At 33.3% G+C, this 55,564-nt stretch carries 69 protein-coding genes and 1 other RNA gene (1 of these 70 cut by a window edge); 50 read left to right on the forward strand and 20 right to left on the reverse strand.

Annotated features, from left to right (window positions below):
• Window positions 1–166: 166 nt before the first annotated feature.
• The gene (locus tag RT037_RS08820; protein ID WP_313030119.1) at window positions 167–1,819 is read right to left on the reverse strand and encodes a LamG-like jellyroll fold domain-containing protein; all 1,653 of its coding nucleotides are present in this window, start codon (window positions 1,817–1,819) and stop codon (window positions 167–169) included.
• A 133-nt stretch (window positions 1,820–1,952) separates the two neighbouring features.
• Between RT037_RS08820 and RT037_RS08825 the strand changes: the two genes are divergently transcribed.
• The 8 genes from RT037_RS08825 (at window position 1,953) to RT037_RS08860 (ending at window position 13,819) form a co-directional block, all read left to right on the forward strand.
• Window positions 1,953–4,766, forward strand: a complete 2,814-nt coding sequence (locus RT037_RS08825) for a histidine kinase (RefSeq protein ID WP_313030123.1) — start codon at window positions 1,953–1,955, stop codon at window positions 4,764–4,766.
• Between the two features lie 5 nt (window positions 4,767–4,771).
• Window positions 4,772–5,518 carry a LytR/AlgR family response regulator transcription factor gene (locus RT037_RS08830; RefSeq protein WP_243548682.1) on the forward strand — a complete coding sequence of 249 codons (747 nt, stop codon included), beginning with the start codon at window positions 4,772–4,774 and terminating at the stop codon, window positions 5,516–5,518.
• Between the two features lie 145 nt (window positions 5,519–5,663).
• Window positions 5,664–6,077, forward strand: a complete 414-nt coding sequence (gene rpsL / locus RT037_RS08835) for a 30S ribosomal protein S12 (protein ID WP_002983146.1) — start codon at window positions 5,664–5,666, stop codon at window positions 6,075–6,077.
• Between the two features lie 22 nt (window positions 6,078–6,099).
• The gene (gene rpsG, locus RT037_RS08840; protein WP_079667158.1) at window positions 6,100–6,576 is read left to right on the forward strand and encodes a 30S ribosomal protein S7; all 477 of its coding nucleotides are present in this window, start codon (window positions 6,100–6,102) and stop codon (window positions 6,574–6,576) included.
• Window positions 6,577–6,584: 8 nt separating this feature from the next.
• The gene (gene fusA, locus RT037_RS08845) at window positions 6,585–8,702 is read left to right on the forward strand and encodes an elongation factor G (protein ID WP_313030127.1); all 2,118 of its coding nucleotides are present in this window, start codon (window positions 6,585–6,587) and stop codon (window positions 8,700–8,702) included.
• A gap of 17 nt (window positions 8,703–8,719) precedes the next feature.
• Window positions 8,720–9,025 (forward strand): 30S ribosomal protein S10, encoded by a 306-nt coding sequence (gene rpsJ / locus RT037_RS08850; RefSeq protein ID WP_002661363.1) that lies wholly within the window; start codon window positions 8,720–8,722, stop codon window positions 9,023–9,025.
• 141 nt (window positions 9,026–9,166) lie between these two features.
• Entirely contained in the window at window positions 9,167–11,359 is a 2,193-nt protein-coding gene (locus RT037_RS08855) for a TonB-dependent siderophore receptor (protein WP_313030130.1), read from the forward strand.
• A gap of 237 nt (window positions 11,360–11,596) precedes the next feature.
• Window positions 11,597–13,819: a zinc-dependent metalloprotease gene (locus RT037_RS08860; RefSeq protein WP_313030134.1), complete on the forward strand. Its 2,223-nt coding sequence runs from the start codon at window positions 11,597–11,599 to the stop codon at window positions 13,817–13,819.
• A 57-nt stretch (window positions 13,820–13,876) separates the two neighbouring features.
• On the opposite strand, the gene RT037_RS08865 is transcribed toward RT037_RS08860, so the two are convergent.
• The 3 genes from RT037_RS08865 to RT037_RS08875 are packed head-to-tail and all read right to left on the reverse strand — an operon-like array spanning window position 13,877 to window position 17,952.
• Entirely contained in the window at window positions 13,877–14,269 is a 393-nt protein-coding gene (locus tag RT037_RS08865; RefSeq protein WP_312322627.1) for a hypothetical protein, read from the reverse strand.
• A gap of 2 nt (window positions 14,270–14,271) precedes the next feature.
• Window positions 14,272–16,968: a hypothetical protein gene (locus RT037_RS08870; RefSeq protein ID WP_313030137.1), complete on the reverse strand. Its 2,697-nt coding sequence runs from the start codon at window positions 16,966–16,968 to the stop codon at window positions 14,272–14,274.
• 3 nt (window positions 16,969–16,971) lie between these two features.
• The gene (locus tag RT037_RS08875; RefSeq protein WP_313030140.1) at window positions 16,972–17,952 is read right to left on the reverse strand and encodes a hypothetical protein; all 981 of its coding nucleotides are present in this window, start codon (window positions 17,950–17,952) and stop codon (window positions 16,972–16,974) included.
• A gap of 149 nt (window positions 17,953–18,101) precedes the next feature.
• On the opposite strand from RT037_RS08875, the gene RT037_RS08880 reads away from it, so the two are divergent.
• Complete coding sequence (locus RT037_RS08880) at window positions 18,102–18,341, forward strand: hypothetical protein (RefSeq protein WP_312322607.1); 240 nt, start codon at window positions 18,102–18,104, stop codon at window positions 18,339–18,341.
• Window positions 18,342–18,391: 50 nt separating this feature from the next.
• Window positions 18,392–19,174, forward strand: coding sequence for a GLPGLI family protein (locus RT037_RS08885; RefSeq protein ID WP_312322608.1), 783 nt, complete (start codon window positions 18,392–18,394; stop codon window positions 19,172–19,174).
• Window positions 19,175–19,186: 12 nt separating this feature from the next.
• Here RT037_RS08885 and RT037_RS08890 read toward each other — a convergent pair whose 3' ends face one another.
• Window positions 19,187–20,029, reverse strand: coding sequence for an aldo/keto reductase (locus RT037_RS08890; protein WP_313030145.1), 843 nt, complete (start codon window positions 20,027–20,029; stop codon window positions 19,187–19,189).
• A gap of 89 nt (window positions 20,030–20,118) precedes the next feature.
• Between RT037_RS08890 and RT037_RS08895 the strand changes: the two genes are divergently transcribed.
• The 31 genes from RT037_RS08895 to RT037_RS09045 all read left to right on the forward strand — a co-directional run bounded on the left by RT037_RS08895 (window position 20,119) and on the right by RT037_RS09045 (window position 36,987).
• Entirely contained in the window at window positions 20,119–20,559 is a 441-nt protein-coding gene (locus RT037_RS08895; protein WP_312322610.1) for a low affinity iron permease family protein, read from the forward strand.
• A gap of 451 nt (window positions 20,560–21,010) precedes the next feature.
• Window positions 21,011–21,637 carry a 50S ribosomal protein L3 gene (gene rplC, locus RT037_RS08900; protein ID WP_313030149.1) on the forward strand — a complete coding sequence of 209 codons (627 nt, stop codon included), beginning with the start codon at window positions 21,011–21,013 and terminating at the stop codon, window positions 21,635–21,637.
• Window positions 21,628–22,257 (forward strand): 50S ribosomal protein L4, encoded by a 630-nt coding sequence (gene rplD, locus RT037_RS08905; RefSeq protein WP_312322613.1) that lies wholly within the window; start codon window positions 21,628–21,630, stop codon window positions 22,255–22,257. The genes rplC and rplD overlap by 10 nt, the downstream gene beginning before the upstream one ends.
• 6 nt (window positions 22,258–22,263) lie before the next feature.
• Window positions 22,264–22,554, forward strand: a complete 291-nt coding sequence (gene rplW / locus RT037_RS08910) for a 50S ribosomal protein L23 (protein WP_079667178.1) — start codon at window positions 22,264–22,266, stop codon at window positions 22,552–22,554.
• A 21-nt stretch (window positions 22,555–22,575) separates the two neighbouring features.
• A complete protein-coding gene (rplB, locus tag RT037_RS08915; RefSeq protein WP_079667179.1) occupies window positions 22,576–23,397 on the forward strand; it encodes a 50S ribosomal protein L2 in 822 nt (273 codons plus the stop codon).
• A 2-nt stretch (window positions 23,398–23,399) separates the two neighbouring features.
• A complete protein-coding gene (gene rpsS / locus RT037_RS08920) occupies window positions 23,400–23,678 on the forward strand; it encodes a 30S ribosomal protein S19 (RefSeq protein ID WP_079667180.1) in 279 nt (92 codons plus the stop codon).
• A 2-nt stretch (window positions 23,679–23,680) separates the two neighbouring features.
• Entirely contained in the window at window positions 23,681–24,079 is a 399-nt protein-coding gene (gene rplV, locus RT037_RS08925) for a 50S ribosomal protein L22 (protein WP_079667181.1), read from the forward strand.
• Window positions 24,080–24,087: 8 nt separating this feature from the next.
• Window positions 24,088–24,810, forward strand: a complete 723-nt coding sequence (rpsC, locus tag RT037_RS08930) for a 30S ribosomal protein S3 (RefSeq protein ID WP_079667182.1) — start codon at window positions 24,088–24,090, stop codon at window positions 24,808–24,810.
• 85 nt (window positions 24,811–24,895) lie between these two features.
• Window positions 24,896–25,321 carry a 50S ribosomal protein L16 gene (gene rplP / locus RT037_RS08935; RefSeq protein ID WP_312322624.1) on the forward strand — a complete coding sequence of 142 codons (426 nt, stop codon included), beginning with the start codon at window positions 24,896–24,898 and terminating at the stop codon, window positions 25,319–25,321.
• Between the two features lie 13 nt (window positions 25,322–25,334).
• Entirely contained in the window at window positions 25,335–25,523 is a 189-nt protein-coding gene (gene rpmC, locus RT037_RS08940) for a 50S ribosomal protein L29 (protein ID WP_079667184.1), read from the forward strand.
• A 12-nt stretch (window positions 25,524–25,535) separates the two neighbouring features.
• Window positions 25,536–25,790 (forward strand): 30S ribosomal protein S17, encoded by a 255-nt coding sequence (gene rpsQ, locus RT037_RS08945; protein WP_079667185.1) that lies wholly within the window; start codon window positions 25,536–25,538, stop codon window positions 25,788–25,790.
• Window positions 25,790–26,158 carry a 50S ribosomal protein L14 gene (gene rplN / locus RT037_RS08950; RefSeq protein WP_002661337.1) on the forward strand — a complete coding sequence of 123 codons (369 nt, stop codon included), beginning with the start codon at window positions 25,790–25,792 and terminating at the stop codon, window positions 26,156–26,158. The genes rpsQ and rplN overlap by 1 nt, the downstream gene beginning before the upstream one ends.
• Window positions 26,159–26,178: 20 nt before the next feature.
• Entirely contained in the window at window positions 26,179–26,508 is a 330-nt protein-coding gene (rplX, locus tag RT037_RS08955; protein WP_079667187.1) for a 50S ribosomal protein L24, read from the forward strand.
• Window positions 26,509–26,518: 10 nt separating this feature from the next.
• Window positions 26,519–27,070 carry a 50S ribosomal protein L5 gene (gene rplE, locus RT037_RS08960; RefSeq protein WP_313030165.1) on the forward strand — a complete coding sequence of 184 codons (552 nt, stop codon included), beginning with the start codon at window positions 26,519–26,521 and terminating at the stop codon, window positions 27,068–27,070.
• 3 nt (window positions 27,071–27,073) lie between these two features.
• Window positions 27,074–27,343, forward strand: a complete 270-nt coding sequence (rpsN, locus tag RT037_RS08965; protein WP_027383308.1) for a 30S ribosomal protein S14 — start codon at window positions 27,074–27,076, stop codon at window positions 27,341–27,343.
• Window positions 27,344–27,502: 159 nt separating this feature from the next.
• The gene (rpsH, locus tag RT037_RS08970) at window positions 27,503–27,901 is read left to right on the forward strand and encodes a 30S ribosomal protein S8 (protein ID WP_079667189.1); all 399 of its coding nucleotides are present in this window, start codon (window positions 27,503–27,505) and stop codon (window positions 27,899–27,901) included.
• Window positions 27,902–27,919: 18 nt separating this feature from the next.
• Window positions 27,920–28,465 carry a 50S ribosomal protein L6 gene (gene rplF / locus RT037_RS08975; RefSeq protein ID WP_313030168.1) on the forward strand — a complete coding sequence of 182 codons (546 nt, stop codon included), beginning with the start codon at window positions 27,920–27,922 and terminating at the stop codon, window positions 28,463–28,465.
• 11 nt (window positions 28,466–28,476) lie between these two features.
• Window positions 28,477–28,830 (forward strand): 50S ribosomal protein L18, encoded by a 354-nt coding sequence (gene rplR, locus RT037_RS08980; protein ID WP_079667191.1) that lies wholly within the window; start codon window positions 28,477–28,479, stop codon window positions 28,828–28,830.
• Window positions 28,831–28,850: 20 nt separating this feature from the next.
• Window positions 28,851–29,366, forward strand: coding sequence for a 30S ribosomal protein S5 (gene rpsE, locus RT037_RS08985; RefSeq protein ID WP_079667192.1), 516 nt, complete (start codon window positions 28,851–28,853; stop codon window positions 29,364–29,366).
• 10 nt (window positions 29,367–29,376) lie between these two features.
• A complete protein-coding gene (gene rpmD, locus RT037_RS08990; protein ID WP_313030173.1) occupies window positions 29,377–29,559 on the forward strand; it encodes a 50S ribosomal protein L30 in 183 nt (60 codons plus the stop codon).
• A gap of 70 nt (window positions 29,560–29,629) precedes the next feature.
• On the forward strand, window positions 29,630–30,079 hold the full coding sequence (gene rplO, locus RT037_RS08995) for a 50S ribosomal protein L15 (RefSeq protein ID WP_079667194.1): 450 nt from the start codon (window positions 29,630–29,632) through the stop codon (window positions 30,077–30,079).
• Between the two features lie 11 nt (window positions 30,080–30,090).
• Window positions 30,091–31,473: a preprotein translocase subunit SecY gene (secY, locus tag RT037_RS09000; protein ID WP_313030177.1), complete on the forward strand. Its 1,383-nt coding sequence runs from the start codon at window positions 30,091–30,093 to the stop codon at window positions 31,471–31,473.
• 6 nt (window positions 31,474–31,479) lie between these two features.
• Window positions 31,480–31,695, forward strand: a complete 216-nt coding sequence (infA, locus tag RT037_RS09005) for a translation initiation factor IF-1 (RefSeq protein ID WP_079667196.1) — start codon at window positions 31,480–31,482, stop codon at window positions 31,693–31,695.
• Window positions 31,696–31,739: 44 nt separating this feature from the next.
• The gene (gene rpmJ, locus RT037_RS09010) at window positions 31,740–31,856 is read left to right on the forward strand and encodes a 50S ribosomal protein L36 (RefSeq protein ID WP_007839480.1); all 117 of its coding nucleotides are present in this window, start codon (window positions 31,740–31,742) and stop codon (window positions 31,854–31,856) included.
• Window positions 31,857–31,872: 16 nt separating this feature from the next.
• On the forward strand, window positions 31,873–32,250 hold the full coding sequence (gene rpsM, locus RT037_RS09015; RefSeq protein WP_079667197.1) for a 30S ribosomal protein S13: 378 nt from the start codon (window positions 31,873–31,875) through the stop codon (window positions 32,248–32,250).
• A 15-nt stretch (window positions 32,251–32,265) separates the two neighbouring features.
• Complete coding sequence (rpsK, locus tag RT037_RS09020) at window positions 32,266–32,655, forward strand: 30S ribosomal protein S11 (RefSeq protein ID WP_009087288.1); 390 nt, start codon at window positions 32,266–32,268, stop codon at window positions 32,653–32,655.
• Window positions 32,656–32,674: 19 nt separating this feature from the next.
• On the forward strand, window positions 32,675–33,283 hold the full coding sequence (gene rpsD, locus RT037_RS09025; RefSeq protein ID WP_079667198.1) for a 30S ribosomal protein S4: 609 nt from the start codon (window positions 32,675–32,677) through the stop codon (window positions 33,281–33,283).
• 31 nt (window positions 33,284–33,314) lie between these two features.
• Window positions 33,315–34,310 (forward strand): DNA-directed RNA polymerase subunit alpha, encoded by a 996-nt coding sequence (locus RT037_RS09030; protein ID WP_079667199.1) that lies wholly within the window; start codon window positions 33,315–33,317, stop codon window positions 34,308–34,310.
• An 8-nt stretch (window positions 34,311–34,318) separates the two neighbouring features.
• The gene (gene rplQ, locus RT037_RS09035) at window positions 34,319–34,825 is read left to right on the forward strand and encodes a 50S ribosomal protein L17 (RefSeq protein WP_313030187.1); all 507 of its coding nucleotides are present in this window, start codon (window positions 34,319–34,321) and stop codon (window positions 34,823–34,825) included.
• 95 nt (window positions 34,826–34,920) lie between these two features.
• A complete protein-coding gene (locus RT037_RS09040) occupies window positions 34,921–36,291 on the forward strand; it encodes a DUF4403 family protein (protein WP_313030189.1) in 1,371 nt (456 codons plus the stop codon).
• 21 nt (window positions 36,292–36,312) lie between these two features.
• Window positions 36,313–36,987: a hypothetical protein gene (locus tag RT037_RS09045; protein WP_313030191.1), complete on the forward strand. Its 675-nt coding sequence runs from the start codon at window positions 36,313–36,315 to the stop codon at window positions 36,985–36,987.
• A gap of 642 nt (window positions 36,988–37,629) precedes the next feature.
• On the opposite strand, the gene RT037_RS09050 is transcribed toward RT037_RS09045, so the two are convergent.
• The 11 genes from RT037_RS09050 to ssrA form a co-directional block, all read right to left on the reverse strand.
• Window positions 37,630–38,043, reverse strand: a complete 414-nt coding sequence (locus RT037_RS09050) for a hypothetical protein (RefSeq protein ID WP_313030193.1) — start codon at window positions 38,041–38,043, stop codon at window positions 37,630–37,632.
• A 31-nt stretch (window positions 38,044–38,074) separates the two neighbouring features.
• Window positions 38,075–38,290, reverse strand: a complete 216-nt coding sequence (locus tag RT037_RS09055) for a hypothetical protein (protein WP_312322978.1) — start codon at window positions 38,288–38,290, stop codon at window positions 38,075–38,077.
• A gap of 21 nt (window positions 38,291–38,311) precedes the next feature.
• Window positions 38,312–38,557 (reverse strand): hypothetical protein, encoded by a 246-nt coding sequence (locus tag RT037_RS09060; protein WP_312322977.1) that lies wholly within the window; start codon window positions 38,555–38,557, stop codon window positions 38,312–38,314.
• A 3-nt stretch (window positions 38,558–38,560) separates the two neighbouring features.
• Window positions 38,561–39,763, reverse strand: coding sequence for a hypothetical protein (locus tag RT037_RS09065; RefSeq protein WP_312322976.1), 1,203 nt, complete (start codon window positions 39,761–39,763; stop codon window positions 38,561–38,563).
• 67 nt (window positions 39,764–39,830) lie between these two features.
• On the reverse strand, window positions 39,831–40,040 hold the full coding sequence (locus tag RT037_RS09070; RefSeq protein ID WP_313030199.1) for a hypothetical protein: 210 nt from the start codon (window positions 40,038–40,040) through the stop codon (window positions 39,831–39,833).
• On the reverse strand, window positions 40,040–40,324 hold the full coding sequence (locus tag RT037_RS09075) for a helix-turn-helix domain-containing protein (protein WP_313030202.1): 285 nt from the start codon (window positions 40,322–40,324) through the stop codon (window positions 40,040–40,042). Before RT037_RS09075 ends, RT037_RS09070 begins: the two co-directional genes overlap by 1 nt.
• A 71-nt stretch (window positions 40,325–40,395) precedes the next feature.
• The gene (locus RT037_RS09080) at window positions 40,396–40,845 is read right to left on the reverse strand and encodes a hypothetical protein (RefSeq protein WP_313030204.1); all 450 of its coding nucleotides are present in this window, start codon (window positions 40,843–40,845) and stop codon (window positions 40,396–40,398) included.
• 37 nt (window positions 40,846–40,882) lie between these two features.
• Window positions 40,883–41,206, reverse strand: a complete 324-nt coding sequence (locus RT037_RS09085; protein ID WP_312322972.1) for a hypothetical protein — start codon at window positions 41,204–41,206, stop codon at window positions 40,883–40,885.
• Window positions 41,207–41,366: 160 nt separating this feature from the next.
• On the reverse strand, window positions 41,367–42,431 hold the full coding sequence (locus RT037_RS09090; RefSeq protein ID WP_312322971.1) for a Fic family protein: 1,065 nt from the start codon (window positions 42,429–42,431) through the stop codon (window positions 41,367–41,369).
• Window positions 42,432–42,434: 3 nt separating this feature from the next.
• Entirely contained in the window at window positions 42,435–43,754 is a 1,320-nt protein-coding gene (locus RT037_RS09095; RefSeq protein ID WP_313030207.1) for a phage integrase SAM-like domain-containing protein, read from the reverse strand.
• Window positions 43,755–43,949: 195 nt separating this feature from the next.
• Window positions 43,950–44,349, reverse strand: a transfer-messenger RNA (tmRNA) gene (gene ssrA, locus RT037_RS09100).
• Between the two features lie 420 nt (window positions 44,350–44,769).
• Here ssrA and RT037_RS09105 point away from each other — a divergent pair.
• The 4 genes from RT037_RS09105 to RT037_RS09120 all read left to right on the forward strand — a co-directional run bounded on the left by RT037_RS09105 (window position 44,770) and on the right by RT037_RS09120 (window position 48,713).
• A complete protein-coding gene (locus RT037_RS09105) occupies window positions 44,770–45,744 on the forward strand; it encodes a ribonucleotide-diphosphate reductase subunit beta (RefSeq protein WP_079667232.1) in 975 nt (324 codons plus the stop codon).
• Window positions 45,745–45,756: 12 nt separating this feature from the next.
• On the forward strand, window positions 45,757–45,966 hold the full coding sequence (locus RT037_RS09110) for a hypothetical protein (protein ID WP_313030211.1): 210 nt from the start codon (window positions 45,757–45,759) through the stop codon (window positions 45,964–45,966).
• 66 nt (window positions 45,967–46,032) lie between these two features.
• A complete protein-coding gene (locus RT037_RS09115) occupies window positions 46,033–47,688 on the forward strand; it encodes a ribonucleoside-diphosphate reductase subunit alpha (protein ID WP_312323763.1) in 1,656 nt (551 codons plus the stop codon).
• Window positions 47,689–47,819: 131 nt separating this feature from the next.
• Entirely contained in the window at window positions 47,820–48,713 is an 894-nt protein-coding gene (locus tag RT037_RS09120) for a DUF72 domain-containing protein (RefSeq protein WP_312323762.1), read from the forward strand.
• A 55-nt stretch (window positions 48,714–48,768) separates the two neighbouring features.
• Here the strand turns inward: RT037_RS09120 and RT037_RS09125 are convergent, their stop codons facing one another.
• Window positions 48,769–50,292 (reverse strand): trypsin-like peptidase domain-containing protein, encoded by a 1,524-nt coding sequence (locus RT037_RS09125; RefSeq protein ID WP_313030215.1) that lies wholly within the window; start codon window positions 50,290–50,292, stop codon window positions 48,769–48,771.
• A gap of 347 nt (window positions 50,293–50,639) precedes the next feature.
• On the opposite strand from RT037_RS09125, the gene RT037_RS09130 reads away from it, so the two are divergent.
• From RT037_RS09130 to RT037_RS09145, 4 genes are all read left to right on the forward strand, one after another.
• Window positions 50,640–51,935, forward strand: coding sequence for a peptidase U32 family protein (locus RT037_RS09130; protein WP_312324810.1), 1,296 nt, complete (start codon window positions 50,640–50,642; stop codon window positions 51,933–51,935).
• Window positions 51,936–51,946: 11 nt separating this feature from the next.
• Entirely contained in the window at window positions 51,947–52,177 is a 231-nt protein-coding gene (locus RT037_RS09135) for a ferredoxin (protein ID WP_313030221.1), read from the forward strand.
• Window positions 52,177–52,749 carry a 5-formyltetrahydrofolate cyclo-ligase gene (locus RT037_RS09140; protein WP_313030223.1) on the forward strand — a complete coding sequence of 191 codons (573 nt, stop codon included), beginning with the start codon at window positions 52,177–52,179 and terminating at the stop codon, window positions 52,747–52,749. Before RT037_RS09135 ends, RT037_RS09140 begins: the two co-directional genes overlap by 1 nt.
• 178 nt (window positions 52,750–52,927) lie before the next feature.
• Complete coding sequence (locus tag RT037_RS09145; protein ID WP_313030227.1) at window positions 52,928–53,149, forward strand: hypothetical protein; 222 nt, start codon at window positions 52,928–52,930, stop codon at window positions 53,147–53,149.
• A gap of 44 nt (window positions 53,150–53,193) precedes the next feature.
• Here the strand turns inward: RT037_RS09145 and RT037_RS09150 are convergent, their stop codons facing one another.
• Together RT037_RS09150 and RT037_RS09155 are read right to left on the reverse strand one after the other, a co-directional pair.
• Window positions 53,194–53,847: a hypothetical protein gene (locus RT037_RS09150; protein WP_313030229.1), complete on the reverse strand. Its 654-nt coding sequence runs from the start codon at window positions 53,845–53,847 to the stop codon at window positions 53,194–53,196.
• Window positions 53,837–55,003, reverse strand: coding sequence for a hypothetical protein (locus RT037_RS09155; RefSeq protein ID WP_313030231.1), 1,167 nt, complete (start codon window positions 55,001–55,003; stop codon window positions 53,837–53,839). The genes RT037_RS09150 and RT037_RS09155 overlap by 11 nt, the downstream gene beginning before the upstream one ends.
• Window positions 55,004–55,185: 182 nt before the next feature.
• Between RT037_RS09155 and RT037_RS09160 the strand changes: the two genes are divergently transcribed.
• On the forward strand, window positions 55,186–55,437 hold the full coding sequence (locus tag RT037_RS09160) for a hypothetical protein (RefSeq protein WP_079667241.1): 252 nt from the start codon (window positions 55,186–55,188) through the stop codon (window positions 55,435–55,437).
• Window positions 55,438–55,489: 52 nt separating this feature from the next.
• On the opposite strand, the gene RT037_RS09165 is transcribed toward RT037_RS09160, so the two are convergent.
• A protein-coding gene (locus RT037_RS09165) for a TrmH family RNA methyltransferase (RefSeq protein ID WP_313030235.1) crosses the window boundary here: on the reverse strand, window positions 55,490–55,564 show its 3' end. Its footprint extends 696 nt past the window's final position; only the last 75 of its 771 coding nucleotides appear in the window; its start codon lies beyond the right edge, outside the window — the gene reads right to left on this strand; its stop codon occupies window positions 55,490–55,492.

Genomic DNA, 55,564 nt, shown 5'->3' on the forward strand with positions numbered 1-55,564 from the left:
GCTCAAAATTTTTCAGAATAACTTTTCAACTTACACAGTTAGTGAGATACTACCTATTAAAAAATAGCCACAAGAAAATTTATCATCTTGTGGCTAATTATTTAATTAATATTGGGGTCAATAAAAAGTTTTTTAATAATCAGGTTAATAAGCTTACTCATCATTTTTATTTTTTGATAAATTTATGTGATTCTGTATTACCCTCTTTTGTTGCAATTACAATTGTGTATACTCCTTTTGGTAGATGATTTACCGCTACTTTTTTTTCTTCAGATAATGTTGTTTTATATAGAGCAATTTTGCCTGTATTGTCATATATTTTTATCCAAGTATTATTTGAAATTTCACCTTTAATTTGAATATAATCTGAAGTTGGATTCGGAAAGATCGTAAATTTATTATTTCCTTTTTCTATATCTTTTACAGAAAGTGAATTTGAAGTTCTATAATTTTTTAGTTGTGATATTTCTTGAGATGATAATGCGCGATTATAGAAAAATAACACATCAATTTTGCCATTAAATCTTTTTACAGGAGATAACGTGCCACCACTAGTACCGCCACCTAAATAAACGGATTTTAGGTTGTTAAGTAATCCTACAGCATTGTAACCACTAGTATTCATTCCATAATCTATTCCATCAAAGTACATGCGCATTCCTATGTTGGCAGAAGTTTTATGTACAATTGCAATATGATGCCAACCACCTGTGCCAAAACCTATATTCTTTTCACTCCAAATATTATTCACGCCAAGCCAGCCCCATGCATCATAAATTGCTGTAGGGTTTACTTGATGTCTGAAATACAGTGTTTCATTCATCTCAAAGACTGTAGGATAAGGTATTGTAGCAGTTATGCCATCAGTATAGTACCAAAATGCAATGGTAAATTCTTCGTTTCCTAGATCGTTAGAAATGTTACCGCTTCCTGGTATTCCGTTTTTATTCATTAATGAATATGATTGTTGAAAAGAAATACCTTTTCCGTTAATCGTATTTACAAAAGGGATATTGTTATTATTGGTTTCTTGAAATTTGTAGTTTCCGTTATGACTGGTTAAATTATTTTCAAAATTAAAATAAGCAAGTAAATTGGTGGTAGGGTAAGAGTTGGTAACCTCTCCTTGGTATTCATTAAAAATCTGTTGTTCTGTTAAGGTTGTATCATATATTTTCAAATCATCAATCTGGAAACCTTTGTCAGAAGATAAACCAGAAGCTCCTGTTGTACCTATATATAATTTTTTCTCTGAACTATTCGTGTTAATTGTTATATTAGAGGTTCCAACTAACTGCCCATTGATAAAAAGATTTCCTTTTGAAAGAGAACTAGAAGGGTTATAAGTAGCAGCAATGTGATACCATGTTCCAAATTTAAAATATTGGACTTTGTTGGTTTCATTTCCCCAATAATAATTTCTTATGGTATTGTTTGGACCATGGCTAAATCCAAAAGATTCTCCATTAGAATTAGCACCATATCCTACAAAATGCTGAATGTCATACTGAGTTATGTCTGTAATTCTTACCCAAAAAGATATGGTTCTTGCTGCATTACCAACAGGTAAATTAGGGAGTACAGATGAAACAAAAAAATTGGTTGTGTTAGGAATACGAATTAATGATCCAGATGCAGCTCCGAAACGATCGGGAGAATAATAAGGAGACGCTGTAACTCCATTACTATACATCGTAAAGGTATGAGCAGGGTTATTGGTTTCTGCTAATGAATTATCAAACTTAAAATGATAAATAGGATTTTGCGCTTTTGTTAAAAAGCCAATCATAATCAATAAAATGTAGAAGTATTTTTTCATAATTTTAATATTAGTTGTACAAATATGACTTTTATAAATTTCAACTTAACACCCGTTTTAAATGAAACCTTGTTTTCGGTGAGTGAAATAGTTTTTTGCATGGAGTAATATTTATTAATTTGTAATTAGAAAAATGAAATTCTTTTTATCATACCTTTTTTTGGTTTTCTGGGCGACTTTTATAAATGCTCAGAATATTTTCTATGATCAATTAAATACAGAGTCTGGATTGCCAAGCTCAACTGTTTTTGATATATTTCAAGATTCAAAACGCTTTATATGGCTGGCTACAGAAGAAGGGCTAATAAAGTATAATGGTGTAGATTTTAAAACTTATTCTCATCCAGACTTGCATTCTAAATCTGGATCTAACATAAAAGAAGATGTTTTAGGTAGAGTTTGGTATCAAACTTTTGATGGGTATCTTTATTATGTAAACAGTAAAGATGAGCTAGAAACTTTTTCGCAGACCAATAATATTGGCTTTGTTAATTTTGTAATTACTAATCAATATTTAATAAAAGCTCATTGGCAAGGTATTGAAATAAGAGATTTGTACTCTCTTAAAAAAATTAAAAATATAAAAATTAAAAAATTCCAAACCAGTTTTTTAGATGTTTTAGATGATGAAATTATCTTAGGAAATGAAACTACACAAACCATATCCCTAAAGAAATGGAAAACTAAGATTATTGAAAACAAAGAAATAAAGCGGAGTATAAAAGTTCTTTCTTACAAACTCGGCAACCAAATTTATTTTTTCACTCAAGACAAATATTTTAAGTGTAAACTTCTTAGTTTTGATAAAGAAAAATTTACGCACTTAGCTAATTTTTCTATTGATAAACAGGTTCAAAATTTTGAAATTATCAATCAGGAGGTTTGGTTATGTACCAAGGAAGGAGTAAGAGTCTTCTCAATGAATGGTAAAGAATTATCGTTCACTAAAAATCTTCCCAAAGATGATATTTCTAAAGTTTTTAAAGATAAGAACAATGTTTTTTGGTTCTCATCGCTTAAAAATGGAGTATATATTATTAAAAATTTTCAGACTTTAGAATTGCAAATCCCTAGTGAAAAGTTCACTAGTATTACAGATGATGGTGAGAGAATCTATGTGGGAGGGAGCTCTGGTAAAATTTATACCTTAAATGAAAAACTACAGTATCAAAACTATTGGCAAAGTAAAGATGCTTATCCTGTTTATTACCTTAATTTTAATGCTGATGTAGATTATAATTTTTTCTCAGCAAATGGCTTTTATATTCAACACAAAAAAAGCAAGCGAATTGCACATTATAATAGTGCGGTAAAACATCTTTTTCCTTTTTCTGAAAATCGTTTTTTAGTATCAGGAACTGGTTTTGTTAATACCATTTCTACTCGTCCAAAATTAACTTGGGAAAATAATCTACTTACAAATATAAGAGGAAAATCTATTGTTTATGATGCTCTATATGATAGGGTTTTAGTTGCAAGTAATAATGGGTTACTAGAACTTAAAAAAAATAAAGTGTCTTCTTTGTTTTTTAATGGTAAAATACTGCATATTAAAAATTTAATTATAGAAAATGATAGGGTAATTGCGCTGAGCAACCATGGAGAGCTATTTGAAATTAAAGGATTGGCTATCAAAAAAATTAAAACTAATCGTCTTTTTAATCTAATGTTAAAGGACGAAAATCAGGTTTTATTGATAGATAAAAACACTGTTTTTAAACTTCAATCTTATCAGTTTAATAAACTTTTTTCTCTAGGAAAATTTTTAAGAATAAAAGGGATTAACTATTTTAAAGGCAGTTACTACGCTATAACAGAAGATAAAATTATAAAAATTGACAATAGAAAGACCTCATTTACATCATTTCAAACTCCTCAAATAATTATTGAAAACATTGCAGTTAATGGTATGTTAGTTTCTTTAGAAAAAAAACTTAAATATTCAGAAAATGATGTCCAAATAAATTTTAATGTATTAAATTTTGATTTTGATGATGATTATCAAATTGTTTATAAAGTTAATGGCGTATTAAAAAATTTAAACAATAATTCTAAAAATATAAAACTCGTAGCGTTAGCGCCTGGAGAATATTCTATTCAGCTGGGGTTAATGAACAAAAACACGTCAGAAATTAAATTCACTATAAAACCCATTACATTTGAAATTTTACCGCCTTTATGGAAGCGTGCTTGGTTTATCACTATAATCATATGTAGTTTTTTACTCATGAGCTCCTTGCTGTATCGCTGGAAAATTATACAATTAAAAAGGAAAAATGCAGAGAAAATAGCGCAAATAACTTTAGAAAAAAATTTAAAAGAATCAAAATTACAACTCATCAAATCCCAGATGAATCCTCATTTCTTTTTCAATGCCATCAATAATATCCAATCCTATATATTTACTAATGACACCCAAGTTGCATCAGCCTATTTGTCTAAATTTTCTAAATTAACAAGAAAAATTTTAGAACTATCAGACACAGATACGGTTGCCTTACAAGATGAAATAGATACTCTGAAACTTTATTTAGAATTACAAAAAATGAGGTTTGAAGATTTTAACTTTAAAATTTACTATGAGCAAGACATTTTTTTGAATGATGTAAGAATCCCAACGATGCTTTTTCAGCCTTATGTAGAAAATGCCATTTTACACGGACTTGCTCATAGTAACGGAGAAAAAAATCTCTCAATAGAATTTCGTGTTGATAGAACTCGTCAATTAATCACCACAATAAAAGATAACGGAATAGGTAGAGTAAAATCAGCAGAATTAAATAAACTCAATACCTCTAAACCTAAATCTTTTGCAACTAAAGCTAATTTAGACCGTATAATGTTACTGAATAAAGATCAATATAATATCACAATAGATTATACAGATCTATATGATGAGAATGAAGAAAGCAACGGAACTCTAGTAACTATAAAAATGAAAATATAAATATAATGAAGGCAATAATAATAGAAGATGAAAAAAGAGCACAAATTTATTTAAAAGGAGTCATCAATCAAGTGGCACCAGAAATAGAAGTGGTAGCTATCTGTGATGATTTGCCATCAGGAGTTTTGGCAATAAGAAAATTTCAACCAGAGATGGTTTTCCTTGATATAGAAATGCCAAAATATAACGGATTAGAAATTGTGAATTTTTTTGGTAAAGATGAAATCCAATTTAACATCATCTTTACAACAGCATATAACCAATATGCTATTCAGGCCTTTAAAACATCAGCCTTGGATTATCTGCTAAAACCAATTGACCCAGAAGAACTAAAAGAAACAATGGAACGGTATAAACAGAAACAGCTCACCACTTTTCATAAATTACAAGTAGCTAAGTTAAGCATAGCTCATACAGAAAGGATAGCCATTCCTGATGGTAATAACTTAATAATGATTGAAGTAAATGAAATCCTTTACCTAAAAGCGGATAGTAACTATACTGACATACACTTAACCAATGGAAAAAAATATACTACAAGTAGAATTTTGAAAAACTTCGAAGAAACCCTATCTTCTTATTCTCAATTTTTCAGATGTCATAAATCATATATAATTAATATATTACATACGCTAAAATTTAGTAGAGTAAATGGAGGAACTATAGTTCTAAAAAATGATGTAGAAATACCCATTTCAATAGAAAAAACAGACACTTTTCTAAAAGCATTCAAAAAAATCCCAAGATTTTGAAAAATCAAGTTTTTTTTTAGTCAAATTAAAAAGAAATATTGGGGGTACATAATTATGTAAATCAATATTTTAATTATTTATGAAATGAAACTTTGTTATTTCAAAAAATATTTATAATTTTGCACCTTAAAATAAAAGCAATTAAATGCCTACTATTCAACAATTAGTAAGAAAAGGAAGAGCCACGCTTGCCAAGAAGAGCAAATCGGCTGCCCTTGATTCTTGTCCACAAAGACGCGGTGTATGTACGAGAGTATATACAACTACACCTAAGAAACCAAACTCTGCACTTAGAAAAGTTGCAAGGGTAAGACTTTCTAACGGTAAAGAAGTCAACGCTTATATCCCGGGCGAAGGACATAATCTTCAAGAGCACTCGATAGTATTGGTAAGAGGCGGAAGGGTGAAAGACCTACCGGGAGTACGTTACCACATCGTAAGAGGTGCGTTAGACACTGCAGGTGTTAACGGAAGAACACAGAGAAGATCGAAGTATGGTGCTAAGAGACCAAAACCAGGTCAGGCAGCAGCTGCTCCAGCTAAAGGAAAGAAAAAATAATCATTAAATAAGGTACAAGACAATGAGAAAGACAAAAGCTAAAAAAAGACCGTTGTTACCAGATCCGAAGTTTAATGATCAATTGGTAACAAGATTTGTAAACAACCTTATGTTAGACGGGAAGAAGTCTATCGCATTCAAGATTTTCTATGATGCGTTAGATATCGTTGAAAACAAAAAAGGTGACAACGAGAAAACTTCTCTAGAAATCTGGAAAGATGCATTAACTAACGTTATGCCTCATGTAGAAGTAAGATCTAGAAGAGTTGGAGGTGCTAACTTCCAAATTCCTATGCCAATCAGAGCTGATAGAAAAATTTCTATGGCTATGAAATGGTTAATTAAGTACTCTAAAGCAAGAAATGATAAGTCAATGGCTCAGAAATTAGCTGCTGAAGTTATCGCTGCTGCTAAAGAAGAAGGTGCTGCATATAAAAAGAAAACAGATACTCACAAAATGGCAGAAGCTAACAAAGCTTTCTCTCACTTTAAATTCTAATTAAGACAATGAGTAGAGATCTTAAATTAACTAGAAATATTGGTATTGCTGCGCACATTGATGCTGGTAAGACTACAACAACTGAACGTATCTTATTTTATTCAGGTAAAAATCACAAGATTGGGGAAACTCACGAAGGTGGTTCTACAACTGACTGGATGGAGCAAGAAGCAGAAAGAGGTATCACTATTACTTCTGCAGCTGTAACTGTTGATTGGAAATTCCCAACAGAGCAAGGTAAGCCACTTCCAGATGCTAAAGATTACCATTTTAACGTAATCGATACACCGGGACACGTTGACTTTACTGTTGAGGTTAACCGTTCATTAAGAGTGTTAGATGGTTTAGTGTTCTTATTTTCTGCTGTTGATGGTGTTGAGCCACAATCAGAAACTAACTGGAGACTAGCTGACAATTACAAAGTTCCTAGAATGGGATTTGTAAACAAAATGGACCGTCAAGGTGCAGACTTCCTTAATGTTTGTAACCAAGTTAAAACAATGTTAGGTTCTAATGCAGTGCCTATCGTTTTACCAATTGGTGAAGAAGCAGACTTTAAAGGTGTTGTAGACTTAGTTAAAAATAGAGCTATCGTTTGGCATGATGATAACTATGGTTCTACTTTCGACATCGTTGACATTCCTGAATCAATGTTAGACGAAGTTAAGCAATTCAGAGGTCAATTGATCGAAGAGATTGCAGCTTATGACGAAAACCTTCTTGAGAAGTTTATGGAAGACGAAAACTCTATTACAGAGGAGGAAATCCATACAGCTTTAAGAGCAGCAACTTTGGATATGTCCATCATTCCAATGACTTGTGGGTCTTCATTCAAAAATAAAGGTGTACAGTTTATGTTAGATGCTGTTTGTCGTTATTTACCATCTCCGATGGATAAAGAAGCGATCCACGGTACTAACCCTAAGACTGATGAGCCTATTAGCAGAAAACCATCTGTTAATGATCCATTCGCAGCCTTAGCATTCAAAATTGCTACTGACCCATTCGTAGGTCGTTTAGCATTCTTTAGAGCTTACTCTGGTAGATTAGATGCTGGTTCTTATATTCTTAACACAAGATCTGGTAACAGAGAAAGAATCTCTCGTATCTTCCAAATGCACGCTAATAAGCAAGAGCCTATCGAATTTATCGAGGCTGGTGATATTGGTGCTGCTGTAGGATTTAAAGATATTAAAACAGGTGATACATTATGTGATGAAAAGAGCCCTATCGTTCTTGAATCTATGGTTTTCCCAGATCCAGTAATTGGTATCGCAGTTGAGCCTAAAACTAAGGCTGACCAAGATAAAATGGGTAACGCTTTGGCCAAATTGGCTGAAGAAGATCCAACTTTCACGGTTAAAACTGACGAGGCTTCTGGACAAACGATCATCTCTGGTATGGGTGAGCTTCACTTAGATATCATCGTAGACCGTATGAGAAGAGAGTTCAAGGTTGAAGTTAACCAAGGACAACCTCAAGTAGAGTACAAAGAAGCTTTAACAGTTACAGCTAACCACAGAGAAGTTTACAAAAAACAATCAGGTGGTAGAGGTAAGTTCGCAGATATCGTATTCGAAATTGGTCCTGCAGACGAAGGTAAAACAGGTCTTGAATTCGTTAACGAAATTAAAGGTGGTAACATTCCTAAGGAATTTATCCCTTCAGTAGAGAAAGGTTTCAAAGAAGCAATGAAAAATGGTCCATTAGCAGGATTCGAAGTTGACTCAATGAAAGTTACTCTTAAGGACGGTTCATTCCACGCGGTTGACTCTGATCAATTATCTTTCGAATTAGCTGCTAAGTTAGGTTTCAAATCTGTTGGTAAAGCTGCTAAAGCTGTTATCATGGAGCCAATCATGAAACTTGAAGTAGTAACTCCAGAAGAATATATGGGAGATATCGTTGGTGACCTTAACAGAAGAAGAGGTACAGTTAACGGTATGGATGACAGAAATAACGCTAAAGTTATCAAAGCATTCGTTCCACTTTCAGAAATGTTTGGTTATGTAACATCATTAAGAACATTATCTTCTGGTAGAGCATCGTCTTCTATGGAATTCGAAAGATACGAAGCTGCTCCTAATAACGTTGCTGAAGACGTAATCGCTAAAGCTAAAGGTTAATTTTAAATTAGATTAAAATGTCACAAAGAATCAGAATAAAACTTAAGTCTTACGATTACAATTTAGTAGACAAATCTGCTGAGAAAATCGTAAAAACGGTTAAAGCAACTGGTGCTGTAGTTAACGGTCCAATCCCTTTACCAACTAACAAAAGAATCTTCACTGTGTTGAGATCTCCGCACGTTAACAAGAAAGCAAGAGAACAATTCCAATTATCAGCTCACAAGAGATTGATGGATATCTACTCTTCTTCTTCTAAAACTGTAGACGCTCTTATGAAGTTAGAACTTCCTTCAGGTGTTGATGTAGAAATTAAAGTGTGATACTAGCATACTTTGCTATGATTATAGAATCCCTTTCCATTATTTGGAAAGGGATTTTTTTTATGCTTGTTCGTGACAAAAATCATTCATCAGCGTTTATTTAGAATTAATAAAAATAATAGATTTGTAAAAAATAAATACATGAACAAATTAGTATCTGTTTCTATCCTTATTCTTGCTGGTGCTTTCGCTAACGCACAACAAGTTAAGAAGGACACTCTAAAGAAAGAAACTGAAATAGAAGAAGTTGAACTTTTTGGTTTGAAAAATAGACAACCAGAAGGATTAGAAGTGATTACGAGACTACCACTTAAGACTAGAGAGCAAATACAAAGTATCTCTGTTATTTCACACAAAGTAATTGAGAATCTAGGAGGATTAACAATTACAGAGGTAGCCAAAAATATTCCTGGAGTAACCCAGTTTGGGAGCTACGGAGGAACAAGAGAGAGTATGTCTATTAGAGGATATCGTGGAGTTCCTGTTCTTAAAAATGGAGTGATGATGGATTCTGACTTCAGAACCGGAGCGATGCTAACAGATATGCAAGGTGTTGAAAGTATTCAGGTTATTAAAGGTTCTGCTGCAGTTACGCAAGGTATTGGAGACGGACTTGGAGCAGCTGGAGGAGTTATCAATGTGGTAACAAAGGGACCTCAATTTATTAACAAAGGAAATGTCGGATTTAGATATGGAAGTTGGGATTTTTATAGACCAACATTAGATATTCAACGTGTATTAGATTCTAAAGGGCAACTAGCATTTAGATTTAATGCCGCTTATCAGAATAATAATTCATTCAGAGATTATGTATCTACAGACAGAATTTATGTAAATCCATCATTTGCTATTAGACCAGATGATAAAACGGAAATTATTGTTGAAATGGATTATATGCACAACAATACTACACCAGATAGAGGAACGGTTAATTTGGCAACAGGAGATATTAACGCATTGTATGAAATGCCAAAAGGAAAATTCCTTGGTTTCTCATCAGATAATGTAAAAACTAATAGTTTTAACTTTTCAACTGCTGCTACTAGAAAATTAACCGACAAGTTGAAATTAAGAGCAGCTTACATGAGTTCGTCATACCACTCTGATAATATTGGAGCTTCTTTGTCTCCAGTTGATTCGAAAAATCCAAATGAACTAAGAAATCGTACTATCGGCCGAAGTGGCAAAGAAGATATTAACAAAGTTTTACAGTTGGATTTAATTGGTCAAGATGTGCAAACAGGATTCTTGAAGCATACTTTTCAATTAGGATTTGATTGGAAAGAAACAGATGTAACAAGTACTGCATATGATGCTAAGAAATCAGATGGAACAATAATAAAAAATGTTGATCAAATTAATGTACTTACCGATATTAATAACCAATTACCTTATGATATAACTTGGAGTGCCAAGACACCAATCAATACGCTGGCAAGTACGTTTGGATTTATGGCTCAAGATGTTATTACAGTTAATAAATATGTGAAAGCTCATTTGGGTATTCGATATAGCCATCTAAATGCTGCGAAAGAAGGAATGAAGAATGAAGCTTGGAATCCTTCTTTTGGATTAATGTTGTTCCCTGTAGAGAACCTCAATGTATTTGGATCGTATACAACAACAACCGCTTTGAGAAGCTCTATGAATCCATTATTCGGAGGAGGAACCGTTGGAGCATCAATAACAGAACAATGGGAAGCAGGGATTAAATCGGACTGGCTAAATGAAAAACTTAGGTTTAATGTAACTTTGTTCGATATTAAGACGGATAATCTTTCTTATGCTATTAATAATGAAGCTGGTCAATCAACAGGTTTATACGGATTGGCTGGAGAGTTGAAAAGAAAAGGAGTGGAAGTAGAGTTAATTGGTAGAATTCTTCCAAATCTTCAAGTTATGACAGGTTGGGCATATCTTGATGCACAATACCAAAATAGTCCATCTTATGTTAACGGATCAGCACCTATGAATTCTCCAAAGCATACAGCTAATGTATGGTTGAATTATAAATTCAATCAAGGTATTTTAAATAGATTAGATGTTGGAGCCGGAATATATTATGTAGGACAAAGACCTGTAGATGAATGGACACAAAAAACTATTAATACATTACATGTTAATAGCGTAACTCCTGGTTTAAAACCATTTATGATGAAAGAGTATACTACAGTGGATGCGCAGGTTGGTTATGCACTTAAAAATGGAGTGGGTGTTCGTGTTTTCTTTAATAATATTTTTGATGCTGTTGGTTACAATTCGTATTTCAGAGGAGGTTACATTGACCAAATTCAGCCTCGAAACTTTGCAGTACAACTTAACTACAAATTCTAAAAACACTTTTTCATTTTTCAATTTAATATTTCTTTGACAAGAGGCGACCTCAAAATTTTGAGGCCGCTTTTTTAATTTTGAAAATCATATCAAAAATTAAATTTTATTCTATATGTTATAAGAGTACAATTTAATTCATAAAATGTATTTAGTTCTTAAAATTTAATTAAATATTATTAATGTTATGCGCGTTTTTGTTGTTGAAGTAATATATTTGCGCCCTAACTTTTTATTTTTATGAAATTAATAATTACAACTTTTGCTTTGGCGCTATCAGTTCCTATGCTACATGCACAATGGATAAAAGTAACGCCTAGCAGTATTGAACTTAAAAACAGCAATCTTAATAATGCAAGTTTTTATAAAGTTGACATCAAGCAAATACAAACGCAGTTACTATCAGCTTCCAAAGTTGGAGCAGGACAAACGGTTAATGTGTATGTCCCAACAACTTCTGGAAAGATAGAACGTTTCGCAGTAAATAGCTTTCCCGTAATGGACGAAGCTTTAGCGAAACGATATAATCTAGGTTCGTATGTGGGCGTTGGAATTGACGATCCTACTAAAACAATTCGTTTTAGTGTTGCGCCCAATGATTTCCAAGCTACAATTATGGGTGGTGACAGATACGAGTTTATCAGTCCAACGAGTTTAGATAAAACTTACTATGCTATTAGTGAAAAATCTAATAAAAATGGACATTCTTTTATTTGTAGTACTAAAGAAAATCCAGAATCTGTAGCACGTTTGCAAAAACTAAAAGATGAGGCGGCTACTGCAAGTAAATCCAGTAATAAAACCTCCCACACCCTTCGTTTGGCAATGTCTGTAACTGGTGAATATACAAGTTATTTTGGAGGTAAGGCAAATGCTTTAGCACAAATTAATGCGACTCTTACACGTGTTAATGCTGTGTTTGAGCAAGAATTTAACCTTCATGTTAATGCTATTGATGCTCCAGCTTTAATTTTTGAATCTGCATCAAGCGATCCTTATAGTTCATCATCACAAATGTGTAAATGGAATTATGAATTAATGAATGTTTTGCACGGTGGACAATATGGTGTAACAGATGCTAGTTTTGACATTGGACACTTATTCGGTGCTACTGGAGGTGGCGGTAATGCAGGGTGTATAGGTTGTATAGGTAGCAATGATGTGTCTTATACAGCTGTTTCAGCTAGCGATCCAGACGGTTGTGGTTATGCATTTAATTCTCCAAACAATTATAAAGGTAGTGGCATTACGTCTCCAGGCGATGATAAACCATTTGGTGATAGTTTTGATATCGATTATGTTGCTCACGAGATGGGACACCAGTTGGGAGATAGCCACACATATAGTTTCTACGAACAATATTTGAATACTGAAGTAGAACCAGGTTCTGGATCGACAATTATGGGTTATGCTGGTATTACAGGGTCATCAACAGATTTACAATCACATTCTGATCCATATTTCCATTCAATAAGTATCGATCAAGTGCAGACAGTATTATCTGGCAATGTGAGTGTGAAAAATCCTATTACTAACGGGACGCCAGTTGTTACTGCGATGCCTACAACTTATACTATTCCAAAATCTACAGCTTTTGTATTAACGGCTCAAGCAACAGATCCAGATGGTGATGCTTTAACTTATTCTTGGGTAGAAATGAATCCTAGTAAATTGGCAAACGGTGTTACAAAATCAAATATTGGTAACACAACAAGTGGTGCAAGCTTTAGATCATGGATGCCATCGACTAGCCCAACTCGATATTTTCCAAAATTAGCAACAGTTTTAGCGGGTAATCTTAAAAATACTTTGGACTTCGAAGCGGTGTCCACCGTTACAAAAACTTCTAATTTCCGAGTGACAGTTAGAGATAACAAACCAGCTGGTCAAGCGCAAACTGCCTATGCAACACAAAAAATTGTTGTTGGATCTGCTGCAGCTTTCACTGTAAACGCACCAACTGGTAGTGCTGGTAGTCCTATTAATTTAACTTGGGTTGTTTCGGGGACAAATGCTTCACCATATAATGTTACTAATGTCAAAGTTGATTATACTGCTGATAATGGTGCGACTTGGGTGACGCTTTTGGAGACAACTCCTAATAACGGAGCCGCTTCTGTAACTTTCCCAGCGGAGTTAGCTAACAAAACAGTTATCGTAAGAGTTTCTGCAATTAATAATGTGTTCTACGCAGTTAAGAAGTTTACTTTAGGAGCTCTTGCAACTTCTGAAGTTAACAAAACTGCTGTTAAACTTTATCCAAATCCAGTTGTTGATGTTGTACATTTCTCTAATGTGAAATCTACAGTTGTTTACGAGATCTTCAATGCTGCTGGTCAACTTGTGATGAAGGGTGAATCTAAAGATGCACAGATTAACGTTTCTAAATTGCTTAAAGGTCTTTACCTTATTAAAACCAATATTAACGGCGAATCATCATCTACCAAATTTGAGAAGAATTAATTTCTTTATTAAATAGAATAAAAAAAGAGATGGAATTTTCCATCTCTTTTTTGTTATTTATTGGCGTACTTCAAAGTATTTATAATCTTCTTCTGCGCTTGGTTCTTTTTCAAAACTTAACTTCGCTACATTGTCGACTTTGTATTTGTATTTAATGGTGTCGCCAGATTGTATGTTGGCTTCGTAATAAAATCCATTCTCTGTCCACCAAGTTCCAGAAGTTTGATAGCGTTGGGCACGACCTTGGATTTTTGTTGCATTATCTGCGACAAATTTTCCATCCGCGGCTCTGGTTATTGTGCGAGACCTCGTGATTGATGCATTGTCAAATGCCATAGACCATTTTCCAATTAATTGACTATCATGGTTTTTGCTATCACCAGTATTGGATTTTGATGCGTTACAATTTAATAATGTCAAAAGACCAAAACCTAAAAGAAGAGTTTTCATATTTACTTAGTGGTATAATATTTAAAATAAAGACATCTACTTTGCAAATCTTTGAAGGACTGCGTATCCGCATAGTTTTGTTTTAACTGTGCAAAATAAGTTCTGTATTTGTCATTTTTAGTTTTGTCAATTTGTGCATCAAAAGCTTTACGTTTTTGTTCATAGTTAGGATCGTCCCAAGATAAATTATTTTGTTGTTTAGACTCCCACTGATAATATTTTCCTTGCTCCGCACTTGCCATTTGGAACAAGATTCTTGCTTTTTGGTCTTTGTCAGTTGTTTGATCCAAAGCTTTTTTGTAATAATTAATTGACAAATCAAAATTCTCTGGTTTTATATAACTCGTGTACGAATAGTTTTTGTAGTAATATTTGTACGGAGTGTCGGTTTTCCAAAAATCATATTTGTTCCAACCAGCATTGTTAAGATCCATCACAAAAAGTTCGCGATAATATCCCAAAATAGAAGAGTTGTACAACATGTTTCCGATTAACTGATTGGCTTGCGCTGCCTTCGGACCAGTTCCCGCTCCAATTTTTTGAAGTTCAATCGCGGTATTTGCTAATTCCAATTTGTTCATATCTGCTCCGATCATTGGGAAATCCGATACAAAACTTTCAGCTTTCATACTTTCGGTTTCAGCGCTTCCAAAACTCTCCCATACATTATGGCCAAAAACTAATGGCGATATATTATTAAAACCATTATAAATACTAGGATCTGTCGGCGTCTTGTTATCATTAGTATTATTGTACATACTTAAATCATTTAAACCTCCAAAATCTTTTATTTTAGAATAGTAATCTTTCGCCTTAGTGAAATTTGCATTTCGCATTTCTTGATCACCATAGATTAAATTGAAAAACGCATCAGGATTTCCTTTGATGTCAATATTTTTAGAAACAACTTCTTTTTCGAAAGCGGTTTTGTTGTCTTTGTTAATGAATGATTGTAGTTTTTTCGCCAAATCTGCGTTTGGGCTGTATTGTAAAGACGATAACGAATTGTTCATCAAATAAGCTTTTCCATCTTCACCTTGCAAAAAGTAACGATTTGCTAAAATATCAACCAAAAAATCTGAAGTTGATGGCGGCGAATAATCGTAATATTCTGTACTGTCACTTGCTTTTTTCTCAGGTTTAATGAAATACTCTTTGTATTCGGTCATTAATTTGTTTTCGAAATCTGCATCAATTTTCGGTTGCGAAACGATAGCATTTAGCGCTTTCATTTTTTTGATTTCTTGAAGATATTCAGGATTGTTGGTTTTAATATCGTTCAAAATATTATTACTCGCATCGTAATCTTTTTTCAAAAACTTAAGATAAGCAGAGGCAATTTTCCAAAATTCGTCGTTTGATTTGTCTTTTGTTTTATCAATAAATTTATCAAAATCATCGATGTAGTTGAGGACTTTGTCGTTGTCATCCCAAAGATTATCCTTTGCTGAGAAAAACGGAATTCTATTAGGATTATTGAGATAAGATTTGTCGCTTAAGTTTGCGCCTCTTTCTGTTGAATCGTCAGAACTTCCACCAAATAAGTTTTTGAAAAAGCTGACAATTCTCGACCAAAAGCTAGGTTTCTCAACTTTTTGTTCTGTAGTTGATGTTGTAGATTTTGTGCTAGAATTTTCCTTTGAATTTCCACTAGTTGTCGCTTCTCCTTGGTTGTTAACCTCGTCAGAATTGTACATAATCGGAAGATAGCTTCGCTCCAACTCGTTGATGCTTCGTGCTGCAAGAACTTTCAAGATTTCTGAATTTGGATCGATGTCATACATTTTTTCCATCGCAGGAATCGGGTTGCTGTAATCTCGATAAGCTAACAGGAAAGTCGCCATATTCTTCTCTTCCGGTGATTGTGCGCGCGCCATCAGATCTTTGAAAGACGTACTATCCGACAATTGCATCGATGTGAAAGCCGACTCTTTTCTCGCTTTTGAAAACGAAAATACTTTAAAGAAATTCCAATTCGCGTCCTGACCTTTTCCTAAACCACGCAACGCACCAGCCATTTGATCCAAAGCTAAATAATAAGGCGCTGACTTTAGATTAAGAGGTTCAACATATTTTTTGAAAGCGTCAACGGCTTGTTGATAATTCTGGGTATAATGATTAAATCTTACTATTTGATAAGCGTAACGTAGCTTTATTTCAGGATTTTTTGCTGCATTATAAAGGTTGGTTAATGCGGTCATGGTATTGTTAAAATTCAAATTACTCGCATTAACAGAGGCCGTTTGCTCCGAAAAATAATAGTTGTCTGGATTACCCACAAATTTGATTTGCATATAAGGCTCCATATATTTTGCTTGTAACAAATAATCAATGGCTTCCTTATTTTGGGTATAAAAATTCGGTCCTAACTTTTTTAAAAATGTATTGTTAGTCTTTCCTTTTTTAAACTCATTAAGATCATAATAAGAAACTTTATTCACTAGATATTCGGTCTCGGCATAATTGTATTTATTTCCGAAAAATTTCTGCCAAGCTTCGATATTTTCATCATGAACATGGACTTCATCACCATAGAATTTGGAAGAATAACTTAACAAAAACGGCAGGTAAGATTTGTCTTTAATAATGCTCTGCGTGAAGAGATTAAAATATTCGTAATCTGGATCGTACCAAGCACAAGCTTGTGTCTGTTGATTGAGCGCAAAGAGAAGAAGCGCACTGATACCTATTTTTTTCATAATTTATTTCAGAATGTTTTTATAATGTTGTGTAAACTGGCTATCTAGATGATAATAGATAATTTGGTAAGGATATTTTAGCTTGTTGTCGATAAAGTTAATACTTTCTTGGATATCCGATTCGGGGATTTCTTCAACTTTTATTTCGAAACCTTTGTTAAGATACATCCCAAAATAGAAGTCATCTTTCAAAACTTTATAGTTGTTTTCGCCAACTTTTTCAAAATTTGGATTTTCTAAATCGGAAGTTTTTACGGCGTTAATGAGTTTGTGTTTTCCTAAATGATTGGTCACAATCGCCCACGAGTAGATTGGAAGAGCAATGTCAAGTTTCACAGGATAATCTTCGATGTTGCTGAGATAGGATTTTAAAAGTTTTAAATCTAAAATCGAATTTTTATGAGATTTTTCTAAAGGCGAAGACGTCGAATAACACATCAAATACAACTTTTTAACTGGCGGAACTCCCATTGTTTTTTTATCTCTTACCTGATGCAGACGCAATGTCGATGTAATGTCGCGTTTCGAAATACGTTGAAGTTCTTTCAAAAATAGAAAGTAATCGTCCTTTGTTCCTTTTGTCCAATCGCTGTCAATTTGGATTTCGTTAGCCAAATCAAAATTCATTTTTTTTGAAATCTCATTAACTTGATCAAAGGTTTTTTGTGCTAAAAGCGTGACGTCTTGTTTTGAAATTTTGTACCAAGTTTCGTTGGTGATGAATACAACAGGAACTATTATTTTATTGATTTTAGAAGTGTCTTTCCTTTTTAAAATACCAACAGCTTCATAATTGTTTCCACTTTTTTGTATATCAAAGAAACGAGTGTAAAGATTTTCTACTTTCGATTGGTTGAGAAGTTTAGATTCTTCTTGATTTAAACCAAATGTGCTTCTCCAATAATAAAAACCATAGTCATGATCTATGTTTTTGTTACACGACCATAATAGTAATAGTAAAAAAAGGTATAATAGTTTTTTCATGGTTTAAAAACTTATGTCGAATTTATTGATTTTTTTTCACAGACATCAATTTAACATAATAAAATATTTTATGTTTTTTAATTAAAAGCTTGCATAGTTTTAGTTTTAGTTTTAGTTTTGAGCTGATTAACAAACTAAAATTTCACAAAATGAAAAAATTATTATTAGTTGCAGCTATAGGTGTTGCAGGAATTATGAGTGCAAATACAATTGCAGTGGATAGCAATAATATAGAATATGCCGCGCAAAATATTGAAACAAATACGAAAATTTATGATTGTTTACTTATTCAATATGATTGTGGTTCTATGGGAATAGCGTGCGGAAATAATATGGCAGAAATTATTGAAATGGCTTGGAATGGATATGATTTTATGTGTAATGACTAACAGTATTAGTATAATTTAAAATCGAGGCGGAGATATCCGTCTTTTTTATTATGAGATATTTATTTTTTTTTCTGTTGCCTTTAATAATGTTTGGACAAAATAATGACAAGCAAGAATTTCAGTATAAGTTTGAGTATAGATTAAATTATTCTCCAGATTCCACTAATGTGGTAAATAAAAAGACCGAGGATTTTAGTCTATTTGTTGTGGGGGATAAATCATTTTTTGCGAGCAATAATTATTTTGCTAAAGATTCAATATTGCAATCCGTAAAAATTGCAAACAATATGAATATTTCAAATATTCCTAATACAAGATTTAAATATATTATTATATCTGATAATGATAAAATCGAGTATTGCGAAACCCTACTTAAATATAAATTTACATATTCTGAGCAACCAGAATTGGATTGGAAGCTTACGGGTAAGAAAGAGAAAATAGGCAATTTTAATTGCCTTCAAGCAATAGCAAATTATGGAGGGCGTACATGGGAAGCGTGGTTTACTCCTGATATACCCATTAGTAAAGGACCATATAAATTTGGAAAATTACCTGGCCTTATTGTTAAAATTGGTGATTCAAAGAAACATTATGAATTTAATTTGATTAGCGTTAGTAAAAATGTTAATTATGGAAATGGACTTATGGATGAGAAAAATTTAAAATTATATAAAAAAATTTCAAAAACAGAGTATTCAAAGGTAATTAAAGATATTAATGATAATATTATAGGTGAACTTTCTTCATCAGGTCTTACTGTTATGCCAGAAAGTATTGATAAGGTTAAATCAAATGTTAAAAAAAGAAACAACCCTATAGAATTAAAGTAGTAAATCTTTTCATTATTCAACTTCTTTTCCACGACTTGCTTCCAAAATCCTGAACCAATCTTCGGTGTTTAGCTTTATATCAAAAGCTTTGTTGTAATTCTTAATTCGATTAATATTGGTTGTTCCAACAATTGGGAGGATTTTTGAAGGATGCTTTAGTAGAAATGACAACAGTATCAAATCTTCTTCCACATTATGTTTTTCTGCTAAATTTTTTATTATTTCTGTTAAATTTTTATTTCTGTCGCTGAAATAATTTCCCATGACAGACCAAGCTTGTGGACGAATATTTTTAGACATCATTTGATCCAAACTTCCGTCAAAAAACGCTTTTGGTTCTGTTGCAGAAATCTCAATTTGGTTGGTTTCCAATTTTACAAACTCGTTAAGAAGTTCAAATTGAGTGGTCGAAAAATTACTAACGCCAAAGGATTTTACTTTTCCATCATTTTTAAGTTTTTGAAAAGCTTCCGCAACAACTTCTGGATTTAGAAGTGGCGATGGACGATGCAATAACAGCATATCTAGATAATCCGTGTGAAGATTCTTTAAGCTTTGTTCCACAGATTTTATGATGTGATCAAAATCGTAATTATAATGCTTTATGTTAGTTTTATTTTTAAGAACGATTCCGCATTTAGAAATTAGTTGAATTTGTGTTCGATCCAGTTTAATATCTTCCAAAGCAGAACCAAAAAGAGCTTCGGTGGTATAATCACCATAGATGTCAGCGTGGTCAAATGTTGTAAAACCTTCTTCTATACAAGTTTCGATAAGTTGACTAGTTTGATTTTTGTTGAGATTGCTGCCCCAAATTCCCCAACGCATACAACCAATGATAAGCCGTGAAAACATAATTTTCGTTTTTTACGAAGTTAATGAAGTCTTAATGTTTTTACATTAAGATTTTGCTAAATTAGTTCCAATTATTACAAATTAACCTTATGAAATCGCATAATTTTTTTGAAACTTTTGCTAACTGGGCTACCAATTTTACCGGAAGTTCTATAGCTTTTTTGGGCGCCTTGTTGGTTGTTGTTATTTGGGTAGTCTCTGGTCCATTTTTTCACTATTCCGATACGTGGCAATTAGTAATTAATACTGGTACAACCATCGTCACTTTTCTTATGGTTTTTTTAATACAAAAGTCGCAGAATAAAGATTCGAAGGCGCTTCAAATTAAACTTAATGAATTAATTGCTGCAAGCAAACAAGCTAGTAATCGCATGGTTGATATTGAGGATTTGACAGAAAAAGAGTTGGATCAATTACATCAATATTTTGCTAAGCTTGCTGAATTGGCAAAGAAAGAAGCAGATATTCATAAGTCTTATTCGATCGATGCGGCGGTTAAAAAGCACAAGGAAAAAGTAAATAGTATTTAATTTTGATATTCATTCTTATTTCGATTGACTTCTTAACATATTAAACTGTATTAAACCATTAAATAAAAGATTTCCTCTTTAATTAAATTACTTGGGTCTTGATGTTTGTCGAGATATTTTGTAATATTAATTTTGGAACTTCTATTAATTACTCATTTATTGACTCAAATTCAGTAGTGTGTTTTTCTGTAAATTTTTGTCAGATTTTTATTTTATATCAAATTTTCGCAAAATAGATCTAGGTTTCGAGATTATAATTTTTGTGGTACATTTTTTTCTAAAATCAGCTAACTGTCAAAAAATCAAATATTTTCTTAAATTTTTTTTGGAGTTTATTAAAATATTCATACATTTGCACACTCATTTTAGGGAAGAAGTCTGCCTATTTCAAACATAGTACATGACAAAAACCGCTAAAGTGTTGAGAATTAATAATAATATATATTAAATAATGTCAGGTATTATTGGTAAAAAAATCGGTATGACATCTTTGTTTAACGAAGAAGGGAAAAACATTCCTTGTACAGTTATCCAAGCTGGTCCATGCTCGGTTTTACAGGTCAGAACCATTGAAAACGACGGTTACAAAGCTGTTCAGTTAGGTTTCGATGACAAGAGTGAGAAGAACGTTGGTAAAGCGTTAGCTGGTCATTTTAAAAAGGCTGGTTCAACTCCTAAAGCTAAGTTGGTAGAATTCTACAGAGAATTTGTTGACGAAGTAAAAGTGGGAGACGAAGTTAAAGTTGACTTATTCGCAGAGGGTGAATTTGTTGATGTTACAGGAACTTCAAAAGGTAAAGGTTTCCAAGGTGTTGTTAAAAGACACAACTTTGGAGGTGTAATGCAAGCAACTCATGGTCAGCACAACAGACTTAGAGCTCCAGGTTCTATCGGTGCTGGATCAGACCCTTCAAGAGTATTCAAGGGTATGAGAATGGCTGGAAGAATGGGAGGTAAGCAGGTAACTGTACAAAACCTTCAGGTGTTGAAAGTAGATGGAGAGCAAAATCTTTTAGTAGTAAAAGGTGCTATTCCGGGAGCTAAAAATTCTTATGTAATTATCAGAAAATGGAACTAGTAGTATTAAATACATCAGGAAAAGAAACCGGAAGAAAAGTAAGTCTAGACGAAACAATCTTCGGAATAGAGCCTAATCAGCACGCGGTTTACTTAGAAGTGAAACAATATCTTGCTGCTCAGCGTCAAGGTACTCATAAATCAAAAGAAAGAAGCGAAATTACAGCTTCTACAAGAAAGCTTAAGAAGCAAAAAGGTTCAGGATCTGCGAGATATGGTGATATCAAATCGCCAACTTTCAAAGGTGGGGGTAGAGTTTTTGGTCCAAAACCAAGAGATTACCGTTTCAAATTGAACAAAGCGCTTAAGAGATTAGCTAAGAAATCTGTATTGTCTCAAAAAATGAGAGATAACTCAATCAAAGTTTTAGAAGCGTTCAACTTCGAAACACCTAAAACTAAAGATTTTATCAACTTGAACAATGCGTTAGGTTTTGAAGGAAAAAAATCTCTTTACATTTTAGCAGAAGCTAACAAGAATGTATATCTATCTTCAAGAAACTTACCTAAGACTAAAGTGATGACTTATAACGAGATCAGTTCTTATGACTTAGTTAATGCAGGAGAGATTGTATTCTTAGAAGGTGCAGTAGAAAAATTTCAAGAAAACTTAAAGAAATAATAAATCATGTCAGTTATTATTAAACCAATTATCTCAGAAAAAGCTAACTATCTTACAGATTTGAGAGGTGACTATTCTTTCTTAGTAAATACTAAAGCGAATAAAATCCAAATCAAATTGGCTGTAGAAGCAGCTTACGGTGTAAAAGTAGCAGACGTTAGAACCATGATTTATGCGCCTAAAGTTTCTTCTAAATACACGAAAAAAGGATTACAAGTTGGTAAAACCAACAAATTAAAGAAAGCAGTTGTTAGATTGGCTGCTGGAGAAGTAATCGACATTTTTGCAACGAATTAATTATAATTATAAATAATAGTAATGTCTGTTAGAAAATTAAAACCTATCACCCCGGGACAGAGATTCAGAGTTGTTAATAACTTTGAAGAAATTACTACCAACAAACCAGAGAAATCTCTAACAGTTGGTATTAGTAAGTCAGGTGGACGTAACCAAACTGGTAAAATGACCATGCGTTACACCGGAGGTGGACACAAAAAGAAATACAGAATTATCGACTTCAAACGTAACAAAGCTAACGTTGAAGCAACAGTTAAGACTGTAGAGTACGATCCAAACAGAACTGCTTTCATCGCTCTATTAGAGTACGCAGACGGAGAGAAGAGATATATCATCGCTCCTAACGGTATCAAAGTAGACCAAAAAGTAGTGTCAGGAGAAAGCGTTGAGCCTAACGTAGGTAACGCAATGAAACTTAAGAATATCCCTCTAGGTACAGTTATCTCTTGTATCGAGCTTAAGCCTGGTCAAGGAGCAATCCTTGCTAGATCTGCAGGTTCATCAGCACAGTTAACTTCTAGAGATGGTAAATATGCAATCATCAAATTGCCTTCAGGAGAATCAAGAATGATCCTTACCGAGTGTATGGCAATGATTGGCTCTGTATCTAACTCTGACCACCAGCTTACCGTATCTGGTAAAGCAGGTAGAAGCAGATGGTTAGGTAGAAGACCTAGAACAAGAGCGGTTGTAATGAACCCAGTTGATCACCCAATGGGTGGTGGTGAAGGACGTTCTTCAGGAGGTCACCCAAGATCTAGAAACGGTAAGCCAGCTAAAGGTTACAAGACTAGAAAGAAAAACAAAGTGTCTAACCGTTACATCGTATCTAAAAGAAAATAATTATGGCAAGATCACTTAAGAAAGGACCTTTCATTCATCATACATTAGAGAAGAAAGTACAAGCAAATATCGAGTCTAACAAAAAGACTGTCATCAAAACATGGTCTAGAGCATCTATGATTTCTCCAGACATGGTAGGTCAAACTATCGCAGTACATAACGGCAAAACTTTTGTTCCTGTTTATGTTACTGAAAACATGGTTGGACACAAGTTAGGTGAATTTTCTCCGACAAGATCTTTTAGAGGTCACGGTGGTAACAAAAATAAAGGTAGCAGATAATCATGGGAAAAAGAAAGCAAGATAGCGCAATAGCAAGAAAGGCAGCTAACCTAGATGTGGTAAAAGCTCGTCTTAACGACTGTCCTTCTTCTCCAAGAAAAATGAGATTAGTTGCTGATATCATCAGAGGAGAACAAGTAGACAAAGCTCTTTATATCCTAAAATATTCTAAGAAAGATGCTTCTAACAAGTTAGAAAAATTGCTTCTTTCTGCTATGGCCAACTGGCAAGCAAAAAACGAAGGTGCTGACATCGAGGAAGCTAACCTTATCGTTAAAGAAATTTTTGTGGATAGTGCAAGACAATTGAAGAGACTAAGACCTGCACCACAAGGTAGAGGTTACAGAATCAGAAAAAGATCTAACCACGTTACGTTAATCTTAGGTAATAAAGAAAACTAATTCAAGGTATGGGACAGAAGACAAATCCAATTGGTAACAGATTAGGTATCATCAGAGGATGGGATTCTAACTGGTTTGGTGGTAAAAACTACGGTGATAGAATCGCTGAAGACTACAAAATCAGAAGATACCTTGAAGCAAGATTATCTAAAGGTGGAATTTCAAGAATTTTTATCGAAAGAACACTTAAGCTAGTTACTGTAACTATCACAACAGCTAGACCAGGTCTTATCATCGGTAAAGGTGGTCAAGAAGTTGACAAACTAAAAGAAGAACTTAAAAAGTTAACTGGAAAAGATATCCAGATTAACATCTTCGAAATTAAAAGACCAGAACTAGACGCTGTACTAGTAGCAGATAGCATTGCAAAACAAATCGAAAACCGTATCTCTTACAGAAGAGCAGTTAAGATGGCAATGGCATCTACAATGAGAATGGGTGCAGAAGGTATCAAAGTTCAAATCTCTGGTAGATTGAACGGTGCTGAAATGGCAAGATCAGAGTCTTTCAAAGAAGGAAGAATCCCTTTGTCAACTTTCAGAGCAGATATCGACTATCACATCGGAGAAGCACTTACTCAATACGGTAAGCTTGGTGTGAAAGTATGGATCATGAAAGGTGAAGTTTATGGTAAAAGAGATCTTTCGCCACTAGTAGGACAACCTAAAAAAGGTGGACCATCTAGAGGTGACAGAGATAACAACAGAAGACCTTCAAGAGATAAAAAATAATTAAAAATTTTAGGCTATTAAATTTTAAATTACCGTTACTTTTTTAAAATCCAACATCTAAAATCCAAAATCTAAAATTTAAATTATGTTACAACCAAGAAGAATGAAATTCCGTAAGATTCATAAAATGAAGATGAAGGGGATTGCTCAAAGAGGTAATCAACTTGCATACGGAACATTTGGTATCAAGGCAACAGAAGGAGCATGGGTAACAGCTAGACAAATCGAAGCTGCCCGTATCGCTGCAACTAGATATATGAAAAGAGAAGGTCAATTATGGATCAAAATATTCCCAGACAAGCCTATTACTAAAAAACCTGCAGAGGTTCGTATGGGTAAAGGTAAAGGTGCTGTAGAATATTGGGTAGCTGTAGTTAAACCTGGTAAAATTATGTTCGAAGTAGGTGGAGTACCTTACGACGTAGCAAAAGAAGCTTTGAGACTTGCTGCTCAAAAGTTACCAATCGTTACTAAGTTCGTAGTTGCTAACGATTTTGTTAAACCTCTTTAATATCTGAATAACAATGAATAAAGCTGACATCAAAAACTTAAGCGTTGAGGATTTGAAAAATCAACTGACTGAAGCTAAAGCTAACCTTAACAAATTAACTTTGGCTCACAAAATCAGCCCGATTGAAAATCCAATTCAGATTAGAGATTTAAGAAAGACAATCGCTAGATTAAACACTGAGTTAACTAACAAACAATCATAATTCCTTTTTACAATGGAAAGAAATTTAAGAAAAGAAAGAATCGGAGTAGTTTCCAGCAATAAAATGGAAAAAACCATTGTTGTTAGTGAAACTATGAGAATGAAGCACCCGATGTACGGTAAATTCGTTTTGAAAACGAAAAAATATACTGCACATGACGAAAATAACGAGTGCAACGAAGGGGACACTGTTCTAATTACAGAAACAAGACCTTTGAGTAAGAGCAAAAGATGGAGATTAGTAAGAATCATAGAAAGAGCTAAGTAATGTTACAAACAGAATCAAGATTAAAAGTAGCTGATAATACTGGTGCTAAAGAAGTATTGGTTATCAGAGTTCTGGGTGGTACCAGAAGAAGATATGCTTCAGTTGGTGATAAAATCGTAGTGACTATCAAAGATTCTACGCCATCAGGAAATGCAAAAAAAGGACAAGTTTCTAAAGCTGTAGTAGTGAGAACTAAAAAAGCAGTACGTAGAAAAGATGGATCTTACATCAAATTCGACGACAATGCTTGTGTATTACTTAACGCAGCTGGAGAGATGAGAGGAACGCGTGTTTTCGGACCAGTTGCTCGTGAGTTGAGAGATAAAGAATATATGAAAGTCATTTCATTAGCTCCTGAAGTACTTTAATTTTTAAAATTTACAAAAAAATGACAAAGTTAAAAATCAAAAGAGGAGATAACGTAATCATCACTACCGGAAGAAAAGAAATCAAAGGTAAAACTGGTGAGGTTATTGAAGTGATCAAAAAAGAAGGTAAAGACGCTAGAGTTATTGTAGCAGGTCTTAACATCGTGAAAAAACACGTTAAGCCATCTGCACAAAATCCTCAAGGTGGGATTGTAGAGAAAGAAGCATCTATCCACATTTCTAACGTTATGTTAGTTGATCCTAAAACAGGAAAAGCTACTAAAGTTGGTTATAAAGTAGATGGTGATAAGAAAGTAAGATTTGCAAAACAATCTGGTGAAACTTTATAATTAGATTACAATGGAATATATCGTAAGACCAAAACAAGCATATAAAGACAAAATTGTTCCTGCAATGATGGAAGAATTCGGGTACAAGTCAGTAATGCAAGTACCTAAGTTACTTAAAATCGTTGTTAGCCAAGGTTTGGGTGCAGCGACGCAAGACAAGAAAATTGTTGACTATGCTGTAGAAGAATTAACAAATATCACTGGACAAAAAGCTGTTGGTACTTTATCTAAAAAAGATGAAGCTGCTTTCAAACTTAGAAAAGGTATGCCAGTTGGTGCAATGGTAACTCTTAGAGCTAACAAAATGTATGAGTTCTTAGACAGATTAACATCTTCAGCGCTTCCACGTATCAGAGATTTCTCTGGTATCAAAGCTGACGGATTCGATGGTAGAGGTAACTATAACTTAGGTATTACTGAGCAAATTATCTTCCCAGAGATCGTTATCGACAAAGTAAAGAAAATCCAAGGGATGGACATTACTTTCGTTACTTCTGCTAAGACAGATAAAGAAGCTAAAGCATTATTAACTCACTTCGGTTTACCGTTCAAAAAGAACTAAGACATGGCTAAAGAATCAATGAAAGCGCGTGAGCGCAAAAGAGAAGCTACTGTAGCTAAATATGCTGAGAAAAGAAAAGCTCTTAAAGAAGCTGGAGATTACGAAGCACTACAGAAGTTACCAAAAAATGCTTCTCCAGTTAGACTTCACAACCGTTGCAAGTTAACTGGACGTCCAAGAGGTTACATGAGAACTTTCGGGATTTCTAGAGTAACTTTCAGAGAAATGGCTAACAATGGCCTTATCCCTGGAGTTAAGAAAGCAAGTTGGTAATCAACTAAAAATTAATCTAGACAGCCAAGTTGGTTTTTCGAGATATAAGATAGAAGATGTCAGATGACAGACTTCTATAGTCTGGAATCTGATATCCGAAATCTGAAATCCAAACTCAAAACTAGCTGTTATTAACCAATCAATAAATTAAAAAAAGAAATGGTAACAGATCCAATTTCAGATTTCCTAACTAGAGTAAGGAACGCACAAAGCGCAGGCCACAAAGTGGTGGAAATTCCTGCATCGAAAATCAAAAAAGAGATTACGAAAATTCTTTTTGACCAAGGTTATATCCTTAACTACAAGTTCGAGGATAACTCAGTTCAAGGAGCTATCAAAATCGCTTTAAAGTATGACAAACAAACTAGCAAACCAGCTATCAAGTCTATCCAAAGAGCTTCTAGACCAGGTCTACGTCAGTACAAAGGTACTGCAGAACTTCCAAGAGTTCTTAACGGACTAGGTATTGCAATCATCTCAACTTCTAAAGGGTTGATGACTGATAAAAAAGCAAGAGAAGAAAAAGTAGGAGGCGAAGTAATTTGCTACGTTTATTAATTTTTAATATAGGAAATAATGTCAAGAATTGGTAAAGCAATTATAGAAATTCCTGCTGGTGTTACAGTTACTAACAACAATGGTATTGTAACAGTTAAAGGTCCAAAAGGAGAACTTACTCAAGAGTTAACCGATGGAATTTCAATTGAAGAAAAAGATGGCGTAATCACAGTAACTCGCCCATCAGATTCTAAACAACATAAAGCACTTCACGGTCTATACAGAGCACTTATCAATAACATGGTTGTTGGTGCTGGTACAGGTTTTACAAAGCAATTAGAGCTTGTGGGTGTTGGTTATAGAGCTTCTCACTCTGGTCAAAAACTAGAATTAGCTCTAGGTTTCTCACACGGTATCGTGGTAGAACTTCCAAAAGAAGTTGCTGTAGAAACTTTGACTGAAAAAGGTAAAAACCCTATTATTACTCTATCTTCTCACGATAAACAACTTCTTGGGATGGTGGCTGCAAAGATCAGATCTTTCAGAAAACCTGAGCCTTACAAAGGAAAAGGTGTGAAATTCGTAGGTGAAATCATCAGAAGAAAAGCCGGTAAATCTGCATAAAATTTAAGAAAATGGCATTAACAAAAGTTGAAAAGAGAAACAGAATCAAAAGAAGAGTTAGAGGTAAGATTTCAGGATCTGCTGAAAAACCAAGATTGTCTGTTTACAAAAGTAATAAAGAAATCTACGCTCAAATCGTAGATGATAAAGAGGGTAAAACTTTAGTATTCGCTTCTTCTCGTGAGAAAGGTGTTGACGCTAAAGGTACTAAGACTGAAGCTGCTGTTGCAGTTGGTAAAAAAATCGCTGAGAAAGCTATCGCTGCTGGTATCGAGAACATCGTATTCGACAGAAACGGTTTCGTATTTCATGGTAGAGTTAAAGCTTTGGCTGATGGTGCTAGAGAAGCTGGTCTTAAATTCTAATCTTTTAAATTCAGAAAAATATGTTAGACAATATAGAAAGAGTTAAACCTGGAGGATTAGAACTAAAAGATCGTCTGGTTGCTGTTAATAGAGTAACTAAAGTAACTAAAGGTGGTAGAGCATTCGGATTTTCTGCTATCGTAGTTGTTGGTAATGAAGATGGTGTTATTGGTTACGGATTAGGTAAATCTAAGGAAGTAGCTTCTGCAATCTCTAAAGCTGTAGAAGATGCTAAGAAAAACTTAGTAAAAGTACCTGTAATGAACAAAACTATCCCTCACCAGACTACAGCTAGATATGGTGGTGCTGATATCTTCTTGAGACCTGCATCTCACGGTACAGGACTTATCGCTGGTGGTGCAGTACGTGCAGTACTAGAATCTGCTGGTGTACAAGACGTATTATCTAAGTCTAAAGGATCTTCTAACCCACACAACGTGGTTAAAGCAACTTTCAAAGCTTTATTAGACATCAGAAGACCTGAAGAAATCGCTAGAATGCGTGGTGTTTCCCTAAGTAAAGTGTTTAACGGTTAATATATAAGCAATGGCAAAGATTAAAGTAAAACAAGTAAGAAGCGCTATTGGTAGAACAAAAACCCAAAAAAGAACGCTTGAAGCATTAGGTTTGAAAAAACTTCACCAAGTAGTTGAGCACGAAGCAACACCTGCTATTTTAGGTATGGTTGCTGCAGTAGGTCACTTACTAGAAGTTCAAGAAGAGAAATAATACAATGTATACGTAGTGTAATGGTCTTTATCTAGGCCATTACATTATAATTTTAAAAATCATAATCGTAATGAATTTAAATAACATACAACCAGCATCAGGATCTACGCATAACTCTAAGAGAATTGGTAGAGGACAAGGAAGTGGTAAAGGTGGTACATCTACCAAAGGTCACAAAGGTCAAAAAGCAAGAGCTGGTTATTCTGAGAAGATCGGATTCGAAGGTGGACAGATGCCACTTCAAAGAAGATTGCCAAAATTTGGTTTTAAAAACGTTAACAGAAAAGAATACAGAGCTATCAACCTAGATAGTATCCAAAATCTTGTCGATACAAAAGGTATCTCTGGAGAGATCACTAAAGATGTATTGGTTGCTAACGGTTTAGCTTCTAAAAATGACTTAATCAAAATTTTAGGTAGAGGAGACCTTAAAGCTAATGTTTCTATCTCTGCTAACAAGTTTACTAAGTCTGCAGAAGAAGCTATTACTAAAGCTGGAGGTAAAGCAATCACTCTTTAATAAAAGATCAAATGAAAGAATTTATACAAACACTAAAAAACATTTGGAGCCTAAAGGAGCTTAGAGATAAAATTATTTTAACTCTATCTTTAGTCCTTGTGTATAGATTCGCTTCTTATATTTCACTTCCTGCTATTAACATGGCAGAGGTGGGCAACCTTCTACAACATTACCAAAATCAAGGCGGGAACCAACAAGGGGCCGGCCTTTTGGGTTTACTTTCATCATTTACTGGTGGTGCTTTCTCGAGAGCATCAATTATGGCATTAGGAATTATGCCTTACATCTCTGCCTCGATTATCGTACAGTTGATGGGTATGGCGATTCCTTATTTACAAAAATTACAGAAAGATGGTGAGAGTGGTAGAAATACACTAAACCAAATCACAAGATGGTTAACGATTGCAGTATGTTTGGTACAAGCACCTTCATACTTAACATCGGTAACACAATTCTTTTTACCTTACGGACAATTCCAATCAGCTTATTATATAGATCCTAACTCTATTATGTTCTGGTTACCAAGTATTGTTATCCTAGTTGCAGGATCAGTTTTTGCAATGTGGTTAGGTGAGAAGATTACAGACAAAGGTATTGGAAACGGTATTTCTATCCTTATTATGGTTGGTATCCTTGCGGATCTTCCAACTGCATTTATCCAAGAGTTTTCAACTCAGACAGGTAAAGGTGGATTTGGCACAATCATGATTTTAGTAGAAGTATTGTTCTGGTTGTTAGTAGTTCTTTTAGCTATTATTTTATCAGTAGCTGTTAGAAAAATTCCTATTCAGTATGTAAGTCGTGCTCAGGCAAGAGGAGATGTTAACAGAAATCTTATGCAAGGTGCTAGACAATGGATCCCATTGAAGGTAAATGCAGCGGGTGTTATGCCCATCATCTTTGCACAAGCTTTGATGTTCGTACCAGGATTATTAACAAAAGTGGATGAGTCTAATACATTTTTGGCAGGATTCAAAAATGTTTTTAGTTGGCAATACAATGTATTGTTTGCATTATTAATTATTATTTTCTCATTTTTCTATACTGCAATCACAATTCCAGTTAATCAAATGGCGGATGACCTTAAACGTAATGGCGGTTTGATACCAAAAGTAAGACCTGGAAAAGAGACTGCAGATTACCTAGATGACATTTTGTCAAAAATTACCTTGCCAGGTGCGATTTTTTTATCTATCTTTGCAGTCCTTCCGGCTATAGTGCACGGAGCGTTTGTTCAGACAGATAGATTTGCCCTGTTCTTCGGTGGTACATCACTATTGATTATGGTTGGTGTTATCTTAGATACAGTTCAGCAGATCAATACGTATTTGTTAAATCATCATTATGATGGTCTAATGCAGTCAAAATTGTCTAGAACAACAAACGTAGAATAATTGTAAATGGCAAAACAAAAGCATATAGAACAAGACGGCGTTATTACGGAAGCACTTTCGAATGCGCAGTTCCGAGTAGAACTAGAAAATGGGCATATCCTTATTGCCCATATTTCTGGTAAGATGAGAATGCATTACATCAAACTGCTTCCTGGTGATAAGGTAAGATTGGAGATGTCTCCGTATGACCTTACTAAAGGAAGGATCACTTTTAGATACTAATTATCTAAATGTAATAATAGAAATATAAAAGAAAAATCTCTCAAATGAAAGTTAGAGCATCTATTAAAAAAAGAAGTGCTGATTGCAAGATTGTACGCAGAAAAGGTGTACTGTTCGTAATCAACAAGAAGAACCCTAAATTTAAACAAAGACAAGGTTAACAACCACTATTAAATTATGGCGAGAATTGCAGGTATTGATTTACCAAAGAACAAAAGAGGCGTTATCGGTCTTACTTACATCTACGGTGTAGGAAGAAGCACTGCTTCAGAAATTTTGAAGAGCGCTGGTATCAGTGAAGACAAGAAAGTCAACGAATGGAATGACGATGAATTGGCATTAATCAGAGGTTATATCTCAGACAACATCAAAGTTGAAGGAGAATTAAGATCTGAAACGCAATTGAACATCAAGCGATTGATGGACATTGGTTGCCAACGAGGAATACGTCACAGACTGGGATTACCTTTAAGAGGCCAAAGAACTAAAAATAATTCTAGAACCCGTAAAGGAAAGAGAAAAACTGTTGCTAACAAAAAGAAAGCAAGTAAATAATCTGTAGAATTTATTATGGCAAAACAAACTAAAGTTGTTAAGAAAAGAAAAGTAAAAGTTGAGGCTATTGGTGAAGCGCATATTCAAGCTTCTTTCAATAACATCATCATTTCTTTAACAAATAAAAACGGAGAAGTAATCTCTTGGGCATCTGCCGGTAAAATGGGATTCAGAGGTTCTAAAAAGAATACTCCTTTTGCTGCGCAAATGGCAGCAGAAAATTGTTCTCAAGTAGCTTACGAAGCTGGTCTTAGAAGAGTTAAGGTGTTTGTAAAAGGTCCAGGTGCGGGTAGAGAGTCTGCTATCAGAACTATCCACAACTCAGGAATCGAAGTTAGCGAAATCGTTGATATTACACCGATGCCGCATAACGGATGTAGACCACCTAAAAGAAGAAGAGTTTAATTTTTAGAATTTATCCCTAATGGCAAGATATATTGGACCTAAAACTAAAATTGCTAGAAAATTTGGTCAAGCAATTTACGGAGATGATAAAAACTTTGAAAAAAGAAAAAACCAACCGCCTGGACAACATGGACCTAACAAAAGAAGAGGTGCTAAGAAGTCTGAATACGCTATTCAGTTAGCTGAAAAGCAAAAAGCTAAATATACTTACGGTATTTTAGAAAGACAATTTGCTAACCTTTTCGAAAAGGCTGATAGAAGCAAAGGAGTAACTGGTGAAGTTCTTTTACAATTATGTGAGTCTAGACTAGACAACGTTGTATACAGACTAGGTTATGCAAAAACTAGATCTGCTGCAAGACAATTAGTTTCTCACAGACACATCACTGTTAATGGTGAGTTGGTTAACATACCTTCTTATTTATTAAAAGCTGGTGATGTAGTTGCAGTAAGAGAAAAATCAAAATCACTAGAAGTTATCGCTAACTCTTTAGCATCTAAAGTTAACTACGAGTGGTTACAATTCAATGACGAGAAGAAAGAAGGTACTTTCGTTTCTGCTCCTGAAAGAATCCAAATTCCGGAAGACATCAAGGAACAGTTAATCGTCGAATTATACTCTAAATAATAATTTTTTCAAATTTTTGCTCAACCATACTATGGCAATTTTAACATTTATAAAACCAGATAAAGTAATCCTACTTAATTCTACAGATTTCAAAGGTCAATTCGAATTTAGACCTCTTGAACCAGGATTTGGATTAACAATCGGTAATGCATTGAGAAGAGTTTTGCTTTCTTCTCTGGAAGGATATGCTATTTCATCTATCAAAATAGAGGGCGTAGAGCACGAATTTTCGACTATACCAGGTGTGATCGAAGATGTTACTGAAATCATACTTAATCTTAAGCAACTTCGTCTTAAGGCTACAACAGAAAACCCATCTAGTGAGCAAGTTAATGTAAAAATTTCTGGTCAAGAAGTTATTACGGCTGGTGACTTAGGTAAAGGGATCAATAATTTCGAGGTTCTTAACCAAGATCTTGTTATCTGTAACCTTACTAAAGACGTTAACTTTGAGATTACTTTCAATATTGAAAAAGGTAGAGGTTACGTTCCTTCAGAACAAAACAAGTCTAACAATGCACCAATTGGTACTATTGCAATAGATTCTATCTTTACACCAATTAAAAAAGTACAGTATAGCATCGAAAATTATCGTGTAGAGCAAAAAACAGACTACGAAAAACTAATCTTGGATATTGAGACTGATGGTTCTATCACACCTCAAAATGCCTTAACAGAAGCTTCTAAGATATTAATTTATCACTTTATGTTATTCTCAGATGAAAGAATTACTCTAGAGACTGAAGCTGTTAAAGCATCTATCCAATATGACGAAGAAACACTTCACACAAGACAACTTCTTAAGTCAAAATTAGCAGATATGGATCTTTCTGTAAGAGCCCTTAACTGTCTGAAAGCGGCAGAAGTAGAAACTCTTGGAGAACTTGTTGCCTTCAGTAAGTCTGATTTGATGAAATTCAGAAATTTTGGTAAAAAATCTTTAACAGAACTTGAAGAATTGGTTCACGCAAAAGGACTAAATTTCGGGTTTGATGTTGCAAAATATAAGTTAGACGCTGATAAATAATCCTTACAATGAGACACGGAAAGAAAATCAATCACTTAGGTAGAACGGCGCCGCACAGAAAAGCAATGCTGTCTAACATGGCTTGTTCCCTAATTGAACATAAAAGAATCAACACTACAGTTGCTAAAGCTAAAGCTTTAAGAACTTACGTTGAACCTCTTCTTACTAAAGCAAAAGAAGATACAACTCACAATAGAAGAACTGTATTCTCTTACCTTAAAAGTAAAGAAGCTGTTACAGAGCTTTTCAGAACTGTAGCACCAAAAATCGCTGAAAGAAATGGCGGTTATACAAGAATCATCAAAACTGGTTTCAGACTTGGTGATAGTGCAGATACTGCTATGATTGAACTTGTTGACTTCAACGAGCTTTACAACCCTAAAGCTGAAGAGAAGAAAACAACTAGAAGAAGTAGAAAACCTGCTACTAAAAAAGAAGAAACAGCTCCTGTTGCTGAAGCGAAAGTTGAAGAAACTCCTGCTGCTGATTCTAAAGAAGAAAAGACCGAAGAATAATCTTCGTTTGATCATAATAAAACGCCTCGCTTTTGTAAGGCGTTTTTTATTTTTATAGTAACTAGAATTCTATTATTTTTGTTTAAAATAGTTGAATGAAAATTTTCCTTAGCTGGTTATGTAGTTTATATTTTGTTTTGGGATGGAGCCAAACGACAACTAATCCCAAACTCGATCTACCACAGATCCCTTCCAATATTAGTATTCCGATACAACTTCCAATCTCCGAAATTGAAAATCTGGTTAATAAATCTGTTACAGGAACCATCTACGAAGACAAATCTTTTACGGATAACAATAATGACCAATTCAAAGTTAAAGTCAACAAGTTATCCGATATTAAGCTGAAAGCCTTAACCAATAACCGATTGATGTTTTCTGTTCCACTTCAGATTTGGACCGAAAAAGGTTATGGGACGATGGGCGTTTACTTATATAAAGACACAAGTTTTAACTTAGTGATGAATTTTGTTTCTTCAATTTCTACTAATCCAGATTGGAGTTTGACAACATCTACACAAAGCGCAGGTTTTGTTTGGAAAGAAAAACCAGTTCTCGATTACGGTAAAGTCAAAATCCCCGTTGCTAGCTTTATTGAATCAACACTTAAAGAACAACAATCAAAATTCACTTCTTTAATAGATGCACAGATTAAAAATTCTTTTAAGTTACAACCTTACTTAGTCCTTGCTTGGAATCAGTTTGCAAAGCCAATTAATATTTCTCAAGAATATAATACTTGGTTAAAAATTACGCCTCAAAGAACATATTTAAAACCCATTGAAGTCTATGCAGATAAGATTAAGGCAAATGTTGGTCTTAGCCTTCTTTCTGAGACTTTCGTAGGCGAAGTGCCGTCTGCGTCAGCTTTGGTTAAACAAGTTCCTAATTACATTTCTAAACCTGATATTTCTGATGATTTTGTGCTACAGACAACAACTAATATTAGTTTTAATGAAGCAAGTATTTTAGCAGAGAAACAGTTTTCACATAAGGAAATCGAACTTGGCAGTTCTTCTCGAAAAGTTAAAGTAGAAGCCATTTCTGTATATCCAGAAAAAGATAATATTGTTTTAAAAATTACGACTTCGGGCTATGTTAATGGAACGTCTTTTATTAAAGGACAAGCTGCTTATGATGAAGTCGGACAAAAGATTGTTTTAACAAATACAGATTTTAATTTAAAAACGAAAAACAATTTTCAAAAAGCTGTGACAGTTTTGTTCGAAGGTAAGATTAGAAAAATGGTGGAGCAAGAATATGGCATCCCTATGAAAGATATAGTAACGTCGTCTAAACAAAGCTTGACAGAGAATTTTAATAAAGAGTATTTTCCAGGATTAAAATTATCAGGTCAAGTTGTCGATTTTAAACCAAGTAAATTTATTTTAACACCGACTTATATTACTGTGGTCATAGATACTAAAGCAAAGTTACAATTATTAATTTCGGGACTGAATTTTTAGTATATTTAAAAGAAAAAAATCATGAAGAATATTTTTATTTCATTTTTATCTCTTTCGGGAGTTTTAATATTTGCTCAGGAAGCCGCGCCGTTGCACATCCAAAATATGAGTTTGAATGCTCAAAGTATTTTTTTGAAAGATGGATTTAAAACTGATTTAGGAACAGAAGGTATTCCTTACATAAACAATGATCTTTTTTCGGAAGCTAAAGTTGGAACTTCTGAAAAGTTGACTAGTGTTAGATATAATGCTAGCCTAGATCAGTTTGAGTTTCTTCAGAATGGACAAATGCTATTGATGGGCAAAGAAGATTGGTACAGCCCTGTTTATTTTCCGTCAACAAATGAATTTGTTGTATTGGGAGATATTATATATAAGAATAAATCGACGAAATCTTATTTGTTTGAATATATTAAAGGTGATAAGGTAAGTGCATATCGTAAAATTTCCAAGACATTTAAGAAAGGTGAATATGCGGCATCTTCTTTTGATAAAGATCAACCGAATCGATTTAGAGAAGAGCCAGATCAATATTATTTGAAATTGGAGGACGGAAAATTTGTGGAATTTCCTAAGAATAAGAAAAAACTTATTGAATTATTTCCGGATAAGAAAAAGTCAATTAATGATAATGTAATTTCTAATGACTTTGATTTTAATACTAAAAAGCTAATTGTCTCACTTTTAAATAGATAATTTATTAGATATTAGAAATAAAAAAACCTCTGATTCTTCAGAGGTTTTTTTGTGGAGTTGGAGGGACTACCAATATAAATTGATTATCAATTAGTTATAATTGTTTTTAATTAATTGTACCGACATTTGTACCGACAATTGTTTGAGTTAAGTTGATTTCTATGTTTTATAATATTCTAGATTTTTGCTCTAATGACCTTTTGTATTTTTTTCTGAAGCTTGTCAGTAGATTAGCATGAGTTCAATTACCGATAATCAATTCTAATTATACATTTTAGGGATAATTTTATATTTTGACAAAATTGTCAAATATTATTTATGCTTCAAGTCTTTATGTGATTTTCAGTTTTAAAATGTCGATTTATATTAATAGCGAGTGAAAGACTGTTAGGTTAGATATATACAGATAGGGCACAAAAAAAACGGGATATTTATTTTGAATAAATTACCCCGCCCTTATTGTTTTCGTTGAATTGTTTCAGAATTTGAAAGTCGATTTCTTATCGTCCCTAGTTTCTTTTGCTTCTGTTATTATCTAAGATTATTTTTAAAGTCTTTTAATTATGATGATTAAAGGGTGTTTGATTTTGATTTGTGTTGAAAGGGGGGATTTATTATCATTAAAGGTTTAATCTATTATATTTATTCTAGAGCTTGTGTTGTTCCTCCATTTATTATTTCTAAGTCATTTGTTATAAAATTATCAAACAAGATTTTTATAATTTGTTTTTCAGATAACTGATATTTAGTAGATAATTTTTTTATCAAATCATTTTTTAAGATTGGATCATTGTTATTAATATTTTTACTTTCTTTTAAAACATCATATACTAAGTTGTATTGGTCTTTTTTCGGAATTGATATGGAGTCAGCTGTTAATAATATTAGTTCAGTTCTAATTTTTTCCCTTTTTAGAAATGCTTCAGTAAAAACTACCATCGAATCAGATTGTATTTTTTGATCCTCTAATTCTTTTGTAGTTAATTTTTTTTGTACTGCTGGTTTTTCTGAACATCCTACGCATAGAATTATTGTTGCAATTAAGAATTTCTTCATAGTAATAATTTTTCCTAAGATATTTAAAATATCAATACTTCGGGCGTTTTTTATTACGATTGTTATAGACTTCCAATAATAGTTCCTTGTTAGGGATTTTCTCCCAAATGGCGGTTAGGTCTGCATCTTTGTATTTCTGTCTAATATTGTCGTGTTTATCGAATACTAAAGATATTCTGAGGATTGTTACAACTTGCATTATTGTAAAGTTACTTTGTTCGGCTAGGTTTAATAGTATTGTTTTCATTTTATTACTTAGGATTGTATTTTAGTTTAATTCAGATAATGGATTTATAAACTCATTTTTTAATTTCTGTAAATCTGCTGGTTCTAGCTGTGAAAGTATTTCTATAAGTTTATGATAACTCATTTCGGGAACTTCCTCAAAATAACCCAGATTATAACCTTTCTCTGTTGGTGTTCCGTCTTGGTTAAGGATTCCTTCCGATAGTCCGATATTAATTATTTCTTGTTCTGTTGTGCCTAGTTGCTTGGCTAGTTCTTGTATTGTCATATTCTAAAAATTAAATTGTAATTGATTTGGTGGGTAGTTGCGTTGCTCGAACTTAATTCGGTTGTGTATGGTGTTAAAATGTTTGTTCCGAATATTGTGAGCGATGTAATAAAATTGTGCTTCTAAATCTAAATTCCGTTTCTTACTTTTCAGATATTTGTTTTCGATTTGCTTATAGATTTTGGGATAATGATCGTAGTAATATCGTAATGCTAAAATGTTAATGTAGTTACTTTGGATTTTCTGCATACTAATATCCAATCCTGTTACATTACAATTCCTTTTTGTGCAAATTCTAACTATGTCTTTTTCTTCTGATTTGTGCATATTCCAACTATCTATTAAAGCTGGAATTTGCATTTTTAAAAAACATTGCTCGATTTCATAAGTGAGTTGTTTCTTTAACTCGGTGTGCCAATATCCGAACTGCTGATAATAGTTTATTCGTGCATTTCTAAGACCATTGCGATAATGAAACTCATTTTCATAATACCGAATATCATGTATGCCCGAATCGTTCTGTAATTGGTCTAATATTAAAATATGTTCCCACGATTTCAGCAATCTATTATAAAGGCTTCTAATTATATCGGGATTTAATAAATCATTGTAAGAATGTATTCTAAAATCTCGTTGTAACTTTTCAGCGGTGCAAAACATATTCTCAAACCTCAACGTATTTGGATGTATGATGTTGGGATATTGTAAGCCTTTATGATATATTTTTGCGCTTATCGTTGGATAAGTTTCTTTTTTCTTTGTTGACTTAAAATAGGGAAGATGAGAATGCACTTGTAACAAAGGTTTCTTATTAAAGTACAAAGCTTGGTTAACAATATCCTTGCTGTCAAATTGATCGGGAATTATATTAACGCCAGCATCTGCCGAAGTAGGTTTTAATATTTTGGTATATTGTTCAATATTTAGTTTGTAAGCAATTTCTCTTAATGCACTTTCTAGGTTGACGATATTTAATTGGTCGCCATTGTGTATGTCGTTATTAATGTAGTAATGCGGTTTTATTGCGATGTCTACCTTGTTGTAATTACTACTGCCATTAATCTTTTTTAAAACCACTTTTACACCTTTTTTACCTATTCTAAAGATGTCTTTGTTTAGTGATTGGCTGGATAGGTTTAGAAATTTAGAATTGCTTATAGCATCAATTAAATCTAGGTTAGTTGATGTTGAATTGATAAAATCCATTTATTTTTTTTATCTTTGTTGTGTTGTAATGGTTGCCACTTTTACAGCGATTTGAACTAAAGGAAGCCTAGTAAAGACTTCCTTTTTTTAGTTCCTCTAGCATACTTCCAATGGCTTCGGTGGTGTTGTTAACGCCCTCTTGCACTTCAACCTCTAAAAGTTGAAACTCATAATTGGTAAGTTTTTCAAGTGTAATTGGTTTGCGTGGATCTACTTCTAAAGTATCAGCGTTAAAGAATCTCGATACCTCATCGAGTAATGATAAAGACGTATTCATTAACTCAATTTGTTTTTTAAGATTAATTCGTCAATGTCAGATCGTAAAAAGTAGATTCTATTGCCAACCCCGAAGCTAGAAATTATTCCATCTTTGCGCCATCTGTGTAATGTGCTAAGATCTATTTTTAAGAGTTTGCATACTTCCAAACGTGTAAGGTATTCGCTTGGTTGTTTTGGTTGGAACTCGGCAGATAGTTGTGCCTTTAGTTCGGGAATTAAAGAGTTTTTTAACTCTGTGATAAGGTCATTCAGGGAAATCCCGAGAAATTGTATTGCGCTCATAGCTAATGAAATATTATTAGCGCAAAGGAAATATAGTTTTATTCCTGTTTTATTCCTGTTTCATTCTTATTTTATTCCTGTTGAGATTCATTACTATTAAAAAGAATTTCTAAATTTTTTAGTGTTGTTTGATGTGTTAAAGTCTCTCCTTTAATATCTCTTCTACCATAATCGAAATTATATTTTTTTGAAACTAATTGCTTATAACGTTCTTTACTTATTTTTTGATACTTATTTAAGAAATAAAATATTTGATTGAACTTTGTTAAATCTGTAAATGATTTATTAGTTTGATTAAAATTATCAATAAAGTAATCTAATAATTTTAATCTTGTCATTTCTCCACTAAATAATGTAAATGCTATTCTGTCAATTTCATTTTTGTATGGGATCTTGCTTTCGTAGTCAGCAATTATTTTATGCAATTCTTCTTCTGTGTAAGCAAATCTATCATATATTAGATTTTCGATATAATCATCTTGTAGATAATCGCCAATATGGTCATCATCAATAAAGTCCATAACTTTTATTTATTTGTAACGGTTGCCATGTTTTAAATTATAAAGTTGTCGCAGCTTCTCGCATTGGGAAAATGTCGTCTGCATATACTTTTTCAGCGATTATTTTTTCAATAGCTAATTTTTCTTCTGTACTAATTTTAACTTTAAGCATATTCTTCCAAGTTCTGATAAGTTCAACTTCCTTTTTCATAATAGAAGGCTCTTCGCCATACCACTTAATATCAGCCTTAACAATCGCTTTAAGCATAATATCCTCGCTATAAATTTTGAAATATCCAATAGCGATATTTTTACTTTCAAGCCTAAAGTCTACGATAAATGCGTAGCCATTTAATGATTTTACTTTGTTTAAGAATTCCATAATAATAAAATTTAAGGGTTAATGATTTGATGTTTTTGTTATTTTCAAATTGTTGATTATTTTATAATCGTTATTAATTTCACTTATAAAATATTTGTTTTCTTATAAACGTTAGGATTGTCATTTATACAAAATGCTGTTTTTGTATAAACGTTTTTATTTAGTTTATAAAAAGTTGCAATAATGGTTCATTAATATAATAGCTTGATTTTCCTATCTGAACTTTATGTAAATATCCCTTTTCTGTAAGTATTTCTAAGTACTTCCTTGCAGTCAAATAAGATACTTGTAGATCTTTTTGTAATAAATCAATCTTGGTATAAGGATTTTTAAATAGATTGTTAATGAGGTCTTGACTGTATATTTTTGGTAATTCTGATCTTAACTTTTGCTTAGTGTTCTGCATTAATGTTTTGATATTTTCTACCAATTCAATTGTCTGTTGTGCGGTAACCTCAACCCCTTTTAGTAAATATAAAATCATACTTTCCCAATCCTCATGTGTTCTTACACCTTGTAGAATTGTATAATAATCCATTTTATTACGGATAATGTATCGGCTCAAATATAGAATCGGTAAGTCTAAAAGTCCTTGTAATACCAAATATAAGATATTAATTATCCTGCCCGTTCTACCGTTGCCATCATAAAATGGATGTATACTTTCAAATTGATAATGTATTATTGCCATTTTTACTAACGGATCTAAATCAGAAAATTCATTATCATTGATAAATTTTTCTAGGTTTGCCATGAGGTTTAAAACTTCGCTACTGTCTTGCGGTGGCGTGTAGACGGTTTGTCCTAGATTGTTGACTAATTTTGTTCCAGCTTGTGTACGGAATCCAGCGTTATTGTGTTCTAAAGTAGTTTGTATCTCAACAATATGTTTGTTGAGTAAGAGTTTTTCTTTTCGTACAATTTCAAAACCTAGTCTTAAACTTTGTGCATAGCTGTAAACTTCCTTTGTTGCAGGGTTTTTACTTTCTATTAAAATATTTTCTTTATATAACTCATCGTGAGTTGTCACAATGTTTTCTATTTCACTACTGTCTTTTGCTTCTTGTAATGTAAGTGTGTTTATTAAAATGTTTTCATTTGGAATAGTTTTAACCGTTCCTTTTAACTCTGCCAAAAAGCGATGTGATTTGGATAACTGTTTTAAAATAGCAGAAGTTTCTATTTCTCTTTTTGGAGGCAGATAGGGTAAATTAAAATTTTCCATTGGTTATGATATTTTTAGTATGGTTTCAAATTTTTCTCTCACTTGCTTAGCCTTATCAATTTTTGCGGTCTTGTCATAGTGGTTAACCATTTCATCTGTTTTATGCCCTGTTTGTGTTTTGATGAGGTCTTTGTCTAGTATGCCAACAAATAAGGTGACGAATGTTCTTCGCATAATATGGGAGGTAACTAATTCCCATTTCTCGTATTCTTCAACTTTCTTTTTCTTAGTCTTTTTGTCGATCTTTCCGCCTAACATGATATTGGTTAATCCTGCGGTTTTAGCTACTATCTTAATATATTCGTTAAAGCGTTGGTCTGATATTTTTCTTGGGAATTGCCCCTCTCTTTTGTTAAGTATCTTAATTATTTTAGGGTGTAAAAAGATAATTTCTTCTGCATCGTTGGTTTGGTTCTGGATTTTCTTTTGTGAGAATTGTAGTAAATTATCTTCAATTATATTTTTGTGATTAAAATTTAGCAAGTCCGATACCCTTGCACCTGTGTAACATCCAATAATTAACCAATCCTTAGCATTTTCCAAATATTCGTGTGGGTAGATTGTGTTTTCTATTTGTTCAAGTTCTTTAAAGGATAAAATAGGAAATGTAAAATCTTGCTTCTCGGTAATAAATTCCCAATTTAAAGGATCAATACTTATTTTCGCTTTTTTGGAAAAGTGCTTAATTATAGACTTTATATATTTTAAGTCTTTAATAATAGTGCTACTACTATATTGTAAGTCTTGCATCCATTGTGTAAAGTTGTCTCTAAAATTATCATCAACCTGATTTAGTTTTAAAGACTTCTTATACTTAATGATATTATTCTTTATCGTAGTTAGCTTCTTATGGGTAGCAACAGAAATAGGGATTTGTTTCCCTGTAATGCGTTTGCTCTTTTCTCGAATATAGAATTCTATACACTCGCTAAATAGTTCGGGGATCTCATTCTTTTTTGGAGTAGCTACTTTTTTATTTGCTGATTTTGTAGGAAAGTATTTATCTTCTATGTACTTCTTAACCTCATCTTTACTAGCGTTTGGGTTAATGGTTATAAAGTTTTGAAAATCTACTTCTAATAAAGTCAGATTATTATTAAGCGTTTCAATTTCTTTTTTAAGTTGCTTGCCCTCTGGGTTTCTCGGTGTTGTTTTCTCAAATGGATTTCTCCGTCTTTGGGTTTGTTCGTCCCATTCGTTGGAAATTACTTTGTAAGGTGTTCTTACAGTTAGATCGAAGCTTCTACCGTTGTTAATTCTTAGATTAATAGTCGTAGGGGTAGGAGAGTTTTTAACTCTCAGAAACAATTTAGTGGTTGCCATACTAGTGATTTGTCGTTACAAAAATAGCAAAATTAAATTTGTACCGACATTTGTACCGACAATTTTTCAAGTTAATGCAATTAATTGCAATTTGATAGAATCGTTAATGTAAGGCTTGTGTTGGGTATTTTGATAGTGTTTATCGGTGTTTACGCATAAAAAAAGGCACTCTAGTGAGTACCTTAATTTCATGTGTTGTGGAGTTGGAGGGATTCGAACCCTCGTCCAAACAAGCAATACATAAGCTTTCTACATGCTTATTTTGCTATTGGTTTTCGAACATAGGCAGAGAGCAAACACCCAACCTACATCTTATCTTCTAAAATTTTCGTGTTTTGGACGAAGCTTCCAAAACCTTATTTCCGCATTCCTATGCCCCAGAATCCAACGTCGCAGAACAGAACATTGGTGAGACATCTTGCTTCCTTACTATCTTCAGGAAAGCGCTCAGAACCTACTAAACTTCGGATTAAGCTGCAAGAGCGAACTCTTCGTTGCCAGTTAAAATTTTGTAGCAAGGGATTAAAGAGATCGCGCTACGGTTCTCTGCATGCTTACTTACACATTGGTCTTGCTGTCGAAACCAGTCAACCCCAAGTTTGTCTACAAAGATACGAATTTTATCTCGTCTTTTTTTCTAAATTTTAAGCTCTCTTATTTTATATCAACACACCGCTTCTTGTTTGTTTTTAAATTGTTGAATATCAATATGATGTATATTTTTGTTTAATAGTTGAAAGCATCATTGTGGATAAAAAGAGATTAAGATTTTGCTAACCTATTGTTAATCAAAGCTTGGTGAATTCTGTGGAAAACTTTTTCAAACATTAACATTAAATTTCGAGTTTTCGGGGCTTTTGCATTTTCTTTTTAGACTTTCAATTTCTATTTTTGTAAGACCGATTTGTTTCAAAATCATATTTTCTAAATTATTGAAATTGAAACAAATAAGTGTTTATAAAGGAAATAAATCACTGTTAGAAAGTATAAAACGCGAATAAAAAGTTAAAGAATTATGGGCATTTTCGATAAAAGAGTTAGTTACAAACCATTTGAGTATCCAGAGATTTTGCAATTTGTGGAAGCGATTAACAAATCATTTTGGGTTCATTCAGAAGTAGATTTTACTGCAGATATTCAAGATTTTCATTCTCAATTGGCGCCACATGAAAAAATTGCGGTTAAACATGCGCTTTTAGCAATTGCTCAAATCGAAGTTTCGGTTAAAACATTTTGGGGAAATCTTTACAACCACTTGCCAAAGCCTGAATTTAATGGTTTGGGAGCAACTTTCGCGGAGTGTGAATTCCGTCATTCAGAAGCTTATTCTAGATTGTTGGAAGTGCTTGGGTACAACGAAGAGTTTAACAGCGTTGTAGAAATTCCTGCAGTTAAGAAAAGAATTGATTTTTTGTCAAACGTTCTTAAACACGCTAATTCTACAACGCCGAAAGAATATGTTTCTTCTTTGTTGTTGTTTTCGATTTTGATTGAAAACGTATCATTGTTCTCTCAGTTTGCGATTATTTTGTCGTTTACAAGATTCAAAGGATTCATGAAGAATGTGTCTAACATTATTGCTTGGACGTCTGTTGATGAGCAAATTCACGCTAATGCTGGTATTTATTTAATCAACAAAATCAGAGAGGAGCAACCAAATCTTTTAACAGATTCTGACATCGAAGATATTTACACTTTAGTGGATGAGTCTATCGCGTTGGAAGCAGAAATTCTTGATTGGATTTTTGAGCAAGGTGAATTGGATAACTTTTCAAAAGAAGATCTTCTTAACTTTATGAAATACCGTGTTGACGATTCTCTTAAAAAAATCGGTATGAAAACACGTTACGATGTTTCTCCAGAACAATACAGACCAATGGTTTGGTTCGAGGAGGAAGTATTCGCAAACTCTATGGACGATTTCTTTGCAAAAAGACCTGTAGATTATACTAAGCATGACAAGTCGATTACTGCTAACGATTTGTTTTAAAATTTATTTTTAATGAAAGAAATTATTGATTTGCTAAATAAGCATGAGGAAGGTCTTGAAACCATTAATCAAAGACTTGATAATATTTATAGTGATATGCCAACAAGTATTGATGTGAACAAAGAACAACTCGAAGAGAATGTTAGAAATTTAAAATTAGAGGTTGAAAAACTAAGTGGAAAATTAGATCATTTAATATATTTATTTGAAAATAGAGTCTAATAAGTTTTCCTTTTAAATGTTTTTTTTAATTTATACAAAGTAAAGAGAGTTTTACATAAAATTATGATGGACGAAAATATCGATATCTGGTGGCTCAACGAAGAGTCCGAGCAAATGCTTAACAGAGGTTATCTTCTAAAAGGTGAAACTGTAGATGGCGCAATTGATCGTATTACAACTGCTGCGGCAAAAAGACTTTTCAAACCAGAATTGCAACCAGCTTTCAAAGAAATGATTGTAAAAGGTTGGATTAGTTTTTCATCGCCAGTTTGGGCAAATATGGGAACACAAAGAGGATTGCCGATTTCATGTTTTAATGTTCATATTCCAGATAGTATCGAAGGAATCACACACAAAATGGGTGAAGTAATTATGCAAACTAAAATCGGTGGTGGTACATCGGGATATTTTGGAGAATTGCGTAATCGTGGTACTGCTGTTACAGACAACGGAAAATCTTCGGGTGCGGTTTCGTTTATGAAACTGTTTGACACTGCGATGGATGTTGTATCACAAGGTGGTGTTAGACGTGGTGCTTTTGCAGCTTATCTAGACATCGACCATGGCGATATTGAAGAGTTTTTATCAATTAAAGATATCGGAAGTCCTATCCAAAACTTGTTTACAGGTGTTTGCGTTCCAGATTATTGGATGCAAGATATGGTAGATGGTGATATGGAAAAACGTAAAATCTGGGCGCGCGTGCTAGAAAGCCGCCAGCAAAAAGGTTTGCCATATATTTTCTTTACAGATAATGTTAACAGAAATAAACCTCAAGTCTATAAAGACGCTGGATTAATGGTTAATGCAAGTAATCTTTGTTCGGAGATTATGTTGCCATCGACAACCAACGAGTCGTTTATTTGCTGTTTATCTTCAATGAATCTTGAGTTGTTCGACGAGTGGAAAGATACCAACGCTGTTAAATTGGCGATTTATTTTCTAGACGCTGTATTGTCAGAGTTTATTGAAAAAACTGAAGGTAACTATTATTTGACATCAGCGCGTAATTTCGCAATGCGTCACAGAGCTTTAGGTTTGGGAGTTTTGGGTTACCATTCTTATTTACAAAAGAATATGATTCCATTTGAAAGTTTCGAAGCGACACAATTTAACGCGAGAGCTTTCAGACATATTAAAGAGCAAGCTGAGCAAGCTTCTAAAGAGTTGGCTAACATCTATGGTGAACCAGAAATGTTAAAAGGTTACGGACTTCGTAACACAACTCTGATGGCGATTGCGCCGACAACTTCTAGTTCTGCTATTTTAGGGCAAACATCTCCAGGAATTGAGCCTTTCGCTTCTAACTATTACAAAGCAGGTTTAGCAAAAGGAAACTTTATGCGTAAAAATAAATACCTTGCTAAATTGCTACAAGAAAAAGGTCTTGATAACGAAGAGACGTGGAGAAATGTGATGCTTAATCACGGTTCGGTACAACATCTTGATGGTTTGACAGATGATGAAAAAGCAGTTTTCAAAACATTTAGAGAAATTTCTCCAATGGAAATTGTATCACAAGCCGCTCAAAGACAACAATATATCGACCAAGCACAGTCACTTAACTTACAGATTCCGTCTACAATGCCGGTTAAGGATGTTAACTATGTGATGATTGAAGCTTGGAAAAAAGGCGTAAAAACCCTATATTACCAAAGAAGTTCGTCGGTGTCAAAAGAATTGATGGTGAACTTTGTAAGTTGTTCTTCTTGCGAAGCATAACAAAATGACATTATAATTAATTGATACTTAAAAAGACCGTAGATTTTCTGCGGTCTTTTTTTGAAGTAAACATTTACAAAAGATGTCAGTTTTTTTCTAACTTTAAACTTTGAATTTAAAATTTAATCACAATGAAATTCGGACAAGTTGAAGATCCTTCAAAAATAGATTTTAGGCTACCTCAAGATAATTCGCATACTAAGACTATTTTAAAACTAAATAAAAAAGGTTTGCAAGACATATCAATCGGTTGTGCAAAATGGAATAAAACTGACCTTAAAGGCTTTTATCCAAAAGGTACAAAAGATGAATTAAGTTATTATGCGACGCAATTTAATTCCATTGAGTTGAATGCAACGTTTTACGGAATGCCTTCTCCTGATCAGGTTTTAACTTGGAAAGATAAAACGCCCGATGATTTTAAATTTTTCCCAAAAATCACAAATACAGTTTCGCATTTTCGAAGATTATTGAATATTGATGATGTTGTGACACAATTTGCAACTTCGGTTCTTAATTTCGGAGATAAATTAGGAATGGTTTTTTTACAGTTACACGATAATTTTAAACCTAAAGATTATGAACGTTTAGAAAAGTTTGTCCAAAATTGGCCTAAAGAAGTGCCATTAGCAGTCGAACTTCGCAACACCGAATGGTTTGTAGATGAAGAGATTTTTGATAAAACATGCAAATTGTTTGAAGATAATAATGTTAGCAATATTATTGTTGATACTGCTGGACGTCGTGATATGTTACACATGCGATTGACGACGCCAACAGCTTTTATTAGATATGTTGGTGCTAATGCTGAGAACGATTATCAAAGATTGGACGATTGGTTGGAGCGATTGACAACGTGGAAGAAAGAAGGTTTAGAAAACTTGTATTTCTTCGTTCATCAAAATATAGAAAAAGCATCGCCACTTTTGTCCGCACATTTTATTAAAAAACTAAATGAAGCTTGGGGAAAAGAAATTCATATTCCACAAATGGGAAGTGATCCATCCAAATTGACTTTGTTTTAAAACTAAAAAAGCAGCTCTTATTCGAGCTGCTTTTCTTTTGGATTTTGTTTATTGATTAAGGCATTTTGAAACCTCTAGTTGTCATTCTTCCGTATTCGTCAACGTATTTAACTTGTACATTTCCAGAATATCCATCAAGGATTTTTTCAACATCTTTTTGACTGTTAACAGGTTTTCCATTAACTTCGATAATGATGTAGTTATCAACGATTCCGATTTTGTCCATTTCGCCACCTTCGGTTACATTTCTAGCAATTACGCCACTGTTAAGTCCATAGTTTGTTTTAATTCTATCACTTAATGGCTCGAACTCACTACCGATTTTTTCAGTAACCGTTAAATCAGCTTTACTTCTTGCAGAGGTATTACCTTTTTGGTCTTTAAGCGTTACGTTAGCGGTATTGGTCTTTCCGTTTCTGGTATAAGTCACCAAAACTTTGTCACCAGGTCTTTTGCTACCAATCACGAAAGATAAATCTGCGTAGCTATTGATGTCTGTGTTATCGATTTTCGTAATAACATCTCCAATTCTTATACCTGCATCACCAGCGCCACTATTATCGCTAACTTCTCGTACATAGACGCCATTTCCAGTTTTTAAATTGGCTTTTTTCTCTTGGTTGTAAGCCATCACTTGGTTGTCGTTTGATAAATCAAGTGTACCAACACCTAAGAAACCTCTTTGTACCAAACCAAACTTCTTAATGTCTTCAACAATTTTTCTTGCTAAGTTAGAAGGAACTGCAAAACCATAACCTTCATAATATCCAGTATTTGACGAGATTGCTGTGTTAATACCAATAAGGTCACCACTCACATTAACCAAAGCACCACCACTGTTACCCGGATTAATTGCTGCATCCGTTTGGATAAAGCTTTCAATTGGCGTTCTAGATTGTTGACTTAACAGATCGATGCTTCTTCCTTTAGCGGAGATAATACCCGCTGTAACTGTAGAATTAAGTCCTAACGGGTTACCAACTGCCAAAACCCATTGTCCAACTTCAACCGCGTCTGAGTTTGCGAAATTAAGATAAGGAAGACCCTTTTCTTCAATTTTTAAAAGTGCGATATCTGTATTTGGATCGGTACCAACTAGATTAGCAATGTAAGTCTTTTTATTACTGAGTACAACTTCTAGTTTACTAGCACCTGCTACTACATGGTTGTTAGAAATGATGTAACCATCAGGAGAGATAATTACACCAGAACCTAAACCAGAAGGCATATTTTTAGGTGGTTGCTGACGTTGCTGCGGTTGCTGTCTTCCTCCTCCAAATGGATTCCCGAAGAAGAAATCAAACAAATCGCTATCTGGCGCTCTTTGCGCAGATCTATTAGAATAATTTTTTATAGTAACAACTGCAGGGACAGTCATCTTAGAAGCTTTTACAAAGTCATCTCCGACTGCGCTAGTATTAAGACCAGCAAAGCTTGCATTGTTACTAGATTTTGTAAAGTAAGAAAAATCCTCACCAGAATTATGTGGATCAAAATATTTAATAGCTCCAAAAGTAGTTGCGCCTGATAAAACCCCAACTACAGCTAACGGCATTAGTTTTTTTAATGTATTCTTCATTTTATATTTCCTTTAGTTTTTGATTTTAATATTTAAACAAATTTAATGCTAAATATGTATAAACTAAAAACTTAGTGTTACAGATTTAACTAAGTTTAACCATTATTAAATATAAATTAATAAATATTTCTCGATTTTAAGAGTTTTTTAGTGGTTTTAAAGGCTTTTTAAGATTTGAAATATACTTTTTATTTTTACTAAATGTGAAAATTTGTCAATGATTTTTTTTGAATGCTGACAAAACTTCTCATAGAGGATATAATTTTAGGTTAATAAAACTATCAATTGCCTTTAATTTTAAACAAGAATAAATTAATTACCTTTGCAAAAAATTTAGTAATAATAAAATGACAAAGACAGGAAGAATAGAACTAATGTCTCCCGCAGGAGATTTTACTTCGTTACAAGCGGCGATTGACAATGGTGCAGATTCTGTTTACTTTGGTGTAGAGCAGCTTAATATGCGTGCCCGTGCTACCATGAACTTTACACTTGACGATCTTCCTGAGATTGCAAGACGTTGTGAAGAGAAGGGTGTAAGAACGTATTTGACGCTTAACACGATTATATATGACCATGATTTATCGATTATAAAAACCCTTTTGGATAAAGCGAAAGCTGCTAATCTTACAGCGGTTATTGCGATGGATCAAGCGGTTATTGCGTATGCAAGACAAATCGGTATGGAAATTCATATCTCGACGCAAATTAATATTACCAATATCGAAACCGTGAAATTCTATGCACTTTTTGCCGATACTATGGTCATGAGTCGTGAGTTGAGTATTTCTCAGATCAAAAAAATTGCGACACAAATTGAAAAAGAACAAGTTAAAGGACCTTCTGGGAGATTAGTAGAAGTTGAAATTTTCGGTCATGGTGCGCTTTGTATGGCGGTTTCGGGTAAATGTTATTTGAGTCTTCACTCTAACAATTCGTCAGCTAATAGAGGTGCTTGTAAGCAAAATTGTCGTAAAAAATATACCGTTATCGATCAAGAAACTGGTTTCGAAATCGAACTGGATAACGAATATATGATGTCGCCAAAAGATCTTTGTACAATTGGTTTCTTAGATCAAATCGAAGATGCTGGCGTTAAAGTTTTGAAAATTGAAGGTCGTGGTCGTGCGCCAGAATATGTGGCTATGGTGACAAAATGTTATCGTGAAGCGATTGACAGTATCGCAGACGGAACTTTCTCTCAAGAAAAAGTAAAAGGATGGATGGAGCGTCTAGAAACTGTATATAATAGAGGTTTCTGGGCAGGTTATTATCTTGGTCAAGAATTGGGAGAGTGGTCTGATAATTCTGGATCTAGCGCTACGCAAAAGAAAGTCTACATCGGAAAAGGTCGCCATTTCTATCCAAAATCAGAAATTGCTGAATTCTTAATCGAAGCTTATGATTTGGCGGAAGGAGATACTGTTTTGATCCAAGGTCCAACAACTGGATCTCAAGAAATGGTAATCCAAGGTCTTATGGTGGATGGTAAAGAAGGTGCTACAAAAGCAACAAAGGCTGACGTTATTACTTTTAAAACTGATTTCCGTGTACGTCCATCGGACAAACTTTATAAAGTTGTGAAGGTTGAAGAGCCAGGAACACAACAAAATAATGTTGAAGAAGGCGCTTATTCGCATTAATACTAGGATTGATGGTTATTGTTACATTACAAAGAGACAAATGTATCGGTTGTAATTATTGTGCGGAATTTGCACCAGAATTTTTTAGAATGTCTAAAAAAGATGGTAAATCTGTATTATTAAAATCAATCGAGAAGAAAGGGTTTTTTACCATTAAAACGCCTTTTCCTGATGCTTTTGAGTCGTGTGATAAAGCTGCGAAAGCTTGTCCTGTTAATATTATTTCGGTTAAAGAGGTATAATGGAAACTATTTTTGAAACAAAAGAAGTTTTAAGAAAAAAATATTTAGATAAAAGAATGACCTTGTCTCAGGACGAGGTTTTTCTATTTTCTGAGCAGATTTTTGAAACTTTTTTAAAAGAGTTTAGCATAAAATCAAATTCAAAAATTCATTGTTTTTTGCCAATAACATCTAAGAACGAAGTTAATACACAATTTTTCTTTGATTATTGTTTTAAAAATGATATTAAGATATTTGTCCCGAAAGTTGTTGGTGATAACTTAGTTTCTATTGAAGTAACACCTGATACTGAATTTTCTATCAGCAAATGGAATATAAAAGAACCAAAAACGAATGTTGGTAGCTCTATTAAGGAATTTGATTTTTGTTTGACGCCATTGTTATATTGTGATCCTAAAGGTAATAGAGTAGGATATGGCAAAGGCTTCTATGATCGATTCTTTAGCGAAAATAATGTTAATAATAAAATTGGATTAAGTTTTTACAAACCAAATTCTTTGATTGTAGATGTTTTGTATTCAGATGTTAGGTTAGATTTTTTAATAATCCCTAATCAGGTTTTTGTATTTTAGTATCTGTGTTTTTATGTAAATAAGTGATTTATAGTATTGTAAATTTGTAAATTGAATTACAAGAACTATACAATTGAATTATTTTATTTGTAATATTAGCTTGCATATATTTGTAATGTCTTAAAGATAAGACGAAACACAAATTTTACATATATTAATTATTAAAAAACATTTTATTATGAAAAAAGTAATTGGAGCATTAGCGATCATTTCATTAGTGTTAGTGTCTTGTAAAAAAGCTGAAACAGTTGATACAAACGTTGTTGACTCGGCTGCAGCTAAAGTAGATTCATTATCTAAAGAGGTTGACACAGCGGTAGCTAAAGTTGACTCTGCAGCTGCTAAAGTAGATTCTGCAAAAGCAGAAGTTAAAGAAGCCGTTGATGCAGTTAAAAAATAATCTGATTAAGATTTAAAAATTAAGCCTCCATTTGGAGGCTTTTTTTATTTCTTTTTGATAGGTTTTTCTGCTTTAATCAATGTTTTTTGTTCTTTTGATTTATCCTGGTTGCTTTCAGTTTGCGCCGATGTCGAATCTTTTTTCTTACCTAGATCGGTGTAAAAATTTTTAAAATAAAACTTAAATTCATTGTTGTCTTTAGCTGGGACAGATTTCAAAACATATTCGGCATTTCTATCATAACTTCCAATAAAAGCTTTTTTGCTATTATAATATTCAACACTAAATTTAGCAACATCAAAAGTGTCTTTTTCAGTAATTTTTCTTTCGATATTTAAATTATTGATACTCGCATAGCGGACTTTTAGGCTGTCAAGATCTTTGAATAGAGGTTTTAGTTGAGTAGAATCCGTTTTTAAAAAATAGCTTTGCATTTGTGCATAGATTACAGAGTCAATTTCAGTATCCTTATTTCCAGAAATATAAAGCGTTGAAAGATCCAGTAGGTCTTGGATTTTCTGCTTAGTTATAATGTTTATAGCTTGTGCGCTATCCATTTTTGCAGATGGAATCGTATTGCGATTATTCTTGTATTTAACATCATTGATGTTCGATTCGCCTTCGTACTTTTTGTTACACGAAATAATACTAATGCATGCAGAAATTGCTATAAATATGGATAGTATTTTAATTCTCATTGGTTGAAATTTTAAAACGGATAAGTACTATTTTGCCATTTTTCATCTGTGTATCAATCACATTTAGGTTTTCTAAAGCAGTGGTTGGTAACGTAACAAGGCTAATATATTTTTGTTTATCAAGTCGCTCAACAGCGTAAGTCTCGTTGTCGTAGACTTGCGTTATTTGTGCATCATCGCTAATTAATTGGTTTAGCTGTTCTCTTTTCTTTTTAAAATCTTTTATAGATCTAGAATAATAGTAAAGTAGAATCGCATAATCATTAGGTTTTAGCTCAATGTTTTCTTTTTCAGGTGCTGTTTCTAAGTTCCTTTTGATTGTATCAGTTTTATAAAAAGGGGAAGAAACAATCATAGTTAAAGTTTTGCTCTGTGTTGTGTATTTAAAAGGAGCGTTCGGTTTAATTCTTATTAGGATTGGAGATTCATTCTCTTTAAGTATTTTTACATCTAGTTCATCTTTTATTAATGTATTTCGATCAGAGTCAATGAAGCTGTATGTGTAATCTTTATATAACCATTGATCGCGAAATATTAAGAATAAAATCGAAAGGCTTAATACAGATGTTATGATATACCAAATGTTTTTCTTGAAGAAATTTCTTTTCGAAATACTAGATAAAGTTTCAATTTGTTGATCTTCAGTAGTGTTTAATTGTAAAACTTCTTTTTTTGTAGATTTTTCTAAATTATTTCTATCTTGAATTTGCAGATTTTTATCGACTTTTTCAACTTCAAGATTATTTGGAATAACATCAATCGTTGCTTGCTTATCCATTGTTGAATTTTCAACAAATTTTACTGTTTTTTCAGTAGGTGTAATTTCTATTTCTGGTTCATCTACTTCAGTTGTAGGTAAAGTAATTGGCTTCAGCTTTTTATAATTAAACCAGGATTCGTAACCTGCATAATTTGATAATAAATTAAGCATGTCAATTCTTGGCAATTTGCTTACTGGCGAGGTTTTGAAATAAGTGTAAAAAGACTTTTCACTAATGTTTCCTTTAGCGTATTTTCTTAAGTCTTCTTGAAAATATATGATGTCAATGCCTTTCCACTTAGTAATATCATTGTGGGAAGGTGTATGATTGTCTAAATACTTGGCTTGAACCTCTTTTTTTAGCTGTTCAAAGTATAAAATTTCTAAATTGTCCAAATGTTGAAAAATTTATAATTAACTGTTTTACAGGTGCTTTTAATTGTAAAACTATTTTACAAAGATATTACAATTAATTTTCTAACACAAATTTTTTTGCTGCCATACCTTTGTCCTGTTCAAATTGATAGAACAGAAAAGAATTCATTTAAAATAACAAACAAAATTAAATTTAATTTATTATGAAAAAGTCATTATTTGTAGCTGCTATCGCTGCTGTTGCTCTTGTAGCTTGTAAAAAAACTGAAAACGTAGATGCTGCTAACACAGATTCAGCTGCTGCTGTAGTTGATACTGCTGCTGCTACTGTTGATTCAGCTTCAGCTACTGTTGATTCAGCTGCTGCTAAAGTTGACTCTGCTGCTGCAACTGTTAAAGATGCTGCTAAAGAAGTTAAAGATGCTGCTAAAGAAGTAAAAGAAGCTACAAAATAATTAAAAATTATTTGTAAAAAAAAGAACCGTTTCGATTTCGAAACGGTTTTTTTTATTTCATTTTTTGACGAAGTGCTTCATAACAAGTTATCGCAACAGCATTACTCAAGTTCAAAGAGTCAATACT

It is taken from the genome of Soonwooa sp. (genome assembly GCF_032062245.1).
Classification (GTDB): Bacteria; Bacteroidota; Bacteroidia; order Flavobacteriales; family Weeksellaceae; genus Soonwooa.

Excerpts from the sequence above, each read along its gene's own strand:
- RT037_RS08820 (WP_313030119.1), bottom strand. The coding sequence starts at position 1,819 with ATGAAAAAATACTTCTACATTTTATTGATTATGATTGGCTTTTTAACA.
- RT037_RS08825 (WP_313030123.1), top strand. The coding sequence starts at position 1,953 with ATGAAATTCTTTTTATCATACCTTTTTTTGGTTTTCTGGGCGACTTTT.
- RT037_RS08830 (WP_243548682.1), top strand. The coding sequence starts at position 4,772 with ATGAAGGCAATAATAATAGAAGATGAAAAAAGAGCACAAATTTATTTA.
- rpsL (WP_002983146.1), top strand. The coding sequence starts at position 5,664 with ATGCCTACTATTCAACAATTAGTAAGAAAAGGAAGAGCCACGCTTGCC.
- rpsG (WP_079667158.1), top strand. The coding sequence starts at position 6,100 with ATGAGAAAGACAAAAGCTAAAAAAAGACCGTTGTTACCAGATCCGAAG.
- fusA (WP_313030127.1), top strand. The coding sequence starts at position 6,585 with ATGAGTAGAGATCTTAAATTAACTAGAAATATTGGTATTGCTGCGCAC.
- rpsJ (WP_002661363.1), top strand. The coding sequence starts at position 8,720 with ATGTCACAAAGAATCAGAATAAAACTTAAGTCTTACGATTACAATTTA.
- RT037_RS08855 (WP_313030130.1), top strand. The coding sequence starts at position 9,167 with ATGAACAAATTAGTATCTGTTTCTATCCTTATTCTTGCTGGTGCTTTC.
- RT037_RS08860 (WP_313030134.1), top strand. The coding sequence starts at position 11,597 with ATGAAATTAATAATTACAACTTTTGCTTTGGCGCTATCAGTTCCTATG.
- RT037_RS08865 (WP_312322627.1), bottom strand. The coding sequence starts at position 14,269 with ATGAAAACTCTTCTTTTAGGTTTTGGTCTTTTGACATTATTAAATTGT.
- RT037_RS08870 (WP_313030137.1), bottom strand. The coding sequence starts at position 16,968 with ATGAAAAAAATAGGTATCAGTGCGCTTCTTCTCTTTGCGCTCAATCAA.
- RT037_RS08875 (WP_313030140.1), bottom strand. The coding sequence starts at position 17,952 with ATGAAAAAACTATTATACCTTTTTTTACTATTACTATTATGGTCGTGT.
- RT037_RS08880 (WP_312322607.1), top strand. The coding sequence starts at position 18,102 with ATGAAAAAATTATTATTAGTTGCAGCTATAGGTGTTGCAGGAATTATG.
- RT037_RS08885 (WP_312322608.1), top strand. The coding sequence starts at position 18,392 with ATGAGATATTTATTTTTTTTTCTGTTGCCTTTAATAATGTTTGGACAA.
- RT037_RS08890 (WP_313030145.1), bottom strand. The coding sequence starts at position 20,029 with ATGTTTTCACGGCTTATCATTGGTTGTATGCGTTGGGGAATTTGGGGC.
- RT037_RS08895 (WP_312322610.1), top strand. The coding sequence starts at position 20,119 with ATGAAATCGCATAATTTTTTTGAAACTTTTGCTAACTGGGCTACCAAT.
- rplC (WP_313030149.1), top strand. The coding sequence starts at position 21,011 with ATGTCAGGTATTATTGGTAAAAAAATCGGTATGACATCTTTGTTTAAC.
- rplD (WP_312322613.1), top strand. The coding sequence starts at position 21,628 with ATGGAACTAGTAGTATTAAATACATCAGGAAAAGAAACCGGAAGAAAA.
- rplW (WP_079667178.1), top strand. The coding sequence starts at position 22,264 with ATGTCAGTTATTATTAAACCAATTATCTCAGAAAAAGCTAACTATCTT.
- rplB (WP_079667179.1), top strand. The coding sequence starts at position 22,576 with ATGTCTGTTAGAAAATTAAAACCTATCACCCCGGGACAGAGATTCAGA.
- rpsS (WP_079667180.1), top strand. The coding sequence starts at position 23,400 with ATGGCAAGATCACTTAAGAAAGGACCTTTCATTCATCATACATTAGAG.
- rplV (WP_079667181.1), top strand. The coding sequence starts at position 23,681 with ATGGGAAAAAGAAAGCAAGATAGCGCAATAGCAAGAAAGGCAGCTAAC.
- rpsC (WP_079667182.1), top strand. The coding sequence starts at position 24,088 with ATGGGACAGAAGACAAATCCAATTGGTAACAGATTAGGTATCATCAGA.
- rplP (WP_312322624.1), top strand. The coding sequence starts at position 24,896 with ATGTTACAACCAAGAAGAATGAAATTCCGTAAGATTCATAAAATGAAG.
- rpmC (WP_079667184.1), top strand. The coding sequence starts at position 25,335 with ATGAATAAAGCTGACATCAAAAACTTAAGCGTTGAGGATTTGAAAAAT.
- rpsQ (WP_079667185.1), top strand. The coding sequence starts at position 25,536 with ATGGAAAGAAATTTAAGAAAAGAAAGAATCGGAGTAGTTTCCAGCAAT.
- rplN (WP_002661337.1), top strand. The coding sequence starts at position 25,790 with ATGTTACAAACAGAATCAAGATTAAAAGTAGCTGATAATACTGGTGCT.
- rplX (WP_079667187.1), top strand. The coding sequence starts at position 26,179 with ATGACAAAGTTAAAAATCAAAAGAGGAGATAACGTAATCATCACTACC.
- rplE (WP_313030165.1), top strand. The coding sequence starts at position 26,519 with ATGGAATATATCGTAAGACCAAAACAAGCATATAAAGACAAAATTGTT.
- rpsN (WP_027383308.1), top strand. The coding sequence starts at position 27,074 with ATGGCTAAAGAATCAATGAAAGCGCGTGAGCGCAAAAGAGAAGCTACT.
- rpsH (WP_079667189.1), top strand. The coding sequence starts at position 27,503 with ATGGTAACAGATCCAATTTCAGATTTCCTAACTAGAGTAAGGAACGCA.
- rplF (WP_313030168.1), top strand. The coding sequence starts at position 27,920 with ATGTCAAGAATTGGTAAAGCAATTATAGAAATTCCTGCTGGTGTTACA.
- rplR (WP_079667191.1), top strand. The coding sequence starts at position 28,477 with ATGGCATTAACAAAAGTTGAAAAGAGAAACAGAATCAAAAGAAGAGTT.
- rpsE (WP_079667192.1), top strand. The coding sequence starts at position 28,851 with ATGTTAGACAATATAGAAAGAGTTAAACCTGGAGGATTAGAACTAAAA.
- rpmD (WP_313030173.1), top strand. The coding sequence starts at position 29,377 with ATGGCAAAGATTAAAGTAAAACAAGTAAGAAGCGCTATTGGTAGAACA.
- rplO (WP_079667194.1), top strand. The coding sequence starts at position 29,630 with ATGAATTTAAATAACATACAACCAGCATCAGGATCTACGCATAACTCT.
- secY (WP_313030177.1), top strand. The coding sequence starts at position 30,091 with ATGAAAGAATTTATACAAACACTAAAAAACATTTGGAGCCTAAAGGAG.
- infA (WP_079667196.1), top strand. The coding sequence starts at position 31,480 with ATGGCAAAACAAAAGCATATAGAACAAGACGGCGTTATTACGGAAGCA.
- rpmJ (WP_007839480.1), top strand. The coding sequence starts at position 31,740 with ATGAAAGTTAGAGCATCTATTAAAAAAAGAAGTGCTGATTGCAAGATT.
- rpsM (WP_079667197.1), top strand. The coding sequence starts at position 31,873 with ATGGCGAGAATTGCAGGTATTGATTTACCAAAGAACAAAAGAGGCGTT.
- rpsK (WP_009087288.1), top strand. The coding sequence starts at position 32,266 with ATGGCAAAACAAACTAAAGTTGTTAAGAAAAGAAAAGTAAAAGTTGAG.
- rpsD (WP_079667198.1), top strand. The coding sequence starts at position 32,675 with ATGGCAAGATATATTGGACCTAAAACTAAAATTGCTAGAAAATTTGGT.
- RT037_RS09030 (WP_079667199.1), top strand. The coding sequence starts at position 33,315 with ATGGCAATTTTAACATTTATAAAACCAGATAAAGTAATCCTACTTAAT.
- rplQ (WP_313030187.1), top strand. The coding sequence starts at position 34,319 with ATGAGACACGGAAAGAAAATCAATCACTTAGGTAGAACGGCGCCGCAC.
- RT037_RS09040 (WP_313030189.1), top strand. The coding sequence starts at position 34,921 with ATGAAAATTTTCCTTAGCTGGTTATGTAGTTTATATTTTGTTTTGGGA.
- RT037_RS09045 (WP_313030191.1), top strand. The coding sequence starts at position 36,313 with ATGAAGAATATTTTTATTTCATTTTTATCTCTTTCGGGAGTTTTAATA.
- RT037_RS09050 (WP_313030193.1), bottom strand. The coding sequence starts at position 38,043 with ATGAAGAAATTCTTAATTGCAACAATAATTCTATGCGTAGGATGTTCA.
- RT037_RS09055 (WP_312322978.1), bottom strand. The coding sequence starts at position 38,290 with ATGAAAACAATACTATTAAACCTAGCCGAACAAAGTAACTTTACAATA.
- RT037_RS09060 (WP_312322977.1), bottom strand. The coding sequence starts at position 38,557 with ATGACAATACAAGAACTAGCCAAGCAACTAGGCACAACAGAACAAGAA.
- RT037_RS09065 (WP_312322976.1), bottom strand. The coding sequence starts at position 39,763 with ATGGATTTTATCAATTCAACATCAACTAACCTAGATTTAATTGATGCT.
- RT037_RS09070 (WP_313030199.1), bottom strand. The coding sequence starts at position 40,040 with ATGAATACGTCTTTATCATTACTCGATGAGGTATCGAGATTCTTTAAC.
- RT037_RS09075 (WP_313030202.1), bottom strand. The coding sequence starts at position 40,324 with ATGAGCGCAATACAATTTCTCGGGATTTCCCTGAATGACCTTATCACA.
- RT037_RS09080 (WP_313030204.1), bottom strand. The coding sequence starts at position 40,845 with ATGGACTTTATTGATGATGACCATATTGGCGATTATCTACAAGATGAT.
- RT037_RS09085 (WP_312322972.1), bottom strand. The coding sequence starts at position 41,206 with ATGGAATTCTTAAACAAAGTAAAATCATTAAATGGCTACGCATTTATC.
- RT037_RS09090 (WP_312322971.1), bottom strand. The coding sequence starts at position 42,431 with ATGGAAAATTTTAATTTACCCTATCTGCCTCCAAAAAGAGAAATAGAA.
- RT037_RS09095 (WP_313030207.1), bottom strand. The coding sequence starts at position 43,754 with ATGGCAACCACTAAATTGTTTCTGAGAGTTAAAAACTCTCCTACCCCT.
- RT037_RS09105 (WP_079667232.1), top strand. The coding sequence starts at position 44,770 with ATGGGCATTTTCGATAAAAGAGTTAGTTACAAACCATTTGAGTATCCA.
- RT037_RS09110 (WP_313030211.1), top strand. The coding sequence starts at position 45,757 with ATGAAAGAAATTATTGATTTGCTAAATAAGCATGAGGAAGGTCTTGAA.
- RT037_RS09115 (WP_312323763.1), top strand. The coding sequence starts at position 46,033 with ATGGACGAAAATATCGATATCTGGTGGCTCAACGAAGAGTCCGAGCAA.
- RT037_RS09120 (WP_312323762.1), top strand. The coding sequence starts at position 47,820 with ATGAAATTCGGACAAGTTGAAGATCCTTCAAAAATAGATTTTAGGCTA.
- RT037_RS09125 (WP_313030215.1), bottom strand. The coding sequence starts at position 50,292 with ATGAAGAATACATTAAAAAAACTAATGCCGTTAGCTGTAGTTGGGGTT.
- RT037_RS09130 (WP_312324810.1), top strand. The coding sequence starts at position 50,640 with ATGACAAAGACAGGAAGAATAGAACTAATGTCTCCCGCAGGAGATTTT.
- RT037_RS09135 (WP_313030221.1), top strand. The coding sequence starts at position 51,947 with ATGGTTATTGTTACATTACAAAGAGACAAATGTATCGGTTGTAATTAT.
- RT037_RS09140 (WP_313030223.1), top strand. The coding sequence starts at position 52,177 with ATGGAAACTATTTTTGAAACAAAAGAAGTTTTAAGAAAAAAATATTTA.
- RT037_RS09145 (WP_313030227.1), top strand. The coding sequence starts at position 52,928 with ATGAAAAAAGTAATTGGAGCATTAGCGATCATTTCATTAGTGTTAGTG.
- RT037_RS09150 (WP_313030229.1), bottom strand. The coding sequence starts at position 53,847 with ATGAGAATTAAAATACTATCCATATTTATAGCAATTTCTGCATGCATT.
- RT037_RS09160 (WP_079667241.1), top strand. The coding sequence starts at position 55,186 with ATGAAAAAGTCATTATTTGTAGCTGCTATCGCTGCTGTTGCTCTTGTA.